The organism is Psychrobacter sp. NZS113, assembly GCF_015864825.1.
GTDB lineage: Bacteria > Pseudomonadota > Gammaproteobacteria > Pseudomonadales > Moraxellaceae > Psychrobacter.
On the sequence record NZ_JADYWL010000002.1, the window covers coordinates 457,689 to 515,359 of the forward strand.

43 protein-coding genes (1 of these 43 only partly in view) are annotated in these 57,671 nt (G+C 42.9%); 17 read left to right on the forward strand and 26 right to left on the reverse strand.

Annotated features, from left to right (window positions below; all coding sequences use genetic code 11):
• The 4 genes from I6E61_RS04675 to I6E61_RS04690 form a co-directional block, all read right to left on the reverse strand.
• Positions 1–892, reverse strand: the 5' portion of a protein-coding gene (locus I6E61_RS04675; protein ID WP_197130571.1) for a hypothetical protein. Its footprint begins 272 nt before the window's first position; only the first 892 of its 1,164 coding nucleotides appear in the window; it begins with the start codon at positions 890–892; its stop codon lies off the left edge, out of view.
• Positions 893–1,194: 302 nt separating this feature from the next.
• Positions 1,195–2,904, reverse strand: a complete 1,710-nt coding sequence (locus tag I6E61_RS04680) for an alpha/beta hydrolase-fold protein (protein ID WP_197130573.1) — start codon at positions 2,902–2,904, stop codon at positions 1,195–1,197.
• Between the two features lie 216 nt (positions 2,905–3,120).
• Positions 3,121–4,395 carry a saccharopine dehydrogenase family protein gene (locus tag I6E61_RS04685; protein ID WP_197130576.1) on the reverse strand — a complete coding sequence of 425 codons (1,275 nt, stop codon included), beginning with the start codon at positions 4,393–4,395 and terminating at the stop codon, positions 3,121–3,123.
• Positions 4,396–4,653: 258 nt separating this feature from the next.
• On the reverse strand, positions 4,654–5,910 hold the full coding sequence (locus I6E61_RS04690) for a carboxynorspermidine decarboxylase (RefSeq protein ID WP_197130579.1): 1,257 nt from the start codon (positions 5,908–5,910) through the stop codon (positions 4,654–4,656).
• A gap of 86 nt (positions 5,911–5,996) precedes the next feature.
• On the opposite strand from I6E61_RS04690, the gene I6E61_RS04695 reads away from it, so the two are divergent.
• On the forward strand, positions 5,997–6,662 hold the full coding sequence (locus tag I6E61_RS04695; RefSeq protein WP_197130582.1) for a DUF924 family protein: 666 nt from the start codon (positions 5,997–5,999) through the stop codon (positions 6,660–6,662).
• A gap of 171 nt (positions 6,663–6,833) precedes the next feature.
• On the opposite strand, the gene I6E61_RS04700 is transcribed toward I6E61_RS04695, so the two are convergent.
• Both I6E61_RS04700 and lpxB read right to left on the reverse strand, forming a co-directional pair.
• Positions 6,834–7,712: a ribonuclease HII gene (locus I6E61_RS04700; protein WP_197130585.1), complete on the reverse strand. Its 879-nt coding sequence runs from the start codon at positions 7,710–7,712 to the stop codon at positions 6,834–6,836.
• Positions 7,713–7,778: 66 nt separating this feature from the next.
• The gene (lpxB, locus tag I6E61_RS04705; RefSeq protein ID WP_227685673.1) at positions 7,779–9,068 is read right to left on the reverse strand and encodes a lipid-A-disaccharide synthase; all 1,290 of its coding nucleotides are present in this window, start codon (positions 9,066–9,068) and stop codon (positions 7,779–7,781) included.
• Between the two features lie 434 nt (positions 9,069–9,502).
• Here lpxB and I6E61_RS04710 point away from each other — a divergent pair, with 434 nt between their 5' ends.
• Positions 9,503–10,585 carry a 3-deoxy-7-phosphoheptulonate synthase gene (locus tag I6E61_RS04710; protein WP_197130588.1) on the forward strand — a complete coding sequence of 361 codons (1,083 nt, stop codon included), beginning with the start codon at positions 9,503–9,505 and terminating at the stop codon, positions 10,583–10,585.
• A gap of 114 nt (positions 10,586–10,699) precedes the next feature.
• Here the strand turns inward: I6E61_RS04710 and pepN are convergent, their stop codons facing one another.
• The gene (gene pepN, locus I6E61_RS04715; protein ID WP_197130591.1) at positions 10,700–13,342 is read right to left on the reverse strand and encodes an aminopeptidase N; all 2,643 of its coding nucleotides are present in this window, start codon (positions 13,340–13,342) and stop codon (positions 10,700–10,702) included.
• Between the two features lie 260 nt (positions 13,343–13,602).
• Between pepN and I6E61_RS04720 the strand changes: the two genes are divergently transcribed.
• The 3 genes from I6E61_RS04720 to I6E61_RS04730 all read left to right on the forward strand — a co-directional run bounded on the left by I6E61_RS04720 (position 13,603) and on the right by I6E61_RS04730 (position 15,821).
• Positions 13,603–14,226, forward strand: coding sequence for a DUF6231 family protein (locus I6E61_RS04720; RefSeq protein ID WP_197130594.1), 624 nt, complete (start codon positions 13,603–13,605; stop codon positions 14,224–14,226).
• A 150-nt stretch (positions 14,227–14,376) separates the two neighbouring features.
• Positions 14,377–14,895 (forward strand): peptidoglycan-associated lipoprotein Pal, encoded by a 519-nt coding sequence (pal, locus tag I6E61_RS04725; protein WP_197130597.1) that lies wholly within the window; start codon positions 14,377–14,379, stop codon positions 14,893–14,895.
• A gap of 128 nt (positions 14,896–15,023) precedes the next feature.
• Positions 15,024–15,821 carry a 4'-phosphopantetheinyl transferase superfamily protein gene (locus I6E61_RS04730; protein ID WP_197130600.1) on the forward strand — a complete coding sequence of 266 codons (798 nt, stop codon included), beginning with the start codon at positions 15,024–15,026 and terminating at the stop codon, positions 15,819–15,821.
• Positions 15,822–15,967: 146 nt separating this feature from the next.
• On the opposite strand, the gene I6E61_RS04735 is transcribed toward I6E61_RS04730, so the two are convergent.
• On the reverse strand, positions 15,968–16,837 hold the full coding sequence (locus I6E61_RS04735; RefSeq protein ID WP_197130603.1) for a hypothetical protein: 870 nt from the start codon (positions 16,835–16,837) through the stop codon (positions 15,968–15,970).
• A 620-nt stretch (positions 16,838–17,457) separates the two neighbouring features.
• On the opposite strand from I6E61_RS04735, the gene I6E61_RS04740 reads away from it, so the two are divergent.
• The gene (locus I6E61_RS04740; protein ID WP_197130606.1) at positions 17,458–18,216 is read left to right on the forward strand and encodes an IclR family transcriptional regulator; all 759 of its coding nucleotides are present in this window, start codon (positions 17,458–17,460) and stop codon (positions 18,214–18,216) included.
• 137 nt (positions 18,217–18,353) lie between these two features.
• On the opposite strand, the gene mmsB is transcribed toward I6E61_RS04740, so the two are convergent.
• From mmsB to I6E61_RS04780, 8 genes are all read right to left on the reverse strand, one after another.
• Positions 18,354–19,298, reverse strand: coding sequence for a 3-hydroxyisobutyrate dehydrogenase (mmsB, locus tag I6E61_RS04745; protein ID WP_197130609.1), 945 nt, complete (start codon positions 19,296–19,298; stop codon positions 18,354–18,356).
• A 126-nt stretch (positions 19,299–19,424) separates the two neighbouring features.
• Positions 19,425–20,687 (reverse strand): enoyl-CoA hydratase/isomerase family protein, encoded by a 1,263-nt coding sequence (locus tag I6E61_RS04750; protein WP_227685674.1) that lies wholly within the window; start codon positions 20,685–20,687, stop codon positions 19,425–19,427.
• Positions 20,688–20,747: 60 nt separating this feature from the next.
• Positions 20,748–21,530, reverse strand: a complete 783-nt coding sequence (locus I6E61_RS04755) for an enoyl-CoA hydratase (protein ID WP_197130612.1) — start codon at positions 21,528–21,530, stop codon at positions 20,748–20,750.
• A 93-nt stretch (positions 21,531–21,623) separates the two neighbouring features.
• Positions 21,624–22,784 carry an acyl-CoA dehydrogenase family protein gene (locus I6E61_RS04760; protein WP_197130614.1) on the reverse strand — a complete coding sequence of 387 codons (1,161 nt, stop codon included), beginning with the start codon at positions 22,782–22,784 and terminating at the stop codon, positions 21,624–21,626.
• 187 nt (positions 22,785–22,971) lie between these two features.
• Positions 22,972–24,456: a CoA-acylating methylmalonate-semialdehyde dehydrogenase gene (locus I6E61_RS04765; RefSeq protein ID WP_197130617.1), complete on the reverse strand. Its 1,485-nt coding sequence runs from the start codon at positions 24,454–24,456 to the stop codon at positions 22,972–22,974.
• A gap of 516 nt (positions 24,457–24,972) precedes the next feature.
• Positions 24,973–27,033: a propionate--CoA ligase gene (locus I6E61_RS04770; protein WP_227685675.1), complete on the reverse strand. Its 2,061-nt coding sequence runs from the start codon at positions 27,031–27,033 to the stop codon at positions 24,973–24,975.
• Between the two features lie 281 nt (positions 27,034–27,314).
• Complete coding sequence (locus I6E61_RS04775; protein ID WP_197130620.1) at positions 27,315–28,985, reverse strand: fatty acid--CoA ligase; 1,671 nt, start codon at positions 28,983–28,985, stop codon at positions 27,315–27,317.
• Positions 28,986–29,296: 311 nt separating this feature from the next.
• The gene (locus I6E61_RS04780) at positions 29,297–30,550 is read right to left on the reverse strand and encodes an MFS transporter (RefSeq protein ID WP_227685676.1); all 1,254 of its coding nucleotides are present in this window, start codon (positions 30,548–30,550) and stop codon (positions 29,297–29,299) included.
• Positions 30,551–31,107: 557 nt separating this feature from the next.
• Between I6E61_RS04780 and I6E61_RS04785 the strand changes: the two genes are divergently transcribed.
• Both I6E61_RS04785 and I6E61_RS04790 read left to right on the forward strand, forming a co-directional pair.
• On the forward strand, positions 31,108–31,854 hold the full coding sequence (locus tag I6E61_RS04785; protein ID WP_197130623.1) for a hypothetical protein: 747 nt from the start codon (positions 31,108–31,110) through the stop codon (positions 31,852–31,854).
• Positions 31,855–32,179: 325 nt separating this feature from the next.
• Positions 32,180–33,010, forward strand: a complete 831-nt coding sequence (locus I6E61_RS04790) for a carbonic anhydrase (RefSeq protein WP_197130625.1) — start codon at positions 32,180–32,182, stop codon at positions 33,008–33,010.
• Positions 33,011–33,136: 126 nt separating this feature from the next.
• On the opposite strand, the gene I6E61_RS04795 is transcribed toward I6E61_RS04790, so the two are convergent.
• From I6E61_RS04795 to I6E61_RS04805, 3 genes are all read right to left on the reverse strand, one after another.
• On the reverse strand, positions 33,137–33,643 hold the full coding sequence (locus I6E61_RS04795; RefSeq protein ID WP_197130628.1) for an Rrf2 family transcriptional regulator: 507 nt from the start codon (positions 33,641–33,643) through the stop codon (positions 33,137–33,139).
• 68 nt (positions 33,644–33,711) lie between these two features.
• Positions 33,712–34,965 carry an NnrS family protein gene (locus I6E61_RS04800; RefSeq protein WP_197130631.1) on the reverse strand — a complete coding sequence of 418 codons (1,254 nt, stop codon included), beginning with the start codon at positions 34,963–34,965 and terminating at the stop codon, positions 33,712–33,714.
• A gap of 321 nt (positions 34,966–35,286) precedes the next feature.
• A complete protein-coding gene (locus I6E61_RS04805) occupies positions 35,287–36,699 on the reverse strand; it encodes a DASH family cryptochrome (protein ID WP_197130633.1) in 1,413 nt (470 codons plus the stop codon).
• A gap of 258 nt (positions 36,700–36,957) precedes the next feature.
• Here I6E61_RS04805 and I6E61_RS04810 point away from each other — a divergent pair, with 258 nt between their 5' ends.
• The gene (locus tag I6E61_RS04810) at positions 36,958–37,197 is read left to right on the forward strand and encodes a hypothetical protein (protein ID WP_197130636.1); all 240 of its coding nucleotides are present in this window, start codon (positions 36,958–36,960) and stop codon (positions 37,195–37,197) included.
• Positions 37,198–37,294: 97 nt separating this feature from the next.
• Here the strand turns inward: I6E61_RS04810 and I6E61_RS04815 are convergent, their stop codons facing one another.
• Positions 37,295–38,779, reverse strand: a complete 1,485-nt coding sequence (locus I6E61_RS04815; RefSeq protein WP_197130639.1) for an aldehyde dehydrogenase family protein — start codon at positions 38,777–38,779, stop codon at positions 37,295–37,297.
• 411 nt (positions 38,780–39,190) lie between these two features.
• On the opposite strand from I6E61_RS04815, the gene I6E61_RS04820 reads away from it, so the two are divergent.
• From I6E61_RS04820 to I6E61_RS04850, 7 genes are all read left to right on the forward strand, one after another.
• Positions 39,191–39,808, forward strand: a complete 618-nt coding sequence (locus tag I6E61_RS04820; RefSeq protein WP_197130642.1) for a TetR/AcrR family transcriptional regulator — start codon at positions 39,191–39,193, stop codon at positions 39,806–39,808.
• A gap of 385 nt (positions 39,809–40,193) precedes the next feature.
• Positions 40,194–41,405: an iron-containing alcohol dehydrogenase gene (locus tag I6E61_RS04825; RefSeq protein WP_197130645.1), complete on the forward strand. Its 1,212-nt coding sequence runs from the start codon at positions 40,194–40,196 to the stop codon at positions 41,403–41,405.
• 227 nt (positions 41,406–41,632) lie between these two features.
• On the forward strand, positions 41,633–42,682 hold the full coding sequence (locus I6E61_RS04830) for an NADP-dependent oxidoreductase (RefSeq protein ID WP_197130648.1): 1,050 nt from the start codon (positions 41,633–41,635) through the stop codon (positions 42,680–42,682).
• A 204-nt stretch (positions 42,683–42,886) separates the two neighbouring features.
• Entirely contained in the window at positions 42,887–43,564 is a 678-nt protein-coding gene (locus I6E61_RS04835; RefSeq protein ID WP_110923736.1) for a type 1 glutamine amidotransferase domain-containing protein, read from the forward strand.
• A gap of 4 nt (positions 43,565–43,568) precedes the next feature.
• Positions 43,569–44,204, forward strand: coding sequence for a glutathione S-transferase family protein (locus I6E61_RS04840; RefSeq protein ID WP_197130651.1), 636 nt, complete (start codon positions 43,569–43,571; stop codon positions 44,202–44,204).
• 183 nt (positions 44,205–44,387) lie between these two features.
• Positions 44,388–46,079: an MFS transporter gene (locus I6E61_RS04845; RefSeq protein ID WP_197130654.1), complete on the forward strand. Its 1,692-nt coding sequence runs from the start codon at positions 44,388–44,390 to the stop codon at positions 46,077–46,079.
• A 93-nt stretch (positions 46,080–46,172) separates the two neighbouring features.
• Positions 46,173–47,405 (forward strand): HlyD family secretion protein, encoded by a 1,233-nt coding sequence (locus I6E61_RS04850; protein ID WP_197130657.1) that lies wholly within the window; start codon positions 46,173–46,175, stop codon positions 47,403–47,405.
• Between the two features lie 114 nt (positions 47,406–47,519).
• On the opposite strand, the gene pdxH is transcribed toward I6E61_RS04850, so the two are convergent.
• The 5 genes from pdxH to cysS form a co-directional block, all read right to left on the reverse strand.
• Positions 47,520–48,164 carry a pyridoxamine 5'-phosphate oxidase gene (pdxH, locus tag I6E61_RS04855; protein ID WP_197130838.1) on the reverse strand — a complete coding sequence of 215 codons (645 nt, stop codon included), beginning with the start codon at positions 48,162–48,164 and terminating at the stop codon, positions 47,520–47,522.
• 52 nt (positions 48,165–48,216) lie between these two features.
• Entirely contained in the window at positions 48,217–49,587 is a 1,371-nt protein-coding gene (glmM, locus tag I6E61_RS04860) for a phosphoglucosamine mutase (RefSeq protein ID WP_197130660.1), read from the reverse strand.
• Between the two features lie 200 nt (positions 49,588–49,787).
• On the reverse strand, positions 49,788–51,260 hold the full coding sequence (gene guaB / locus I6E61_RS04865) for an IMP dehydrogenase (protein WP_110923730.1): 1,473 nt from the start codon (positions 51,258–51,260) through the stop codon (positions 49,788–49,790).
• Between the two features lie 394 nt (positions 51,261–51,654).
• Entirely contained in the window at positions 51,655–53,667 is a 2,013-nt protein-coding gene (locus tag I6E61_RS04870) for a mechanosensitive ion channel family protein (RefSeq protein WP_227685677.1), read from the reverse strand.
• 152 nt (positions 53,668–53,819) lie between these two features.
• A complete protein-coding gene (cysS, locus tag I6E61_RS04875) occupies positions 53,820–55,280 on the reverse strand; it encodes a cysteine--tRNA ligase (protein ID WP_197130663.1) in 1,461 nt (486 codons plus the stop codon).
• Between the two features lie 482 nt (positions 55,281–55,762).
• Here cysS and I6E61_RS04880 point away from each other — a divergent pair, with 482 nt between their 5' ends.
• Positions 55,763–56,359: a cob(I)yrinic acid a,c-diamide adenosyltransferase gene (locus tag I6E61_RS04880; RefSeq protein ID WP_197130666.1), complete on the forward strand. Its 597-nt coding sequence runs from the start codon at positions 55,763–55,765 to the stop codon at positions 56,357–56,359.
• A 122-nt stretch (positions 56,360–56,481) separates the two neighbouring features.
• Here I6E61_RS04880 and I6E61_RS04885 read toward each other — a convergent pair whose 3' ends face one another.
• Positions 56,482–57,411 (reverse strand): hypothetical protein, encoded by a 930-nt coding sequence (locus tag I6E61_RS04885; protein ID WP_197130670.1) that lies wholly within the window; start codon positions 57,409–57,411, stop codon positions 56,482–56,484.
• Between the last annotated feature and the right edge of the window lie 260 nt (positions 57,412–57,671).

The window sequence follows — 57,671 nt, forward strand, 5'->3', positions numbered from 1 at the left end:
TTTTATCAAAGTATACATCGCCGATTGAAAGCTTGTTTACTTCAACATTACCATGAAGTAAATCGTTTCTCTCATTCATTAAAGTGTGAAAATTCTTACATTCATCTGAAGAGTAATCTACAGCAGATTCAAACCCTATACAGTTGATGTGTAAAGACTGAATTCTTATATCGATAGGTTGTCGAATAGCGCTTTGAAAAAGTCGCTCATTCATTTTTATATCAGGCCGACATAGAATAAATATAACTAGATTCACAAAGGACTCCGCTAATACAGGAAGCATCGAACGCAAGCCAAAAGTTAGACCCATAGCATAGCTGTACTTATCACTAATAGCAGAGAACTTGTCACCAAACGAATTCCATTCTGACAAAGTAGTAGCCTGAGGAACTTTGTCTACTTCGGGATTTATAGATAGACTTTCTAACTTTAAGAAGTGTTGATCTACAGCTGATTCAATTCTTTTATATGGATTAACAAATTGTGTCCATTTTTCTAATTTTTTTCTTAACTCTGATATCTTTTTTCCTTGGCTACCAATATCTGATTTTATTTGAGAAATAAAGTCATCTATAGTAAGACCTTTATCTTTGAAATTCCCTCGTAACAAAACCTCACTACGAAAATTTTGCCCTTGGATCATAGTTATTCCAAGTTCACCTACTAGTGCCCACTCCCAGTGTATTAAATTGTTGGAATCATCTGATCTAAAAAAATTTTGCAATCCATTTGGAGGACCATACTTTGCATATAAGTAACAATAGAGATCTATTGGCTTAATCTCATTAGTAAACTCCCATATTTCACTTTCATTAGGCAGTTTATCTCCTTGCAATATCTTTATTAAACATGAAGGATTAATAGCTTGCTGATTTAAAAAATAATTTTCCATTAGAGCTTCTCTTTTTCACATGATTAATATTTAAGAAATTACCAAATATGACTTTCAGCTCTTATATTAGAAGTATTGAAAAAGTATAATTTATTTTTAGGCTTGTAAGAGTCGTAATTCAGCTAGGGCGCTGATAAAATAGATATCAATATAAGTTGTTTCGCTTGTTTTTAAATATGCGAAATTAAAACCTATTCGAATACATTTAAACCACAATAGATAGTAGCAAGAACAAGATATCACCGCTAGCCCTGATAGTAGCGGCTATCCTGCCATAACCGCTAGTTTAAATAAAAGAGATATTACTTCTTTTCCTTAGACGGAAAAAGCGATATTAAACCATCCCCTATTATCCCTCGCCAAGAAAAGTAATCATGCCCTGCACCATATTCTTCATAGCGAGTGTCATACCCTTTTGCCAATAGCACATTACGCAGATGACGATTGGTTCCCAATATACCGTTGCTACTACTATTACCACGAGCCGTTTCAAACACGCCAGCACTCAAAAAGAAACGAACGGGTGCTTTATCCATTTTTATGACTTCAGATGCCACAAAGTGCTTATCATCTGCCGTCTGATCTTCTGGCTTCCACCAAAAAGAACCAGACATAGAAATAACATTGCCAAATATATCGGGATGACGTAGCGCAATAGTCGTGGCAGCCAATCCGCCATAACTCGACCCTGCAATAATTGTTCTATCTTTTGGTATCGCTATTGGCAGTCGTTTATTAATTTTTGGCACCAACTCATTAGCCAATACATCTGCAAATACAGGGTTGGCAGGTAACTCACGCGCACGAGCATCACCATCAGGATTACTGATAAACACCGCCGTCACAGGTGGAATCTCTCCTGCTGCAATTAAATTATCTAATATCGTTGGCAATCCAACCGTATCGATATATGACTCGGCATCAAAGATATACAACAACACCGCATCGCCTCTATTGTGCTGGCTATCATCAATAGCAGGAGAATAGATAGTAATATCGCGGGTATTGTCTAATCTGCTACTGGTAAATTTAAAAGTAGTAAGCTTACCTTTGAGAGTTTCTTTTTGCACATCTAGCCAAGTATTTTTTGGTGCATCTTTTAACGTAATGGTAGATTTGGTTGTGTACTTATCAATTGCTGAATCAGGCCATGGATGGTGATTATAAGGATCGGCCTGAGCTACAGCTTTTATGGCAATTCTACGGGCACGTCCAGACAATGGTGGTTGAGGCACATTGGGCGCTATTTGATAAGACAGATGGGTATTTTTTGGCACAATAAAGCTTTTGTACCATGTATCAGAGTCCGCCAATCGTTGCAATGCATCATGATTATTGGACGGGCCACCCATTAGCTTGATATTACGATAGTCACCTCGCGCCAAAAACGTCATCAAGGTGCCAGAAGGCGTCTCTTCGATCAGCGGCGTACCTAATGCTTCTACATCTGCCCAAAAACTATCAGTACTCTCACCCTTTTGCAGTGATTCACGTAATGCAGAAACTTTTGGGCTAAGTAACGTATCAGAAATTTCTAAATGACTTTTTAAAGAGCCTTCTAAATCCTGTTCCGCCAAACTAACACGTTGTTCGAGCACTATCTGATAAGTACCTGCACCCGACAGTCGCCATATCTCTGCGCAGTTTTCGGCCACTGAATAGAATTTTTGCTTGCCAGTTTTATGGTCAATCAAACGGCGCGATAATTTTCCTGTGGCATCGATGATATCCATCGTCATCGTATTATCACCGCTCTCAACATATCCGGTCAGATAGTCACCCTTGTCACAAGGTACGTTGATTTCTAATGACTTAAATTGTGACTGCGGCTGAGTGTGTGGCTGTGGCTTGATATTATTCTCGCTGTTGGAATGACTTAGCTCACCCTTCAGAGGACTTCCCACTTTTAACACCGCTGTCTCCAAACCAAATGCCGAAAATGATGTCGAATATAACAAACAAGTAAATCCTGCTATCGCCCATTTATTAGAGAGAAATCGTATGTATGTCATCCATTGCTCCTTATTCTATTCACTGGCAAATACCTAACCTCCGCCGTTACAAGATGTCTAGGGCATGTCCTAGCAAATGATACAAAGGTGAAATACTACCTTACTTTCCTTATTAATAATATTAAAAATCATTCTCATTTAAGTATTGCAGAAACAAAAAAGCCCCTCTGACTCAATAATGAGTCAGAGGGGCTTTCGGATACAGATTACAACTAACTAGATATCAAACTCAAGCGCTCTATCACCATTCTCGTCTTTGATACGCGTTGGTAGACCAATCTTATTTAATAGATTAATAAGTGGCTTAGCATCAAGCTCTTCGACGTTGACCATCTTGCCTGCGTCCCATTCACCGGTAGCAACAAGCATAGCGGCCGCGACAGGTGGCACACCCGCAGTATAAGAAATACCTTGGCTGCCCATGGCTTCAAAGGCTTCTTTGTGATCAGATACATTGTAGATAAATACTTCGCTATCCACGCCATCTATCTTGCCTTTAACCTTGTCACCGATACAAGTCTTGCCAGTATATTCTGCTGCTAAAGAACTTGGATCTGGTAGTACGGCTTTCACCACTTTTAGCGGGATGACTTCTTGCCCTTCAGCCGTCATAACAGGCTGCTCAGACAACAAACCTAAGCTTTGAAGCACAGTAAAGACATTGATATAGTGCTCACCAAAACCCATCCAAAAGCGAATATTTGGCACATCTAAGTTGGCTGATAACGAGTGAATCTCATCATGTCCGCTTAGGTAGCTGTTTTGCATACCAACCACAGGCAAATCATCCGTACGCTTCACTTCAAACATTTTGTTTGACTGCCACTTACGATCTTGCCAAGAATAAACCGTACCCGTAAATTCACGGAAATTAATCTCAGGATCAAAGTTAGTAGCGAAATATTTGCCATGGCTACCAGCATTGATATCGATAATATCGATGTCTGTGACCGAGCCTGCATCCATCATGTCATAGCCAAGACGCGCATAAGCGTTGACCATACCAGGATCGAATCCTGCACCTAAGATAGCGGTGATTTTATTGTCCGCACAGCGCTGCTTACGCTTCCACTCATAGTTGTTATACCATGGCGGCGTCTCACAGATCTTACGAGGATCTTCGTGAATAGCCGTATCAATATAAGCAACTTCCGTTTCGATACAAGCTTCTAGTACACTCATATTCAAAAAAGGTGAGCCAACGTTGATGACGATTTGGATGCCTGTGTCTTTTATAAGCTGTATCAGCGCAGGGATATCCATGGCATCGATTTGGTGCGTATGCAAAGTCGCTGGCTGCTTGAAGCTGCCTTTCTCTTGCACACTTTGGGCGATGGCATCACACTTATCTTTGGTACGTGAGGCAATATGAATATTACCGAGCACGTCATTATGCATGGCACATTTATGCGCAACTACTTGAGCGACACCGCCTGCTCCAATGATAAGTACGTCTTTTTTGTTGGTTGTAGCTTGTTGGTTTGTGTTCAATGAACAATCCTCCTTTGTGTCCCTGTCGATACCATTGATAGCGGCTATGCAAAACAGAAACGAGTGAATGATATGCGTGAATTAAAAAGGAAGACCGAGGAAAACCCACGCACCCGTCGGGCAAATGCCATTTTTTACCAATGGATATTTGCCCGAGGCGATTATAACAATTTTTTAATCTCTTTTTGGCAAAAATTCATGAATAAACATCAATCTTATTAACAATGTAAATATTATGCTAATACTAAATTCTGAATATTAAGACAAACTTGCCTTATAATCCTGATAATCAAACTCACGCTGCACATCAATCGATCCATCAAGACGACGAATCACAATCGCTGGCATGTTGACGCCATTGAACCAGTTTTTCTTCACCATGGTATAACCTGCAGCATTACCAAAGGTAATCTGATCGCCTATCTGCAAGTTACTCGGCAAGTCGTACTCACCAAAAATATCCCCTGCCAAACACGAACGACCATAAATGAGCGTACTGTCTATCTCACTTTCGAGAATAGGTTCTGACGTCTCAATCACTGAATGACCGATAGGAGCGATATCCATTGCTGTATTGTTGATAGCGGCAATAGGTGCTGACTCGCGGTAAATCAGTAGATCAAGCATGTGCGCCTCGATAGACGAATCAACCACGGCAAGATGCTTTTCATTGTGCATGGTGTCTAATACGGTCGTGACTAGCGAGCCAGCGCCATGGATACTCGCTTCACCCGGTTCAAGATAGACTTGCACGCCATACTGTTCGCTAAACCCTTTTAACCTTTCAGCGAACTTTTCTAGCGGATAATCAGGCGCAATAAAATGAATACCACCGCCTAAGCTTACCCATTCTAATTGCGCAAGGATATCGCCAAATCTATTTTCAATATCTGCCAGACTTTCACTAAATGCTTCAAAGCTATCATTTTCACAATTGTTATGAATCATAACGCCAGTAATGTCACCAAGTACCGCGGTGATTTTATCTTTATCGTGCTCGCCTAGACGACTAAAAGGACGGGCAGGATCAGCGATAATAAATGACGAGTTACTGGTTTTTGGGTTTAAACGCAGGCCGACAGGAATGTCTTGCGCACGTGCCTGCTCGCTAAAAGCATTGAGCTGCGAGATTGAGTTAAAGATGATTTTATCAGCATATTTTAATACCTCAGGCATTTCATCTGCACTATAGGCCACACTATAAGCATGGGTCTCTTTTTTGCCTGGGCTATTAGCATCGTCATTATTGCCGAAGGTCTCATACCCAAGTCTGACTTCATTCAGTGACGATGAGGTAGTGCCATGCAAATACGGCTGCATAATATCAAACACGCCCCATGTGGCAAAGCATTTCAGTGCTAATAATGCCTTTGCACCGGACAGCTCGCATAACCGTGCAATGATTTGCATATTGGCAACGATGGCAGCTTCATCGAGTAAATAGTACGGCGTTGGCACGTTGATAGACTGGCTGGTAGATTTGGTAAAAGATGGATTGGTAGACGATGTATTCATGATGGTGCACCCGATAGCATTTGATAACAGTAGCGAATAATATTTTTCGCTATAGTAGACTAAATTTATCATGATTAGAATAGCTTATGGCACTTTCAACCGACTACTCCACCTCGTCCAGTCAAGCCAACTCGGCCCAATTGGATCCAAAAAATATTGATTTGACCCATCTAGATCCTAATGCGAGGGCCGTATTGGACTTTTGGTTTGATACAAACAATGAGCAATATTGGTTTGCACAAAATGATAATTTTGATAGACAAATAAAAAATAAATTTGGCGATATCTGGCAAGCAGCCAAACAGGGTGAATGTGCGACTTGGCGACTTTCAGAATCATCATTAGACAGCAACAGCTCAATCACTGCTCTGGCGGGACGCTTGGCAGAAATTATCGTATTGGATCAGTTTTCACGTAACTTATGCCGCGGGCAAGTCGGTGCTTTTTCTCAGGATGGTATGGCAGTCGCTTTAGCACAAGAAGCCAGTCAGCAACCGTATTTTGATACACTGCCAATGGAGTGGCGCAAGTTCATTATAATGCCATTTATGCACTCTGAATCGGCAGTTATTCACGAGCGTTATCTGCCATTGTTTGAACAATTGGATGATGCTTATACTTTAGACTTTGAACATCGCCATAAAAATATCATTGAGCAGTTTGGCCGCTACCCTCATCGCAATAATATGTTGGATCGTGAGTCAACTTACGAGGAAGAAGTCTTCTTACAGCAGCCTAATTCATCGTTCTAAGTATTTTTGACCACTTAAACTTTATAGTGGTTAAGTTATAAAAGCAAAAGCCACCTGCCTATAAATAAGTAGGTGGCTTTTCATATTTCAATGACAGTGTATTTTATGCTTAGGCTATTTTATAAGGGCAGTTTGCCAGCCAAATCTACTGCCCTTTTAGATACGCCTCCATTAGCTTTCTAGCGCCTTCCTGACAGGTGCAAAGCTACGCCTATGCTCAGATAATACGCCATAGCTTTCAATCGCTTCCATATGTGCACGCGTTGGATAGCCTTTGTGCTTGGCAATTCCGTATGCTGGGTGCTGTGTATCAAGCGCATACATGGCTTCATCGCGGCTTACTTTTGCCAAGATACTGCCTGCGGCAATACTAGTATGACGAGCGTCACCCTTTACCCATGCTTGGCAATCGATATTAGCCTGTTCGACCCCGCACTTAGTAAGCTTACCAAAGTCCAACTCTGGACAACGATTGCCATCGAACAGCACCTCAACTTGTAACGGTTTAACAGCATCTGCCTCGACTTCATGAGTCATGCCAAAATGCTGAGCAACCATTTCTATCAACGTTTCGGTACATAGGCGCATCCCTAACATGGTCGCTTGCAATATATTGACCTGATCAATCACTGCTGCAGGTATGTCAGCGATGACATAGCCAATTGCATATTGTTTCACCAACGGATAAAGAATGTCGCGTTTTTTTTCACTCAACTGCTTGGAGTCTGTCAATATAGACAGCGGTGTATCTGTAAGTGGCTGCTCCTCAATCAGTCCTGACCAAGCGGCAGGTAATATCGCAGCGGCAACATTGACGCTCCCGAGCAACGGCCCACGCCCTGCTTCATCGATGCCAATTTGTAGCATTGGCTGTGTTAAATCTTGCTGTCTATCTACTGAATATTGAGTGAGAAACTCAGAGACATTGAGTCGTCCAGTCAAATGAATGGGGGCTGCCAATTGGATATATTGGCCTTTAACATCAATGCTCTCAATACTCACTTCGATTGGTGTCACTGAGCTGTCGTCGGTACTGTGCTGTTTACTCATAGCGATGCTGTGTCTTTTTATCAAAATAGTGAAAATGTAGTGTGCGTCAATCTGCGATATTGTGCATTAGGCTTTGTGGTCTTTTTGAATAAACCATTGCTCAATCACGCTATTGGCTGGGTCATGGTTGCTTTGCTGCTCTAATGACCGTTTGGTAGCGACGAGGTCTTTTAACTGCTCAGCATAGGCCCGCGGTTGCAGTAATCGCATGAGCGTACGGCAAATATTATCGCCACTTGCCTGCTCTTGTATAAGCTCAGGGACGATAGCAGTACCCGCCAAGATATTAGGCAGCGCCACATATGGCACTTTTACCAAGCGTTTGGCTATCTGATAGGTGAGCTTGTTTAATTGATAAACCACGACCATCGGCCGCTCTAGTAGCATTGCCTCTAGCGTTGCCGTACCAGACGCTAGCATAACGATGTCTGATGCGGCCATGGCCTGCTGACTAAACGTTGGCTGGCTGTCGTCATATACCACGACTATTGCGGCGCGCAGCTGCTCTGAGCGTTGATCAATCACATCTTGCACGATATATTGATGATTCTGATCTACTGTTGGAATGATAAAACACAGCTTTGGATCTAATAGTATGAGCCTTTGAATACCGTCTAGCATCAACGGTAAAATAGCCGTTATCTCTCCGCGTCTAGAGCCTGGCATCACACAAATAAGTTGGCTGACGTCATCAAATCGCTCAATAAAGAACTGCTGCAAACCATCGTTGTGCCAAACCAATTCGCTACGGCGCTGATTAATCGGTGTCTCTAGTAATGTCTGATCAATAGTGCGTAAGAGCGGATGACCGACACATATCGCTGGGTGATTATGGCGCTCATAAACAGGTAGCTCAAAAGGAAATAAGCACAGCACTAGATTAGTCGCGGCTTTAATATTATGAATCCGTGACTCACGCCATGCCCAAATAGACGGACTGACATACTGCACACAAAACACGCCTTTTGGCTTTAGCTTTTTAGAGACTCTGAGATTGAAATCAGGGGCGTCAATACCGATGAACCAATCGATATTAGCGGATTTGAATGCGCTCAACAGCTCACGGCGGGCTTTAAGCAAATCAGGCAGTTGGCCCATCACTTCCACCAATCCCATCACGGCCAAACGAGACAAAGGAAAAATACTTTGTAACCCCTGCGCCTCCATCATGCTACCTCCCACACCTACCCAAACAATATCATCACGCAAGTTGTTCATTTGTTGCATAAAATCTGCACCCAAACTGTCACCTGATACTTCACCTGCGACGATACCTATCACTAATGGCGTCGATTTTAACTCAGGTGTCTGCTCTGTGAGTTCAGTATATTTATCAGGTGTAGAAAAATCTGTCATGACAAGCTCTCGATATTAAAAAACACAATGTTATAAAGAATAAAAAATAATTATTATGAAATAATACTTGGGAAATCTACACTAAAATACGGTGATTAATGAGTATTCTCAGCACGCACTATTTTAGCGTCCTATCGTTTATGTTGTCATCATACGTGACGATGATCTAAATAGCTAAGTTAGCTGATAAAAGTGGCGTGATATACCTATGAAAAATGACTCAAAATTTCGGTAAATTTTTTATTATGGATAAGAATATTAAGCAGAAATCTTACGTCTATTACACTCAACACAAGACTGATAATAAACAAGTATAACTAAGTTTTGTTTTTATCATTCCAGTTATGAGTCAATAAACTCGCCGACTACCCTTGTCAACAGCCCGTTTTGTCCGCATAATGATTATTCCTATAAATTAGCTAGACGATATAATCATGACGACACCAGCTACCCATAATGCAGATATTGATGACGTGAACATTGAACAATTCATCCCCCTAATCACTCCAAACGAGCTCAAAACTGAGCTGCCTTTGTCAGAGAAAGCGTATGATACGGTTTTGAAAGGCCGTAATACTATCCAAGATATCTTGGATGGCAAAGACAAACGCTTGTTTGTGGTCATCGGCCCTTGCTCTATCCATGATATCAAAGCCGCTCACGAATATGCCGATCGCTTAGCCATATTGGCAAAAGAAATCGAAGACAGCGTTTTCGTTGTGATGCGTGTCTATTTTGAAAAGCCGCGTACCACTGTCGGCTGGAAAGGTATGATTAATGACCCTGATATGAACGACAGCTTCGATATTGAAAAGGGTCTACGTATGGCCCGTAAACTGCTGATTGATCTGAACGAAAAAGGCTTGCCTTGTGCGACTGAAGCATTGGATCCAAATACGCCGCAGTACATGCAGGATTTGATTAGCTGGTCAGCGATTGGCGCACGTACCACTGAGAGTCAAACTCACCGCGAGATGAGCTCTGGTCTATCATGCCCAGTTGGCTTCAAGAATGGTACTGATGGCGGCATGACAGTCGCAGTCAACGCTATGCAAGCGGTAAAAGCGGGTCATAGCTTCTTAGGTCTATCATCAGATGGCAAAGTCTCTATCATCAAATCTAAAGGCAACCCTTACGCGCACGTAGTATTGCGTGGCGGTAATGGCAAACCTAACTATGATCAAACAGCTGTCTCTGAAGTTGAAGATGCACTGGCTGCAGGCAAAACTAGTAGCAAGATTATGATTGACTCAAGTCATGCCAACTCAGGTAAAGACCCGTATCTACAACCTATGGTCATCAAAAACGTCGCTGAACAAATCCAGAACGGCAACAAATCTATCATCGGCATGATGATTGAGAGTCACCTAAAAGGCGGCAATCAAAAACTGACTGCTGATTTGAGCCAGCTTGAATATGGCAAATCTATCACTGATGGTTGTTTAGATTGGGACAGTACTGTCGTTGCGCTACACAACTTACGTGACATGGTAAAAGACGTACTACCTAACCGCTAATCATCATCGGCTTATAGTTAATGACGATTGAGCCAAGCATAAAAAATCCCGTCCAACATTATTATGTCGGACGGGATTTTTTATGCTTTCAATTCAGTCATAAGGTCATTTAACCTACTCGCTTGCTGCACCTAACACACTATTTAAACTCTCAAGCACATGCTTAGATGAAACTTGCTGCTGCAACTCAAGCAACTGATCATGTGCCATCTGGCGATGCGATTCAGTCAATGTATTCCAACGTGCCAACACTTGCAACAAACGCGAGGCCAAAACAGGGTTGGCATCATCCAGCTTTTTGATTACACCTGTATAGAGACTCAACCCTTCTGCTGTCCACAGCGCTGTTGGCTGTGACGTAAAGGCACTGATGACCGAGCGTACGCGATTGGGCGTATTCCAATCAAAATCAGTATGATCAATCAACGACTCGATAGTATCAGCCGTGACCGTATCAGCGGACGCTTGCACACTGAACCATAAATCGATAACCAAATCATTGCTGTTAAAGCGCTCATAAAAATCAGCTAAATAAGCATCAGCACTTGCCACTTGATGATTGACCATCACTTTTAGCGCACCGAAACGCTCTGTCATACAGCTGGCATTGTCATACTGCTGCTGTGCCCATACTGCTGCATCTTCAATTTTGGCCGTTAATGCCATGTCTAACACCACATTACGTAACGCACGAGTACCACGTGCCTCAGGGCTATCTTCATAAGACTGCATCGGTAGCTGTTTATAAAGCACTGCCCACTGATCTTTTAAGGTATCTGCTACCAATTGATACAAGCCTTCACGTTGCGCTTTCACCAATGCTGGATCGTAATCTTTGTGAATCGCAGACGCCAACTCTTGTGCTGATGGAATATCGAGCAAACGTGCTGCCAACATCGCATCTTCAGCTGCCAATTCAGGCAATGTCTGAGCCAGTGCGCTTAGATAGACGTCAGGACTGCTCTTCGAACCTTGACCTTGTAGCAGGATACGATTGACGAGCATTTGCGTCACTTGCCAGCGATTAAAACCATTGGTTTCATGCTTGAGCAAAAACGCCAAGTCTTCATCTTGATAATCATAATTAAGCTGTACTGGCGCACTGAAATCACGCAGTAGTGACACGACTGGCTCACTAGACACATTTTCAAAGGTAAATGACTGTGTTGCTTGATCGAGCAATAACATACGTTCGGCGATGATGTCACCAGAGTCTTGATCAAACAGCGCCGTCGCTACCGGAATAGGCAATGGTTTTGGTGCATCAAAGCCACTGACGTGACGGGTTTGCTGACTTAAAGTAATGGTTAATGTCTGCGCAGCACTATCATAGCTCTGATGGCCAGAGACTACTGGCGTGCCAGGCTGACGATACCAATCTATGAAGTTTTCAATCTTGCTATCAGTGATACTCAGCGCAGATAAGAAGTCTTCAACGGTCACAGCTTGCCCATCATAACGGCGGAAGTACTCATCAGTGCCCTTGCGGAAGTCATCAGGCCCTAACGTATTCGCAATCATACGGACAATTTCAGCGCCTTTTTCATAGACGGTTGTCGTATAAAAGTTATTGATCTCAACGAAACTCTCAGGACGTACAGGATGTGCTAGCGGCCCTGCATCTTCTGCAAACTGATGCGCGCGCAATGTCGCGACATCGTCGATACGCTGTACAGCACGCGACTGCTGATCAGCTGAGAATGATTGATCACGGTAGACAGTAAAGCCTTCTTTTAGACACAGCTGGAACCAGTCACGACAGGTAATGCGATTGCCTGTCCAGTTATGAAAATACTCATGGGCAATGATGGCTTTCACACTGAAGCTACGTGAGTCAGTCGTTGTCTCTGGGCTAGACAATACGCAGGCCGTATTAAAAATATTTAGACCTTTGTTTTCCATCGCGCCCATATTAAATTGGCTGACAGCAACGATCATATAACGGTCTAAATCGTATGGTCGGCCATAATTGACCTCATCCCACTTCATGGCATCTTTTAGCGCTTGCATACCGACATCGCATTTATCGATATCGGCAGATTTGGCATACACCTCAAGCTTGACGTCTCGACCTTCGCTCGTCGTATAAGAGTCTGTCAGTACGTCTAAATCGGCGACAACACAGGCAAACAGATAGCTTGGCTTATTAGTCGGATCATGCCAGATTGCATAATGGCGGTCTGGCGCATCGGCCAACTCACCAGACTCAACCAAATTACCATTGGCCAACAGCGTTGGGTAGCGTTTATCTGCCTCCAGACGCGTGGTAAATATCGCTAGCACATCAGGACGGTCTGGATAAAAGGTAATCTTGCGGAAGCCTTCAGGCTCACATTGGGTGACAAACATGGTATCGTCACCACTACCTGCCATATATAAGCCTTCAAGTGCAGTATTGGTCTGCGGGCAGATGCGAACTTGGATCTCTAAAACGACCTCATCAGGTGCATTCGATATTGTCAGTTTTTCAGCATCTTGCTGATAATGCTCAGCAGTCAGTGTCTCGCCATTCATACTAATGGTAAGCAGCTCTAACGCTTCACCAAATAATACGATATCTCCTGCGGCTTGACGTACCATTTTTAGCGTACTGTCTACCTGCGCAAACTCTTCAAACAACTTAACATTTAAATCAACCGTTTCGACATCAAAGCTTGGTTTTCTATAGTCCTTCAGGTTGATTTTACTCGGTGCTTGCGGTGGCACATCTGGCATATCAGCATTGATGATCTGAGCTTCAGTTTCAGCAGTAGACATATAAATTCCTATTATTTTTTATGATATAAATAGACAAATGGTATTGGTACAAGAGCTTGCTAGACTTATAAGTAAATTGACCTGAACGGCCAAATTTCAAGTGCAGGTCTAAAGATTATAGCATTCAGAAGAAGTACAGATGTATATGTGATACTTCAAGCTAGGTTAAGACAACTTGTGTTAATCAATCATTGGATAATGATGCTTAAAATGATTTAATAGATTCACTACTGATCACTATTCAATTAACGGCCTATTATATGACAAAGCATGCCTTCCGTCGTTCAGACATTACTTTACCATTACTTATAGATTACGTTGATGCCCTACTACCATCGTTAATGACGCAAGATGACACACCGGAAATGATTGAACAAGTCAACGACATCGCTGAGTTATTATGGGTAGTACAAGACAAAAATGCACGCATAGCATTAAAGACAGAGCTAAAAGAATATCTCAGCAATAAAGACAGCTATGATGAAACAGTACAAGCTGAAGCGCTACAGATAGTAACGTTATCAGAGCTTACGCAGCAGCAACTGCCTGAACGGTATGAGCTCGCCTGTTTTTGGTTACCTACATTATCATCCGAGCTACTACAGCAATATATTCCACTACTGATGCGCTATCGTGATCTGTATGCTGCGCATCTACTCATCGCACTTGAGAGCAGCATAAGCTTGCAAGCTTATGGCTTTACACCATTTGATATTTTGAATGAGCAGTCTTTAGAGATTAGCTTAACTGATCAAAAAAACTCGTGCGTATCAACAGCCGCTACTCTCTGGCAGTTTAATTTATATGACTATAAACAGCTACCGAATTGGCTCAATGCTGACTACTGGGCCAACCCTGAAAACTGGGGCAAGCATCGTTGGTAGTAAGCCTCATATCTATATGTAAATTCTAGAATTATTTACAGTAAAACTAATTACATAAAGTAACATTTAGTATATTATAGATAGCAATTGCCCAAGTATTATCCTAAGCAGTTTACAAAAACAATTTAATTAAAATTTTAGGAGCTCAGCATGTCAACTAACTTTTCTAAGATCGCCGTTCTAACCGTATTAGCAAGCGCAATCGCCATTACTACAGGTTGTGCTACCAAAAGTTCAAACTCTGAAGTCGTGGTTGCCCCACTAGGCATCCCAGGTGGTCAAGCTGGATATAATGGTTCTGTTTCTATGAACAACTCTAGCGTAGTTATGGCTGGTGCTGAAAACATACAAGCCGTTGTATATTTCGGCTATGATAGCAGCGAAATCACAGCACAATCAGCCAGTGTTTTGAATCAACATGCAAGCCTACTTAGCTCAAATCCATCAGCGGGTGTTGTTATCGCTGGTCACACTGATGAGCGCGGTAGCCGTGAATACAATATCGCATTGGGTGAGCGCCGTGCTCAAGCAGCGCGTAACTATCTTGCAGCCCAAGGTGTGTCTACAAATAATATCCGTGTCATCAGCTATGGCGAAGAACGCGCTGCTGCTGCTGGTAACACTGAAGCTGATTATGCACAAAACCGTCGTGCTGAGCTGTCTTACTAAGAGTCGCAAAGCCAATCAGAATCAAATAAGCTTAAATTGATTTATAAAAGCCCAGTGATATTGATATTGCTGGGCTTTTTACGTGTTATTAAGCCAATAAAGACAACTCATACCAATCGATATAACTAATGATGCCAACATTACATCTGACGCAGATTCAATTTACTCAGCTGCAGCCCATGATCTGGTGTGCCACTGCACAGGTGAGTGAATATCCACGCCTTACATATCGAGATTTGTGGGGACAATCACCGAGGCGACCAATTGATGACGCTTCGTACTCGTATACTGATGAATGCTACAAATGTAATTGGCAATACCACCTATCATCAGATGACTTATCAACGCGTGATATTGCTCGTGCCCAACGCCAGCGACAGCGTCAAGGCGTGCGTCTGTTGTTACAGCAATTACTAAATAAACTAGCGCTCAGCGATACATTAAATGAATCCGACTTCCCGTATCGCCTTATCAAAGGTGGGCACTACGTATGCTTCAGTCATACAGGCGGCAAAAGTAAAAGCAAGCTCAATAAAAATGATAATCAAGTAATCAATACATTATTAAGTAGTACCGTCGCCGTGGTGATTAGCCTCCATCGCCCTATAGGTATAGATGTCGAGCTCAATAATGTTGCGTGGCATGTAGCACAGCGATTTTATTCAGATAATGAGATTGCGATCTTGCACTCATTACCCACAACTCAACGTGACACAATCGCTAAATTACTATGGCAAATAAAAGAAAGCTTCATTAAGATTCATCAATACAAACTGGCTCAAGGTCTAGGAATAGATTACTCCTCTCTTATTGATGATTTAATAGATGCCAGTAGAGAGCCATCGGCTTTAACTATTATCACTGATCATAAATCACCTTATCAAATTGCCATTTTATCTATGCAACAGACGGTCGTTGTTTTTTAGATAAGAAAAATATATATTGCTTTGAACAGTGCTTATTGTTCTAAACAACGACTGTTACTTTATTTTAAACAAAAAAACGACCCTAAAAAGGGTCGTTTTTTTGCGCTTACTTTTCTTCTAATGACAGTCTTTAGACTGCGATTAGATTAGAAACGGTAAGTTGCACCAACTTTAACAATTGGCATCCACTCTAACCAATCTTTATCTTCAAGCTCGTCTTCAGCAGCTTCAGCAGCAGCTATAGCGGTAGCGCTAGTACCTGAAGCAGTTACAGTAGCGTCTGTTTTACCCATGTACGCAGCACCTAACTCTCCAAATACACCGAAGTTGTTAGTGATGTTAGGACGGAAGCCGATAGTAGCGTATGGTGCTAGCTTGTTGCGATGCTCGATAGTACCTTCTAAAGTACCAACGTCAGCTGAGCTATAAGTCACGTTATCAATTTTATATGAACCATCTTCAGCGTTTGCACGTACATCGATATCGTTATCAGGAACGATGATACCAGCACCAACTGTGAACCAATTACTAGCAGGACGTAACTGTACACCTAGGTACGGGTTGCTGAAATCTGAATCTACTTCGTAGTTTACGTCGTCAGCATCAAAATCACCGCCGAATAGGTCAGCTGCATCACCACCTGCCCAACCAGCTTGTAATTCAGTTTTCTCGTTTAGTGAGTAACCAACGCTAGCACCATAACCCAAAGTACCAGCTTCAGCACTTACAGATGCTGGATTAATGGCTGTTTGGAACAAGGTTTTAGTACCACCAAAAATAGCGCCAGTAGTATTACGGACAGCACCCGTAGTTTTACCAACGATACCAGTGTTAGTATTAGTAGGTTCTGCTTCATAGGCGACAGCAACTGGCTCAGCTTCATAAGCAACAGCAACTGGTTCAGCTTCATATACCATTGCATCAGCGTCGTCAACAACGATAACTGGTTCTGCAGCGAATGCAGCAGTTGATGCCATGACAGCAGCAGAGATAGCCGTTAGTTTAATAAATTTCATCAATATTCTCCTAAAGAATGGGATAACTCGCCCGTAAAAAAATGATAATTCAGATTTTGATATCAATCATTTTTGTTGAGGAGATTAAAACAATTTTGGCCTCAAAAGTCATCCCTATAGATGCGCTTTTTATTTGCCATTATGTAAAGATTGCATAGATATTGTAATAATTACTACACCAATCCGTAAAACTTCGAGTTTCTGTTACACAACACTCTTACAGCTACTGAATAGCGTAAACATTGATATTGTGCAGCTTAATATTTATGTAAGGATATTACAAAATATGTCATTATGCTGAACGATTTTTCTATTAAACTCAGTGGCTGTTATATATTTTATTACTACGGCTTGTTGTACTTTGTGAGTTGGTGTAGCCACTGTTGCTTTAAATAGGTTTTTAGACACATGCGTTAATCGTTCAAATGTTTCTATATAGTATGGGTAAACCGTATAGTATGAGTAGATAGCATACCTAAGACTTGTCTAAGCTCAATATTATGCTAAATTAGAAGCAGTTAAGAGTATGTCACTAGTCTGCTTATTCACGACCACCTATCTGATTGATTAAAACATCGTGATATTTCCTACTGTATTATTTTTATTATTGAGCCATCCATATGCCTAAAGTATCGTCGATTACCCGTGTGTTAGAGATTATCGAAGCAGTATCTTATGCTTCTAAGCCTCTATCCCCACTTGAGCTGTCACAGGAATTAGACATTCCTAAGCCAACCATGCATAGATTGATTCAGAATTTGGTTGATGAAGGTTTTGTGACCGTCGATATTGGTGGTGGCATCATTCCTGGCAAACGAGTACGTAACTTAAGTGTTGAGCTGTGGCAGCAGCGCCAGTTCTTTAATGAACGACAAATGGTTTTGCATAAATTAGTAGAAGAGGTAAAAGAAACGTGCGGGATTGCGATACCCTATTATATGGACATGCTCTATACCAACCGTGCACAGACCGCTCTACCGCTACAGATTTATCTACCTGTAGGTGCTAAGTCACCAATGTGGTGTACCGCTACCGGTAAGCTGTATTTGAGTCAGTTATCTGCCACCAGTCGCAACAAGATACTGCAAAGTCTGCCACTAGATAAATTCACCAAAAACACTATCACCGATATCGATGCGTTAAATAAAGAACTGGATCGTATTGCTGAGACTGGTGTTGGTATCGACAATGAAGAGTTTATCTCTGAAATGGTAGCCGTATCCGTACCGATACTTGATAAAAAGTCGCGCTATCTGGCCTCGCTATATATTCATGCGCCAACCGTACGCCTATCGTTAGACGAGCTACTAACACACGTGCCACGATTACAAGCAGCAGCACAAGATATCCAATCGCTAGTATATGAGCTACAAAGCTAAAGCAGCGACCGTTAAATGACTATCATTAAATGGCTATAATCGGATAACTATAAAAAGGCCTGCGCTAATATCTTAGTGCAGGCCTTTTTATAGGATTAAACACATCTTTCTAATGTCTCAATTACTTTCTCTTGGTGCTAATAGAGTACCGAACTGTCATGACGCGCCATGATACTAGAAAAATCTCTATCACCATTTTCGACTGTATGCGCTTCGTATAACTCTGCAGCCTTAGCACCCATCGGTGTATCAACGTTTGTGTTCTGAGCAGTTTGCAAAGCCAGATTAAGGTCTTTTTGCATCAGCTTAGTCATAAAGCCACCTTGGTAACCGTTGCTCGATGGTACGTTGTCCATGACTTGCGGGTAAGGATTGTACACTTCTAAGGTCCAGTTACGACCTGAGCTTTGTAGCATAATATCTGATAGCACCTTGGGGTCTAAGCCATTTTTAACTCCTAGATTAATCGCCTCTGCTGTCCCAGCCATAAGAATACCTAACAGCATATTATTACAGATTTTTGCGACCTGTCCGGCACCATGCTCGCCAGCATGAAAGATGTTTTTGCCCATGACCGCTAGTATTGGCTCCGCTTTTGCAAACGCATCAGTACTGCCACCCACGATGAAAGTCAAACTGCCTGCAATAGCGCCGCCCGTACCGCCAGAGACTGGCGCATCTAAGAAATCTATACCCAGCTTGCTTGCTGCCTCTGCCAAGGTCCTTGCATCAGCCGCCGCGATAGTACTGCTGTCAATCACCAATGTGCCCTGTGGTAACTCTGCCAGTAGACCGTTGGTGCCATTTTCACCCAAATAGACAGAGTGAACGTGCTTGCCAGCAGGCAGCATACTGATAACGACTTGTGCATTGCTTGCAGCAGCTTTAGGACTGTCTGCCACCCTAGCACCTGCTTGCTGTAAGCGCTGGGTCGCATCCTCAGACAAATCATAGACAGACAATGCATAACCTGCTTTTAACAAGTTCTCTGCCATTGGCGCGCCCATATTACCAAGTCCGATAAAAGCAATGTTTGGCTTCGCACTGCCACTATCAGCAGTATTTACATCCTGTGTATTCATCTCATCATTCCTTGATGGTTATATAGTCAGCATGGCGCACGCTTGTGTTTTGTGTACGTCATGCCATTATGTCATTCAGTGTGGTATGTCTAGTTCGAATAGCACTCAAATGGGTAGTTTAAATTGTTAGCGCACAAACTTATTGCCTGCTGCTTCATTACCCAACCAAGCATCCAAAGGGTGCTCACCTGTCGCATAAGGGTTCACAAAATGCTGTTGGATATATGCCTGCCCCTCTGCATTGAGACAATCAGCTAATGAACGCGACCACTGCGGATTTCTATCTTTATCAATCAATAGCGCGCGCACCCCTTCTTTAAAGTCAGGATTGGCCGCACAATGTACAGCGACGTTGGTTTCTAGATATAAAACTTGCTCTAGCGACAGGTCAGCAACTTTATGATAAAGCGCATAGGTCAAAGCGACGGTAACGGGACAACCATGTCGATAAGTGGCGACTGCTCGCTGCGCCCAACTGTCTGCTGCAAATTCTGCATGTAACGTTGCTAATGACTCATCACTCTGCAATATGGCATCGATATCGCCTAAGCCTCCACTATTCATCAACTGCTGAATAGGTTGCCAATATTTTGCTAGATTGCTGGCAGGCAACTCAGCAACTGATTGCGTGGCGAGTACGCGGCTAACGATACTATGCGCACTATTGTTATCGCATTTGTCCATACTATTAACGGCTGGTTGCCAATCACTCTGTTTTAAACTTTGTATGACGGCATCATAATCATTACTAGCGACGGCATACTCTGCTAGATTGGCCAATAGCGCATCATTACCATTGCACATTGCACCCGTTAACCCTAAGAACAAACCTGTTTTGGCAGGCATGTTTTGCAAAAACCAACTGCCAGAGGCATCAGGGAATAGTCCAATAGTCACTTCTGGCATCGCAAAGCGAGTACGTTCAGTGACCAGACGATGGCTACAACCTGCCATCAATCCCATACCTCCGCCCATGATGATACCGTCACCCCAAAGGATTAATGGCTTGGCATAAAAATGCATCTGCCGATAAAGGCTGTACTCGTGACTGAAAAATTCTGTTGCATAAGGATTCGGTAACGGCGCACTAGTCGACATACTGTCATACAGCTTACGAATATCACCACCCGCACAAAAAGCCTTATCACCTGCGCCTCTTAATACAAGCGCTACTATTTGGGCATCGTTTGCCCATACATCTAGCTGCTGTGCTAATAGTTTGCACATATCAACACTCAGCGCATTGAGAGATTTGGGTGTATTGAGTGTCATGACGCCAATCAGATGACCACAATCTGTCGGTTCAGTATTAAACAATACTGACGCTTCTTGCTCCATGTTTTCTGTGACTTTTTGATTATTATCCGTTGCTGTTATAGCTGCTGTCATAAAAGGTACCTGCAAAAATTAAAATGAGTAAAACGACTGTTAGGACATCTTACCTACAGCCTATTTATTTTGCCAATTCGGTTTGCGCTTCTCTAAAAATGCTTGCACGCCTTCACGCTGATCGTTGGTATCGAACAACTTAACAAATGCTTCGCGCTCATGGATAAGGTTTTGTGCAGGCGGGGTATTTCTGGCGGCTTGTATAAGCACTTTAGAATAACTGACGGCAACAGGAGACTGTTTAGCAACTTTTTGCGCTAATGCTTGTGCCACTCTTAACCCTTCTCCTTTGGCAGCAACTTCTTCAACGAGGCCAATACGTAACGCTGTCTCTGCATCAACGCGCTCACCGCATAAAATCATGCGCTTCGCCCAACCCTCTCCTACTAACATAGCTAGATTCTGTGTACCACCCGCACATGGCAACAATCCCACACCAGTCTCTGGCAATGCCATCTGTGCGTGCGCTTCTGCGATACGAATGTCACAAGCAAGCGCACACTCAAGTCCGCCGCCCATCGCATAGCCGTTGATGACGGCAATACTGACACCGCGATACGCTGATAGCGCCTCAAACGCTTCGCCGAAAGCAATTGCCATGCTGATGGCTCGACCTTTATCACCATCTGAAAAATTGTTTAAATCCGCACCAGCTGAAAAGAACTTCTCGCCATCCCCATGAATAATTAAGGCATAAACATCATCGTTGGCATTCAAGTCAGTCACTAGCTGTTTGAGTGCAGGCAGACTGTCCATCGTCCACGTATGGGCTGGTGGGTTATTCAATGTCACGGTAGCAGTATGACCATCAATCGATAACTTAAGATTGGTATAATCCGTCATAAATAATCCTTTATTTTATCTGAATTTGGTATGTTTGATCGGTTAGCCGTTAGGGCGTGTCTTCAATTAGATTGAGAAAATACCCTAATACAATTAACGTAATTGATCCAACGCATCGTCCTGTAATAGCTGACGCGAGACAATCACTCGCATAATCTCATTGGTACCTTCCAAAATCTGATGCACACGCAAATCTCGTACATGGCGCTCAAGTGGATACTCATTTAGATAGCCATAACCACCGTGTAGCTGTAGAGCCTCATTGGCGACATCGAAGCACAGGTCAGTGGATAAACGCTTGGCCATTGCGCAGTAGGTAGACGCTTGAACATCATTGTTATCGACTTTGCTCGCTGCTAGATAAAGCATTTGTCGCGCGCTAATGGTTTGGGTCAGCATATCAGCAAGTTTGAACTGTACCGATTGTAAATTAGCAATCTGGCTGCCGAATTGGCTACGCTCTTGCACATAATTGGTCGCTGTCTCTAATGCGGACTGCGCCGTACCAACCGCACAAATACCAATATTGATACGACCACCATCTAAACCTTTCATCGCAATACGAAAGCCTTGACCCTCATCACCTATCAAATTTCCTACTGGAACTTTCACATCTTTAAAGCTAATCGTGCGTGTTGGCTGCGCTTTCCAGCCCATTTTATGCTCGTTTTTGCCATATTCGATACCAGCACTATTCGCATCTACCACAAAAGCCGAAACGCCCTTTGCGCCTGCGCCGCCTGTACGTGCCATGACGACTAACACATCGGTAGACCCTGCGCCTGAAATGAATGTTTTTTCTCCCGTTAGTACATAATGCTCGCCTTGCTTATCCGCTTTGGTACGCAGAGAAGCTGCATCAGAGCCAGCATTGGGTTCCGTTAAGCAATAACTCCCCAACCACTCTCCACTCACCATATTGGGTAAATATTTCTGACACAAAGCATCGCTACCATATTCACCGATCATCCAAGCAGTCATGTTATGAATACTCATATAGGCCGCAACGGCAGTATCACCCCATGCAAGCTCTTCAAATACCATGGCAGAGTCCAAGCGTGGTAATCCCAAACCATCATATTCTGGATTGGTATACAATCCTAAAAATCCGAGCTCGCCTGATTTTTTGATGACATCGACTGGGAAATACGAGGTGCGATCCCATTCTGCTGCATGTGGTTTTAGCTCTTTTTGGGCAAACTGCCGAGCGGTTTGGCGGAAGGCAATTTGGTCGTCGGTCAATGAAAAATCCATGAGGTCATCCTTGTGCTTGCATAGCAAATATGGTGTAGAGAGTTTTATAAATCGTCAGTCTAATATTGTTCATAAAGCGTTGGCTATACAGTATAGCAACGGTATAACGACAATCATAAGATCAGGCTTGGCTGAAATATGCCCTAAGCAGAACCATCGCTATACCACAAACATATCGAACGAACGATTAAATTGAAATGGTAGTATTGACGCCGCGGCTCGCTTCATCATCAAACCAACGCGCAGTAACAGTTTTGGTTTGAGTATAAAACTGCACGGCTTGCTTACCATACGGACCAAGATCACCAAGCTTACTAGCACGTGAACCTGAGAATGAGAACATTGGTAGTGGCACAGGAATCGGTAAGTTAATGCCAATCTGACCGACTTGAATGTCTTGTTGGAATTTATGTGCAGCAGCACCTGACTGAGTAAATATCGCCGTGCCATTACCATGTGGATTGGCATTGAGCATCTCAATCGCTTCATCAAGGTCGGCTGCACGCATGATGCACAGTACTGGCCCAAATATTTCCTGCTGATAAATTTGCATGTCACTTGTGACGTTATCAAAGATAGTTGGGCCAACGAAGTTACCTTTTTCATATCCTTCAACGGTAATGCCACGACCATCCAAAATCAAACTGGCACCTTCTTCTACCCCAGTACCAATCAAATGCTCGACACGGGCTTTTGCAGTAGGAGAAATCAGTGGGCCTAGATCTTTATCATGCTTACCTGCTGATACAACTAGTTTTTCTGCTTTGGCTTTAATGTCATCAATCCACTCACCTGCAGTACCGACCAACACCACCACTGACAGTGCCATACAACGCTGACCGGCAGCACCAAATGCTGCGCCTGCTAGCTGATTAAGCGTTTGTTCTTTATTAGCATCCGGTAAGATAACACCGTGATTTTTTGCACCCATCATGCACTGGGCACGCTTACCAGATTGACTGGCACGCTCATAGACGTGTTTGCCAACAGCGGTAGAACCGACGAAAGAAACGGCTTTGATATCAGGATGGTCACAAATAGCATCGACGGTAGCTTTTCCGCCATGTACGACGTTTAGCACGCCTTCAGGTACGCCCGCTTCAATCGCTAGTTCAACCAAACGCATGGTGACCATCGGGTCTTGCTCAGACGGCTTAAGAATAAAGGTGTTACCCGTAGCAATCGCCATTGGGAACATCCATAGTGGAATCATCGCTGGGAAGTTGAACGGCGTGATACCTGCACAAACCCCTAATGGCTGCCAGATACTGTAAGTATCAACGCCTGATGCGACGTTTTCAACGAAGTCACCAATCTGTAAATTTGCAATACCTGCTGCATGCTCGACCACTTCTAGACCACGGAATACGTCACCGCGAGCATCTGCAATCGTTTTGCCTTGTTCAGCGGTCAAAATCCCTGCTAGCTCATCCATATGCTCGCGTATCAATGCTTGATATCTTAAAAAGATACGGGCACGTGTGGTGATAGGTGTTTTACGCCACGTTTGGAAAGCGGTCTGGGCAGCGGCAACTGCTTGGTTAATTTCATCGTCGGTCGTTTGTGGAACTTTTGCGATGACTTCTTGTGTGGCGGGATCGGTGATATCAATCCATTCGCTGGTATTAGAATCGACGAATTGACCATTGATGAGTTGCTGAACGTGGTGCATAAGATATCCTTATCTTTTTTGCGAAACTACCATGTGACGGTATAATCAACCCTCTATAAATTGGCTACGGTGTCAGCCTCGCTTAGTCTACTATTTGTAGTAACTTCACTCTGCTTCCTGTATCCAAACTATATTGAACAAACTATATTTTGTATTGATAAATAATTAAGAATTCATCAATAACCACCAAACTTGATAATTTTAAAATGATTTATTATGTATCGTTATTGACTATAACAATAAATCAATTTTAGGGTCAAGCGCTTTATTAAACTTTTATGTTAGGTTGTATTTATCAGTAAATATTATGAAAACTTAAACCTGATACCAATCCCCGAAAACTACAATTAGCAGTGTCAAATCGGTTTAATCTACAGTATGTAGTACTTGCACTTGTTTTCTTTGCTACTCTAATTTTTGTGATTCGTACAAAAAAGCCCATGATGATTCATGAGCTTTTTACAAAATCGAATGTCGTTATTGGTCAGCAATCAATAAAGTCACATTCCGCATTGATTAATAATCTTTCATAGACTGCTTAATTGCATCAATCGCAGCTGGATTATCGAGTGTCGACATATCCCCTGTTTCATTCCCTTCTGCCAACGCACGAATGGCACGGCGTAATATTTTTCCAGAGCGTGTTTTTGGCAACGCTTGCGGGAAATAAATGGCTGCAGGCCTTGCAATACCACCAAGGGATTTGACCACGGCACCGATGATTTGCTGCTCAATACGGAACCGATTTTCAGTCGTTGCCACCTGCTCATGGTCTCTCAGTACACAGAACGCAATGGGCAACTCCCCTTTTAACTCATCCTGAATACCCACCACTGCACACTCTGCCATCTCTGGATGCATACTGATCGCCTCTTCAATCTCTTGCGTACCAATGCGATGACCAGCGACGTTAATCACATCGTCTGTGCGTCCTAAGATATAGAAATACCCATCCTCATCAGTTACGGCATAGTCAGACGTTGAGTATTGTTGTCCATCAAACAAGCCAAAATAGCTACTGATAAAGCGCTCGTCGTTACGCCATACGGTAGTGAGACAACCCGGTGGTAATGGGGCACTAATCGCTAGCAATCCTTTTTCGCCAGCAGAACAGGGCTCACCTGTTTCTTCATTGATAACGTGCGCATCATAGCCATACATTGGATAACCAGGCGAGCCTTGCTTGTGCGGTTTATGATTAAACTTTGGCGTATTACTTAGAATAGGCCAACCAGACTCTGTCTGCCAATAGTGATCTAAAATAGGAACGCCTAGATGCTTAGTTAGCCAATTGGCGGTTGACTCATCGAGTGGCTCACCTGCCAAAAAGAACGATTTAACGCTTGAGACATCGTAGCGTGTCATCCAAGCTTCATCCTGTTTTTTGAGCATCCGCACACCAGTCGGTGCGGTGAACAAAATATTGACCTTATTGGCCTCGACAATCCGCCACCAGATACCTGGATTTGGTCGATGTGGTAAGCCTTCATACATGACACTGGTCATGCCAGCTAGCAATGGCGCATAGATCGTATAAGAGTGTCCAACGGCCCAGCCAATATCAGATATCGCCCAAAACGTCTCTCCAGCCTTGCCATCATAAATATAATCCATCGATGTCGTCAGTGCTACGGCATGTCCACCTGTATCGCGTTGCACACCTTTTGGCGTACCCGTCGTACCTGAAGTATAGAGAAGATACGATGGCGTATTGGACTCAAGCCAAACAGGCTCAACAATCGCGTTGGCTTCACAACTGACACGGCGCTCAGTCGCATAGTCCACATCGATATCTTGTGGTGCAAATGGCAATACACCTCGGTTGACGACTAGCACATACTCAGGCTTAACGTTGGCTTGCTCGACCCCTTGATTGACGAGGTTTTTATAGTTAATGACCTTACCACCGCGCAAACCTGCATCCACTGTGATGACCATTTTTGCTTCAGCATCATCCATACGGATAGCCAAGTTATGTGCAGCAAACCCACCAAACACGACTGAATGTACTGCACCGATACGAGCACAAGCCAACATCGCATAAGCTGCTTCCAGAATCATCGGCATATAAATAATGACGCGATCACCCTTGCCGATACCATGACGCTGTAGCACGTCAGCGAAGTAATTAACTTCTTTATATAAGTCGTTGTAAGTCAAACGGCGCTTGGTATAGTCTGTATAAAACTCAACGTTGTTGCCCAGATCTTTAAACGAATCAACGACGGCAGGAAAGGTTTCGATTAATTCTTGATTGATTTCTGATGATAACCAGATAAATGCGTCCTGCTCTGCGCGCTCTTCGAGGTGACGATCCACACAGTTATAACAAAGATTGGTATCACCGCCGACGAACCACTTAGCGAATGGCAGATTACTGTCATCAAGGATTTGCTCAGGCTCTTTATGCCAGTAGATACGCTTGGCTTGCTCAGCCCAAAACTGCTCACGATTATTAATGGAGTCATGATAGATATCAGCAAAGTTCTGAGTGGTATCGGATGGCGCTTGAGAGTTTTGAATGGAGACGTGATTGCTGCTTTGATTAGTACTTTTATTGGTGGCTTGCTCGCTCATAATGGCTGTCCTTAGCGTAAACGATGAGTAATAAGATACTACTTTATAATATAATACCATTCACAAAAATTAGAGTCGCAAGAAAAACGAGTGCAAGTACTACCTGTCGTAGACTAAACAAGTTTGACACCGCTAATCCTACTTTTTGGAAATTGCTATAAGCTCTTATTGCATATTCTCATAATACAATACTGGCTGTCCTTGCCAAAACTAAAAAACCGATACATTATGTATCGGTTTAAAATGTAGCAGAGCTAATGATAAAGGTCAACTACATAAAATTATACTTCGGTCTGATCAGCATACATCTTACGCATGACTTTTTTATCATGTTTACCAACGGAGGTTTTTGGCAGATCATCCACAAACTTAAACTGACTGGGCACGCCATACTTAGGAATCATACCTCGCTCCACGGCTTTTTCAGCAATGGCTTTGATATCATCCACATTCGTGTCTTGCGCATCAGGTTTTAGAACTATCAAGGCCAATGGACGCTCACCCCACTGTTTGTCACGAACACCAATAACTGACACATCTGCCACGGCTGGATGCAATGATAAAATGGTCTCAATCTCCAATGATGATATCCACTCACCACCTGATTTGATCACATCTTTTAGGCGATCGGTAATGCCAATACAACCATCAGGACGTATGTAAGCGATATCTTGGGTATGCATGTAGCCATTTTCCCATAGCTCCTTACCTGCATCCTCATTTTTCAAGTAGCTTTGGGTCAGCCAAGGTGCCCGCAATACCAACTCGCCTGTATTTTCTTTACCGGTGCCAACCGATTTGTTGTCTGTGCCCCACACTTGGGCATCGACCATCAGCACAGGCTTACCAGTCATACAACGGCGCGCAATATCTTCATCATCAGACATCTCAGGCTCATTAAGACTAAATTCGGTCAAGCTAATAAGTGGCGCAGTTTCTGACATGCCATAACCAGTATAAACTTCGATACCTTGGCTCATGGCTATTTTTGCCAAGCCTTCTGTCAATCGTGAGCCACCGATGATCATTTTTAGACCGTTAAAGCTCGCACCGCGATCCTGTGCTTCTTTGAGCACCATCTGTAAAATCGTTGGTACGCAGTGGGTGATACTGACTTTTTCATTAATAATCAAATCGAGCAAGCTGTCAGGGGCATAGCGTCCTGGATATACTTGCTTTAGACCCACCATCGTTGCGGTGAACGGAAAGCCCCACGCATGTACATGGAACATCGGCGTCATCGGCATATAGACATCACCATAGCTAACACCCTGCTTATCAGGCAGCATACCTAAAGTCGCGGCTTCCGCCAAACTGTGCAATACCAATTGACGATGGCTAAAGAATACGCCTTTTGGATCGCCCGTTGTACCTGACGTATAAAAAGTCGTGGCAATAGTATTTTCATCAAAGTCAGGAAACTCAAACTCGCTATTGGCAGCTGCTAGTAATGCTTCATACTCACCTTTCACACGATTTTGACTACCACCAAAAACACCTTCGGACGTCACGCCATTGTCATCGAGCCAAATGATGTGCTCAATGCTGGAATTTTCAAACTGATAGTCTTTGACCAACGGCGCAAACTCAGAGTTCAGCATCAGTACTTTAGGCTTGGCATGATTGATGGTGTAGAGGATTTTGTCTGGTGACAGGCGGATGTTAACAGTTTGCAGAATATACTCTGACATCGGTACCGCAAAGTACGACTCCAGATAACGATGACTGTCCCAATCCATCACTGCCACCACATCACCAGCATCAAGCTTTAAATCAGCTAAAACGTTGGCCAAACGATTGATACGACTAAACAGCTCTTTATAAGTGAAGCGTTTTTTATCTGCATAAACGATTTCTTGATCTAATGATACCGTCTTCGCACGGTTTAATAACTGCTTTACCAATAGTGGGTAATCGTAAGCGGACGGTGCACTATTATAAATATTTGACATAAAATTGACTTCCTTGTTGGTCAGAGATAAAGCGTTAACGACTCGCATTTTTAAAACATTTTAATAAATTATATTGTTATGAGCAGCCACTGCTGTTGTTCTATTATTACTAATAGTATTTTAAAAACGCCGTCATCGATAGTAAGAAAAAACCCATACCATGTAAAGTATACACACGTAAACACCATGACACTGAGCGTTCGTTTATTCTGGTTTCACGCCTTATCACGTTATGTTAGCGAGCCTTTAGATTATTAGCCCTTAGATTAGTAGACTTTAGGTTAACATCACTTAGATTGTTAGCCTTTATATTAAGCGGCACGTGTTTTTGTCTTTACCATACCAAAACTGGCAACGAGCAATGCTAAAACCTGTACAAACACTAGCAGCCATACCGTTAGCGACCACTGCCCACGCGCATAGACGATGCCGCACAGCCATGCCCCTAATGTCCCACCCGTATAATAGCCCAGATAATATAAACCCGATGCGAGTGAGCGGCCTTTCTTCACGTTGACCGCGATATAACTAATAGTCGCCGCTTGGGTAACGAATACACCGGAGGACATGATAGCAAGCCCTACCACCACGCCCCATAATGGCGTCACAAGTGTCAACAACACGCCTATCATAGAGATAAAAATAGCGACCCGAACGGTGCGTGCTGATCCGAATCGACGTAACAGGTTGGTCGATAAGGGTGTAATGACGACCCCTATCAGATAAACCGCAAAAATATTGGCCAGTGCACCTGTACTCAGCTCATAAGGCGTATTGGCCAGATGTAGATTAATAAAGGTAAAACAGCCCACTAGCGAGAACAACACACACGCCCCAAGCAGACAGGCCGTCACGACATAACGGTTGGTCAAATGTTCTCCAAGCGTCTGTATCGCTGCTCGAAAGTTGGGATTGGCCACGAATTGCTGTGATGACGGTAGCATTTTTCCAACCCACATCGCACCGACCAGCGTCATTCCTGCCATCACATAATACCCAGCACGCCAGCCAATGAGCTCGTGTAAATGCCCGAGCAAAAACCGACCAAGGAACCCGCCTAATACACAGCCTGACACATAGAATGACATCAGATCCGTTACTGCTCGCCCTTCAAACTCCTCACCGATATAAGCAATCGTCACGACCGTAATACCCGGCACTGACAATCCCTGCATAAATCGCCATAGCCCTAGCCAACCAATACTCGGACTCTGCGCGATTAACGCCGTGGGTATCGCTAAAAACAACAGCGCCCCAACGATAAATGGTTTGCGCCCCACTGCATCAGAGAGCATGCCTAAAAATGGCGACATAATAGCAATCGCCATTATCGTCGCGCCAACGATCATACCTGCTTGCACTTCGGTCGCCGAAAAGTCCACCATTAAGACAGGTAGCACGGCTTGAATAGAGTACACCTGCAAAAAAGCAAACATACCAATCAAGCCAATTGTGAGCTTTAGTACCCACGATGGTGAACTGGTTTGAGGAGATAGCAATGGGGCGTTATTTTGAGTCTGACTGACAGTATTGTTCACAAGGATGCTGACTATATTAGGCGTCATGTGGCTGACGTGAGTGATAGAATTAAAATAGAGTTAATTCACTATAAAAGGGTTACAGCGTCAACTTCGCTTGAGGGATGATATCTACCTCTGCGCTCGGTTGCCTTATACCACTGTTAAGTTGAATTAACCATATAAACGTCAGCAATGATAATTGCTTTAGGTTTGTAACGACAAGCACATTATGGTATCACAGCCAATCACATGTGCTGATATCAAAACCTAATACAAACAAAAAACGCCATTAATAACAACGTTAGGGCATGTCCTCAATTCAAATGACATTCACCTAACTGGGCTAAAAATGTCTAAATTTTGCCAAACATCGTCAAGTAGTTAGTCAATATCTCGATATTATCTACACTATTTTTCTCGTTTGACGGCAATTTACCTCATTTTTATCTCCATTTTTGAAATCAGGACACACCCTAATCAAAGTTTCACCTTTGTAACAGACTTTGAGTGATCGAATTGCCATAATCATGAAGCGCTATATAAAATAGCTATATAAAAACAATCTTATAAATTTAATAATTAATCATTTAAGGAAGCAATTGATGAGCGATAAAATTCATGATTTAGGATCGGGTTTTTGGAACATACGTGGATCATTTCGCATTGGTGGTGTAATAAATATCGGTACGCAATGCTCGCTAATAAAGCTCGCATCAGGACGCTTTATCTTTTTGGACAGTTATGCCTTAACAGGTGACGTTCGAGACGAAGTGATGGCATTGACCAATAATGGGGAAAATGTCGAGGCTGTACTGAACGTACACCCATTTCACACGGTACATTGTGCACAAATGGCAAAAGACTTCCCAAAGGCAACTTTTTACGGCAGTAGCCGACATCATAAAAAAATATCAGAAGTACAATGGGCAGATGACTTGGTCGAGAGTGATGCGGTCGCTGAACGCTATCCTGAACTTGAATTCTCTATGTCAGAAGGCGTCTACTATATTTCGCCTAATGAGATGATTCATGCCGGTTCATTATTGGCCTATCACCCCGCCAGCAAAAGCTTGCACGTGGATGATACTTTTATGAGTCCGCCAACTAAATTACTAGAGGCGATATTGCCTGAGCTGATACTACATCCTACGACCAAAAAAGCACTGAAAAACGAACCAAGTGCTGGCAAGGAATACTGTGACTGGGCTGCCAATCTCGCCCATGAATGGCGTGACACTCAGAACTTTTGCGCGGCGCATTCATATTTGGTCCAGTTTAAAGAAGGCCAGTTTGAAAAGGCACTATTGAAAGCGATTAATAAGGCTCGTCCTAAGTTAGAAAATGCTTAGCTGCTCACAGTTAAAAGTTAAAAAACAGGCTAGGTAGGTCATCATTCCAATCGAAAACCACCCAAATGGACTAGAACGAATTTATTCCTCAAAGAAGAAGCTGCCATTTTGGTGGCTTTTTTTAGGAGATTACTTCTGATTTAATGTCACTATTTGCTAAGTAAACATAAATCTGTTATAAAATCCTACTTTCAGATAACACATAATAATCTTAATACAAGAAAATCAACTATAAGCTTTATATAATTGTGGCATACAATTTTTACGCCGTATCTATTTGATTTTTAAGGAACTATAACACTATAGCTTTATTCAGGACTATAATATGAATCGTCATTATTTAGCATTTGCTACCATAGCAGTAAGCACCCTCAGTTTTTCTGCCTGCATCTCTCAACATCAAGCTTCAAAAGAACAGCTGACTGACACTAGTGTGGCCGTAATGGCATCGCAAGATAACCACAGTAGCCATCATCCTAAGTGGTCATACGAAGGTAGTACAGGTACTGAATATTGGGGTGACGTCGAAGGTGCTAGTACTTGTAAAACTGGAAAACAACAGTCGCCTATCAATATTACGAAAGTGACTTCCAGTAGCGCCGCCATGCCCGTTATGGATTATGCTAAATCTACTGACGTTCGAATTCATGACAATGGCCATACTGTTGTTTATACACCGACGACCGAAAATAACGCTATTATCTTAGACAATGAACGCTATGTACTGAAGCAATTTCATTACCATACGCCAAGCGAACATCAATTCGGTAGTCAAAACTATCCAGGCGAGATTCATTTCGTTCACGCTAATAGCGAAGGCAATCTTGCGGTAGTAGGTGTCATGCTGAAAATTGGTGAGGCCAATAGCATGCTGCACGTGTTGCTAGACGGGACTGAAATCACCACCCAAAATGATGACGAATTTACGGCTAATGATGTTGATTTATCCACCTTAACACCTGTCATGGCTACTTTCTATCATTATAGCGGCTCGCTAACAACACCGCCTTGTTCAGAAAAAGTCCAATGGTATGTCAATAAGCAACCTTTAACATTGACTAGCGATCAGTTTAAGATTATGTCTGATTTATACGAAGGTAATAACCGCCCTATTCAGCCACAAGGCTCGCGTAAGGTAGAGCAGCTTAGCAACTAAACTACCCATCATTAATATAATTAGCTCAATATAAAAAAATATACCGTTAGGGCGTGTCATCATTACCTATAAATAGGCTAATTGATGATACGCCCTAAATAATTATCCACACCATTACCAAAACTATTATCGAAACAGCAAGGTCGCCAGCTCATCTTCATTATTGATAATATCTGCCAATGTATAGCGCTCAAGGACAGTAATAAAAGCCCTTAATGCTTCAGAGAATACACTTTTGAGTTGGCATACTGGCGTAATCACGCAGCCTATCGGTTTATCTGTCTTTTCCTCGATGAAGGTAACTGGCAAATCTTTTGATTGAGAGCCTTTATCCTTACTCACTGGTACGGCAAAGCATTCTACCAAATCAAAATCAGGCTCTATTTGTTTAATCAACACACCCAGGTTAACCTCCTTAGGTACACGTGCCAGTCGTATGCCTCCATTTTTACCACGCACACTTTCTATATATCCTAGCTGACCCAGCTGGTGAATAACCTTGGTCAAGTGGCTTTTGGAAATATCATAGCTGTTGGCAATGTCACTGATATTAGCGAGCGTGTGCGGCTCCGGTTTGACCGCCAGATAAATCAATGAGCGCAGTGCATAATCACTATAATTGGTCAATCGCATTTACGAACACTCCCATTCTAATTCTCATTATTAATCATTTAACCACTAGCTGCTTAACCACTAGCTACTTAACCAAATAAGCCATCCGGTCTAGGGCGTGCCAGCATCGGTACGTAGCTGATGCAAAATAACACAAAGCAGGCAATCCATGCACCTTGAGCAATCATAATCCATACTAAGTAATGGCTCATATCTATCAAAGGCAAAAGCACGCGACTGGCAAACACCAAAACCATCAAACCATACATCAAAGTTGTCGTTTTGGGTGGATTATGAATGCTGCGTCCAGTATGCCCAAGCGATACCCGTGTCATCATCGCTACCGTCATCATGCCAATACCCGAAATCGCGAGCCCATGTACCGCCAAACTATGAGAATAACCCAACCATGGTTGTAGTGCGTATAAGATAAAACTCAAACACATGCCTAAAAACGCAATATATAACGACCAAAGCAATGGCTTTTGCCAAATACCGCGATGATACCAACCTACCAAACGAATGATATTAACGATTGCCACACCGAGCGCCGTTACAGTCAGTAAATATGGATGAGGATAAAACAAATCAACGATAAAAAAGGCTAAAAATAATAATAAGCTTGCAATATCTTGTACTTTACTATTATGTAAGGTAATGGTTTCTGCAATGCCTTTAGCGTTAGTCGTACTAAGACCTCGTTCAATAAAGAATGGTACCACGCGGCGACCAATGGTCAATACTAAACCAATGATTAGATAAAACCCCAGATACATGCCTGTCTTCATGATGCTCATGTCTGCATTGATAATGCCCCAATAGCAGAGTCCATTGCCTAACATTAATAATGCCAATTTTGCTAAGATGCCCATCTGCTTATATTGCTTTACTTGCCATACTGCTCGGAAAATAGCGAAGGCCATTGAGGCGATAAACAAAAAGTCAAACACTGCGGCGACGTACAACAAAGATGCGCTATTACCTGCCACCACTACACCCATCCCAAAAGCCAACCAGCTAAGCCGTGCTAGCAACCAACAGACAAAGATAACCAGCAATTTGTAGCCGTGTGGCATCATCACCCCTGTCCAAGTCTTGACCGCTGTCAGTAAAAACCCTGCGACCACTGCCAACGCATAACCATAAATCATCTCATGGCCGTGCCAATACAAAGGGTTTAATACCTGCGCGTCGATATCTGTATGCCCAGTGAATACAAAAGCCCATAACACCATCGTGACTACCGCGAATAATGCAGCCGCACTAAAGAACAGACGAAAACTCAAATTAAGAATTGGGTGTGGCGAGCTTGGCGGCTTACTGGGTAGGTTAATAGATTGCATAGTGATCTTCTTAGAAAGTATTAATAAAGCCGATCTTAAAGATTCATTTTATATGAATGTTATTTGTTAAGCAACGTACTTAGCCAGCTATAGTCGGTGAACTACTAAACCGCTACGGTGTTACCCTCCTTAGATGTACTACTTGTAAAATCTGCAGTCGGCTGCCCTGTACCCATTTTAGAGTTTTTTGACTATATTGTATTGAAAAATAGTTTTCAGAAATAAAAAAGCCACCCATATGGTCGCTTCTTATTTTTGAAATACTTAGGACATACTGAGCGAGAAAAGCTATGAAAAAATGCCTTAAGCTCATCAGTAAATTTAAGGTGAGCTCAGTACATAATTATCAGTATTATCAGCTTGCCATTTATGAATAAAGCTACCACTCGGATCATATTGCTGAGTTTGTTTGGCCAAATTAAACTGTCGGCAGCCTCTTGGATCAGCACCCACTCCCGCCAGATATTGCCAATTACCCCAATTGCTAGCAACGTCATAATCAATAAGATACTGCTCGAAATGAGTTGCCCCATAACGCCAGTCCAAACCCAACTCATGGATGAAACAACTGGCAACTATTTGTCTGCCACGATTAGACATATAGCCCGTTTGCTTTAACTGATTCATACAAGCATTGACGATAGGATACGGTGTATTCCCCTCTTTCCACTGCTCCAGACGCCCTTTATCGAACCCTGTCGTTGGTGACTGTTGGGCAATACCTTTAAACCAAAATAGCTTCTGCTGATGGGTCATGGCATACCAATAAAAATACTCACGCCACAGTAGCTCAAACCATATCCAGTAAGTAGACTCATTGGCCACCACTTCACGCTCGTAATGACGCAAGCGGTTCAGCAGCATGTTGACCGAGAGTGTGCCGTTCGCGAGCCACGCAGAAAATTTAGTAGAATGTGTCCAGTCATCCAGCGCATTGCGTGTGGTTTTATACGTACTAGGCGCATCAGAATTAAAATAGTTATTCAGATGGCCGGTGGCATTAGCTTCGCCACCTTTAAACTCAGAGGGCAGTTGTACATCCAGATGATCTTTGTTGAAGAATAACGAATGGCTATCTGCTATACCATTTATCAAATTGTCTGGCATGGGTGATAGAGATTCTGGCGCTGGACTAATAACTACGTCTGTTTCGGCATTTAGTAAATCATGCTCTGATTCGACTTGTTTACGAAACTGCGTGAAGCTTTTGGGTAACGCCTCCATTGGTAAAGACGCAAACAACGTATTAGTTACTTGCTCATGCCAGCGTACCTGTGGGTACTTACGTTTCAAGATACTGTAGGCTTGGTTTTGGTTATAATCTGCCGTTTTACTGACACATATATCAGTGACATGCTGCTGCTCGATAAGCTGACATAGCTGCGTAAAGGTATCCAATGTGGCCGATGATGTATGCGGCGTTAGATGCAATAATCTATTGCCAAGACGCTGTAGCGATTCATCCAAATCAGACAGACTCTCAGATAAGAACTGCTGACGAGCATCGCCTATTTGATCGAAGTCATAAGCTTGACTCTTATGTGTCTGACCAATGCTATCCGCCAACGCATCTGTATAAACAAGTAACAGCTGCCTATGGTTGTCTTGGGCCAGCATTGCTGCTTTTGCTAAGGTTGCATTATCGTCTATACGCAAATCATTATAAAATAGTACCAACACCGCTTCTTTATCTGTTGGCTTCTTTGTTAAACTATCTAATTGCGGATTTGACATGTTTTCGACTCCCTAATTGTACTAATACACTTATCAGCTCAGTCTGAACTATAATATTTTAAAATATGATATACGGTACAAGGTATGTTAAATATCTCACTTAAATGTCTGTTATAGCCAAATCCATATAAATCCGCTACATCGTCATCCCCACCAACTATATTAACGTATCAATATCACTATAGATTGACGATACTTATCTGCGTTATTCTAACCATAAGCCTGACTGCCTACATGATTTATTCCTAGGAGAATAATATGACTGAAGAAAACGCACCCGAAGAGAAACGTAAGATCATCAACAAGTTTCTGATGAGACTAACGAAAGAGCAACCACAGATGTATTACGCCACGACATCCGAAATCTCTCGCAGCATACATACCATGATAAAAGAGCATACCAATCGCCTATCAGTAGAAGAGCAAGCACTTGTCAGACGCATCACGATTGAAGAGATTGAAGCCTTACTTGGTTTTCATCATAAACAGAAAATTTAAATAAATGCGTGTTAAATACAACCAAAAAAAAGACCGCTTATATAGCGGTCTTTTTTCTATTCAAATATCATTCTGTAGCTCTCAAAACGTGACGTTCTTAGAATGGATATTCGCGTGGCTGATGCTGTACAGATATCCAATGCAGTCTGGTGAATTCTTCTAATACCCACTCGCCATTGAAGCGGCCAATACCTGAGTTTTTCTCGCCACCGAACGGCGCATTACTGTCATCATTCACTGAGATATCATTGATGTGCGTCATGCCAGCTTTGATACCGCGGGCGAAACGTAAGCCTTTGGCTAAATCTTGCGTAAATACGGCACTTGATAGGCCATACATAGAATCATTAGCAATTGACAACGCATCGTCTTCATCTTTGGCACGAATAATACCGACTAATGGGCCAAACACTTCGTTACGTGACAAATCCATCTCACGTGTGACATCAGTGAAAATATGTGGTGGCACTACTTGACCTTCTATCTCACCACTTAAAATCATTTTTGCGCCTTCTTCTTGCGCCTTAGCGATTTTGTCTTTTAATGACTTGACTTGTTTTTCGTTAATGATTGGACCGACTGCTGTTTCCATTTTGTCAGGGTCGCCAACTTGCAAGGTTTTAACATGCTCAAGGAAACGCGTCACGAAGTCATCATATAGTGCATCTTCGATAATAATGCGGTTGATCGCAATACAGATCTGACCTTGGTGCAGGAACTTACCAAAGGCAGCTGCTTTTACTGCTTGATCGATATCAGCATCTTTTAATACGACAAATGGGCTATTACCACCCAATTCAAGGGCAACTTTTTTGATATAATCGCCGCCATTGGCCAGCTCGCCGATGTGCTTACCAACCGAGGTTGACCCAGTGAATGATACTAGGCTTGGCGTTTTGTGTTCAACAATCGCATCACCTATCTCGCTACCTGAACCGACGACTACGTTAAGCAAACCTTTTGGTAGTCCCGCTTCTTCAAATACTTTTGCAAGTAGCAAACCACCTGTCACAGGCGTGTCGCTAGCAGGTTTGAGCACCACTGCATTACCAAGTGCTAATGCTGGCGCGATAGAGCGCTGGGTCAAATGCAATGGGAAGTTCCATGGGCTAATGACCGCAACAACACCAATTGGCTCACGGTAAATAAAGTTCTCTTTATCAGGGGTATTGGACGGACGAATCTCACCGTGCACACGATTAGGGAAAGTCGCAGCTTCCAAGGTAATTGCTCGTGCCGTGCTAAGTTCTACAGTCGCTTTAATACGCGTACTACCTGACTCTTTAATTAGCCAGTCGATAATCTCTTCTTGACGCTGGTCTAATATATTAACGACGTTATATAACACAGCAGCACGTGCCGCTGGTGTTTGCTTGGCCCACTCTTGCTGTGCCTGACTAGCAGCTTCATAGGCTTCATTGAGCTGTACTTCCGTCGCTTGTTGAATTTTTACAAGCGCATCGCCGTTATATGGATTTGTATTAGTATTGACGCTATCGTCTTTACCTTTTTGCCATTCACCTGCGATATATTGCAAATGAAAGTCACTGTAAGCACTGGTGTTGGTATTATTCGCTGACATAATGATCCTTATTTTTACTTAGTTATGTTTGAAATTTGGTTTTAAAGACAGTTTTAAAATTATTATCGAAATATTGAATGGGAAGCTTATTTATAAAAAATCGCTTATAAATAGCCTCTTGTAAACAGTATCTTGCAAGAAGTGCATCTAAACTCATTGTTAAGCGATATATCAATCTAATTATTTGACTGATAAACGTCCTAATGACTAGCGAGCCTAAAACGTATCTTGATAGACGACTGGTCTAATGCTACCATAGCTATTAATAAAACAAGACCACTTTACCCGTAAATATTGTTGATAAAACGTAACGCACATAAATAAATACTATTAGAATACGTCCTCAATATGACGCTTAAATAAATATTAATCACTCTATTACTATGAAGTTCCAAGGAGAACATCAACTCTATGTCTACTATTACAAACGCACCACCCGTACCTATTGCTACATCAGATACTAGAGCTCACTTGCTCGAAACTGGCTATCAACTCATCGCCAAAAAAGGCTTTACTGCCGTTGGTCTTAAGCAAATATTAGACACAGCGGGTGTACCTAAAGGCTCTTTTTACCATTACTTTGCCTCTAAAGAAGCGTTTGGTGAAGCCATCATCCATCATTACTTCAGCCTATATAAAACACGCCTAGACATCATCGGCGCGCAAAACGTTAGTGCACAGCAAAAGCTATATAACTATTTTCAAAATTGGTACGACACTCAGCAAAACGGTTGCGATCATGAGAAATGTTTGGTGGTTAAGCTCAGTGCTGAAGTAGCGGATATGTCAGAGCCTATGCGCATCGCATTAAATGCAGGCTACCAACAAACCGTCAACTGGCTTGGTGATCAAATCAAAGCTGGCTGGATAGATGGCTCTGTACCACAGCCTGATAACATTGCTGCTGAGAGCATAGCGAAGCGTTGGTACTTTGCATGGCTTGGTGCCAGCTTAATTGCCAAAACCAGTCAAACCAATACCCCACTTGCAGAAGTTTGGCAGATGACAACGTCACAATTGGGACGTTAGGAATCTAGGCGTATATTGGCCATTCTTAGATATCCATTCCTGTATCAATATTTATATGTTAAAGACATCATTGGTGTCTCAAAAGCACACCAATGATAATCACTAGCAATAAATTACTCTTAGTCTCTTGTCATACTAGTCTTTTGACTGATTTCTTGACTGTCTCAATCTATCAAAGGCTTAAGAACGATTCACGTTCTAATACACAATCCTCGTAACTCTTAAACTCCTACTTAATAATCAAGTTATGAGAGACTTTTGTAAAAAAAACTAGACGACTGGTCTAATTGATGTACAATGCACGCAAATGTAAGAAACGAACTCGCCAATAAATAAATTTGCATTTCGCACATCCAATCAATATTTAACAAAGTTTAGGAATATTATGAACAACTTCCAATATTACAACCCAGTACGTATCGTCTTCGGTGAAGGTCAAATCGAGCAATTATCAGATCTAGTCCCTACTGATGCACGCGTTCTCATTACTTATGGTGGTGGTTCAGCACAGCGTACGGGTACATTAGACGAAGTAAAAAACGCCTTATCAGCGAGCGGTAACCGTACTGTATTTGAATTCGGTGGCATTGAAGCCAATCCAGAATTTACCACATTGCTAAAAGCAGCCGATATGGTGAATGAGCACAACATCGACTTCTTACTAGCAGTTGGTGGTGGTTCAGTGATTGATGGCAGCAAATTTGTTGCATTGGTATCATCACTGACTGAAGAAGATGGCACTGTGTCACGTGAACAAGCATGGGATGCATTGACCAGCTATTGCAGAGACATCGATTCTGCGGTTGATTTGGGTGCGGTATTGACCATTCCAGCAACTGGTTCTGAGATGAACTCGGGCGGCGTAATCAACTATAGTGAACGTCAAGCAAAACTACCGTTTGGTAATGCACTTGCCTTCCCTAAATTCTCAATTCTAGACCCAATCAAAACGCTTACGTTGCCTGAACGTCAAGTAATGAATGGTGTGGCTGATGCATTCGTTCATGTGATGGAACAGTATCTAACCTATCCTGTGAACGCTAAAGTACAAGATGCCTTTGCTGAAAGCTTGCTTAAAATTCTTATCGATGAAGGTCTAGTTGTTAAGCAAGATCCAGACAATTTGGAAACCCGAAAAAACATCATGTGGACAGCGACCATGGCACTGAATGGCCTGATCGGTACTGGTGTACCACAGGATTGGACAACTCACATGGTTGGTCACGAACTAACGTCATTGCATGCTATTGACCACGCTCGTACGTTGACCATCGTCTTGCCATCAGTAATGCGTGAACTAAAAGAAAGCAAGAAAGCAAAACTGCTTCAGTACGCACGTAACGTATGGAATATCACTGATACCGATCAAGACGACGACGCTATCATTGAGACAGCAATTGTTTACACTGAAAACTTCTTCCGCGACTTGGGCTTGCCAGTCAGCTTAGAAGATGCCGATTTAACTGAGGCAGCAATCGATCCAATCATCAAGCAGCTTGAAGTGCATGGTATGGTCAAGCTTGGTGAGCATGGTACCAACGATTTAGACGTATCACGTCGCATCCTACAACGTGCTATTACTAGCAAAGCATCTTAATAAGTAACATCGCCGTAATAAGAAATACATATAGTTATGCTATTTATAGTAGCTACTCAGCAATGGGTAGTTACTACATTCAACATCAGATTCAATATCAGATTAGACATCACATCAAAGATAAAAAGCTTTAAACAAAGAGTTTTGTATAAGAAAAACCTTTCATCGAAAGGTGCAAAGAGTATAAAGATAAACATTTAAAATCAATAATTAAAAAGGATAATAATATGAGCTTTGATAATACTCAAAACCAACAACAAAATCGTCAAATCAAACTGGCAAGTCGTCCTCATGGCACACCAACCAGCGACAACTTTGAGCTTGCCACTAGCGATATCCCTACCCCTAACGACAAGCAAATGCTTCTACGTACCGTTTATCTATCACTCGACCCTTACATGCGTGGCCGCATGAGTGATGCAAAGAGCTACACCGATCCACTACAAATTGGTGACGTCATGACGGGCGGCACAGTGGCACAAGTGGTCGAGTCTAATGTCGATGGCTTTGCTGAAGGTGACTTGGTTGTATCAAGTTCTGGCTGGCAGGACTATAGCGTCAGCGATGGCGAAGGTGTCCTAAAACTAGATAAAGACATGCCACATCCTTCTTATGGTCTTGGTGTACTTGGTATGCCTGGTTTTACTGGCTACATGGGCCTAACTGATATCGGTAAGCCACAAAAAGGCGAAACATTAGTAGTAGCCGCAGCAACTGGCCCTGTCGGTGCAACAGTCGGACAAGTGGGTAAAAAACTTGGTGTACGTGCAGTCGGCGTGGCAGGTGGTGCTGAGAAATGTGCTTATGCCGTCAATGAATTGGGTTTTGATGCTTGTATCGATCATCATGCCGAAGACTTCGCCGAACAACTAAGCAACGCATGTCCAGATGGTATCGACATCTATTACGAAAACGTTGGCGGTAAAGTGTTCGATGCGGTATTACCTCTCTTAAACGCGCATGCCCGTATCCCAGTATGTGGTCTAGTATCACAATACAACGCCACTGACTTACCTGACGGCAAAGACCGTTTAGGGATGCTAATGGGTCAAATATTGGCCAACCGTCTGACGGTTAAAGGTTTCATTATCTTTGAAGAGTATGGCGACCACTACCCTGAATTCTTAAAAACCATGGGTCAATGGGTTGAGTCAGGCGATATCAAAACCAAAGAGCACCAAGCAGATGGCTTAGCACAAGCACCGCAAGCGTTCTTTGATATGCTAGAAGGCAAGAACTTTGGTAAAACAGTCGTTAAGGTCGCTGATGTTAAATAGTTTATGGTGACTCATAATCGCTATAACTACTTAACAACATAAATACTGACTTTAACAACTGACTATTAAGTCTCAAACATAGATACTGTTAGCAGTCATCATTTGCTATTACAACTTTAAGATGGCTGCTAATTATCTGATAACAAAATTTTTTATCTATCCACACTAATTTTTAACACTAATGAATAATAAATAAGGATAACTATGAATATTTTAATGGTACTAACGTCACATGACCGTCTAGGCGATACTGGTAAAAAAACAGGTTTTTGGCTAGAAGAATTCGCAGCACCTTACTATGCATTTATTGATGCAGGTGTGAATGTCACGCTAGCCTCTCCTGCTGGCGGTCAGCCACCACTCGATCCTAGTAGTGACAATGAAGACACGCAAACCAAAGACACATTACGTTTCAAAGACGACACTGATGCTCAAGAACATCTTGCTACTACTAAAAAGCTCGCTGACATGAAAGCAGAAGACTTTGATTCAGTATTCTATCCTGGTGGTCATGGCCCATTGTGGGATTTGGCAGTGGATGAAAACTCTATCAATCTGATTGAGACTTTCGTTAAGCAAGACAAGCCTGTTGCGTTTGTTTGTCACTCTCCAGCAGCGCTCAAAAATGTGAAAATTGATGGCGAATACTTGGTTAAAGGCAAAAAAGTGACTGGCTTTACCAACTCAGAAGAAGATGCTGTTGGCCTTACCGATGTCGTGCCATTCTTAGTAGAAGATGCAATGATCGCTAATGGTGGTCATTATGAGAAAGCAGCTGATTGGGAATCATTTGTGGTAGAAGATGGCTTATTAATCACCGGTCAAAACCCAGCCTCTTCAGAAGAAGCTGCCAAACGCTTACTCGCTAAGCTTAAAGGTTAATACTATGATTCGTTTGCATCATCTTAACCAATCACGTTCATTGCGTATTTTATGGCTTTTAGAAGAACTAAGCGAGCCTTATGAGATAATAGGTCATCAACGTGATGCTAAGACGCATTTGGCGCCTGATAGCTTAAAAGCGGTACACCCTCTTGGTAAGTCACCGGTCATCGAAATGGATGGTCAAACATACTCAGAGTCCGGTGCCATTACTGAGCTATTGATCGAACGCTTTGCGCCAGATCGCTTACGTCCTGCCTCTGACAGTACTGACTATGGTCATTACTTGCAGTGGATAGACTTTGCTGAAAGCTCGCTCATGTTGCCACTTATGCTTGAATTATTTACCAAAAAAGCAGGCATTGAGGATAACGAGTTTTTGAACGGTTATATCGAGATAGAAAAGACTAGATTGTTTAAGTATCTAGATACGTCGGTTAAAGGTAAGTCGTTTATCGTGGGTAACCAACTCAGCGGTGCAGACTTTATGCTATCGTTCGACTTAATCATTCTTGCTCAACGTCAGAAACTAGACGATTATCCGCATATTAAGCAATATGCAGAGCAGTTGGCGAGCCTTGATAGCTATCAGCGTGCGATGCGCCTTGAAGCTGAACATGACGAATCAAAACAAGCCTAAACGCACGCCATAGTAAGTGCTCAATAAAAAATATGATAAAATAGCTCAAGTCTATCTTGGGCTATTTTTGTTGTTTGTTACTATCTATCAAGCATATTCTATTGTACGACTATACCGTTGGCAGGCTTTATTAATCAAAGCTTATAGAATCAACCGTCCACCTTCAAAGACAGTCATTCATCCATGAGTACTGAGTATCAATTTAAGCCCCACGAACAACCAATGATGGTCGGCTCACCAGCCAATCCTGACCATCCCGCACGCCGCAAGTTTTTTTACCTGATCATTGGTATTATTATTGGTGTAACAGCCGGTTTTCAAAACGGCTTGCTAGTAGTCAACTTGACCCAAATCCAAGGCGATCTCAGCTTAACGCCTATGGAAGGCGGCTGGATATCGGTTGCCTACAATATGACTAATGCTTGCATCACCGTATTGTTATATAAGATTCGTCAGCAATTTGGCATGTCATTGTTCAGTAAAATCACCCTGTTTTTTTTGCTACTAGCAACCAGTATGCAATGGTTTGTAAGCAGTGGTCTGGTGACGGCTGCTGATGGCTTATGGCTTGACCCTTATTACTTAGAGATTATAGCGCGTGGCTTAAGTGGTATGGTGGCCAGTGGCATGACCATATTAGGGTTATTCTATTGCTTGCAAGGTATGCCAACCGTCAAACGTACTAGCGGTCTAATATTGGGGTTTGGCTTGGTGCAGTTTGGTATTCCATTATCACGAATCATCTCGCCCTACCTCACCATCGATGGTCAGCTTGAAAGCTTATTTCTATTTCAATTTGGTTTGGCACTGATTTGTTTTGGACTGATTAACTTGCTAGAGCTACCACCAGGTAATACAGAAAAAGTATTTGAAAAACTGGATTTTTTAAGCTTTGGTTTTTTTGCCAGTGGTCTGGCTGCATTGTCTGTCGTTTTAGTACAAGGTAGGGTTTTATGGTGGACAACACCCTGGCTCATCTATCCACTAGCTATTGCCATCGTTGGGATTAGCATCGCATTATGGATTGAAACCCATCGTAAAAACCCGATGCTACAAGTCCGCTGGATGCGTAGCCGCAATATTATTGCCTTTATGATTACAGGCGCTGTCATGCGAATTTTGCTATCTGAGCAAAGTGTCGGCGCTGCAGGATTACTTGCCAACTTAGGCTATGGTAACGATCAGCTAGTTACTTTTTATGCTGTCATATTATCAGCCAGTATATTGGCTTTGGTAATTAGTATTTTTAGCACCAATCCGATAGATTTACGCCGACCCGTTATTTTTGCCGTGGCATTGATTGCCGTAGGTTCTTGGATGGACACGAGTGTGTCTATTAATTCAGCACCCTATATGTTTTATATCAGCCAATTTTTGATTGCATTTGCCGCCGTGTATTTTATGGGGCCGCTGGTTTTTGAAGGGTTTTTGCGTGCTATTACTAGTGGTCCTGCCTATATTATTAGTTTTTCCGTTATTTTTGGTATTTCACAAACGGTTGGCGGATTGGCAGGGGCAGCTGCTATTCAAGCATTTACCACGGTTCGTACGCAGGTACATTATGCAAATATGGTCAGTTCACTCAACTTTGGTGATCCTGAACTGGTAGCACAAATAGCCACTGCAAGCAGTACTATATCTTCACAAATGACCGATGTTACTCAAACCAATACTGCAGCTACACTGCAAGTATTACAAGGTATTCAACGTCAAGCCACTGTTTCTGCTTATGGTGATTTGTTTTTTATCATGGCCATTCTATCAACTGGTGCTACCTTTATTTTACTGCTCAATTATTTTTACTATCGTTATCATAAACGTAACCCATTGGCTAAAGAGCTCGCCGTTATCGCCAAAATGCGTGAGCAAAAATAAGATATTTTTTAATACCGCTAAAATATAAACAACACGTTTTTGTACCCATATCAAATTATCTATTATATTGATCTAACCCTTTAGGAGCGCGTCATGAGCCAAGAAAAACCCAATGACCTTGAACCAAAAACTCAGACGCCAGCCGATAGCTTATCCTCGAACACAGATGATACAGCCCATCCTCAAGACAACGAAACCCAAGTTGCAGAAAAGGTAATAGAGAGTGACGCTGATAATGAAACACCCATGCCGCCAACCGAGCCTATTCCTTCCGCTTCAGGGTGGAATCCTAAGAAAAAAACTTACTTTAACATAGGACTTTTTATTGTCCTTATTCTCATCGGTGTATTGCTGATTCTTTATGCTTGGAAACTGCCGCCGTTCACTCCGACGGTACAGCAAACCAATAATGCTTTTGTAAAAGGTCAAACAACCATTATCAGCTCACAAGTATCTGGCTACGTGACCGATGTGGCTGTACAAGACTTTGAAAATGTCAAAGAAGGTGATTTACTGGTTAAAATAGATGACCGTACCTTTCAGCAACAACTCGAACAAGCACAAGCCAATATCGAGGTGGCTGTCACCAACCGCTCAAGCAATGCGCAAGATACTCAATCTAGCCAAGCACAAATAGACGCCCGTGAAGCAGATTTGTACAGCGCCAAAGTAAGTGTCAATAGCGCTCAAGAAGATATCAAGCGCTATCAAGGACTTGATGCGATTGGTGCAGTATCGAAAGCGGAAGTGGCGCATACCAAAGCAGAGCTGGCTAAAGCACAGGCTGCGGTACAGCAAGCAGAAGCCAATCTACAAGCTGCAAAGCAGGCCAGTGAAAAAACCAGTGGTAGCCGCTCGTCACTGGATGCCAATATTCAAAGTGCAGAAGCTGCCAAAAAACAGGCACAAATTAATTTGAACAATACCATTATCACCTCCCCTGAATCAGGACAGTTGAGCCAAGTCAGTGTGAAATCAGGACAATACGTTAGTGCTGGTACACAGCTCATGTATATCGTACCAAAAGGCGTGTGGATTATCGCCAATTTTAAAGAAACCCAAATTGCAAATATGACGATAGGTGAAGCTGCAACTATTCGAGTTGACGCCCTTGGTGGTACTGAATTCACGGGGCGTATCAATAATATCTCGCCTGCAACGGGCAGTGAATTTAGTGCCGCAGCGGCAAATCCAACCACTGGCAACTATATCAAAATCGCTCAGCGTATTCCGGTACGTATCGATTTAGATGAAAACCAACCGGAACTGGCCAAACTGCGCCCTGGTATGTCCGTTTCTGTCGACGTGGATACTGAAGTAAAATAAATTCCCGCATTTACTATTTGGCACCTACTATTCGACACTTGCGATAATAAAAAGCCCCGCTAGCAAATTGTTTATAACAACTGCTAACGGGGCTTTTTATTATCGCAACATCAGTTATGGTAATAAGCGTTTGGTATTCCAATTATCACCATTTTCTTGAGTATATACAATGCGGTCATGCATACGATTGGCACGGCCTTGCCAAAACTCAATCTCGTTGACCATAATCTCATAACCACCCCAAAATACTGGCGTTGGCACTTGAGTGTCTTCTGGATAATCCGCTTGTAGCTGCTCAAAACTTTGTTCCATTACTTTACGATCAGCAACTTCACCACTCTGTGGCTGGCTCACCCATGCGCCAACCTGACTATCATGGGGACGCTTTTGAAAGTATGTCGCAGATTTTTGAGCGTCTATCTTAGCAATGCTGCCGCTAATACGGATTTGTCGTTCAAGCTCATGCCAAAAAAACAGCACCTCGGCATTTGGATTTTCAGCAATATCTTGCCCTTTAGCGCTTTCATAGTTGGTATAAAAGACAACACCAGTATCTGTAATCTCACGCATGAGAACAATACGTACGCTAGGCTTGTTGTCAGCACCGCAAGTAGCAAGGCTCATCGCATAAGGCTCTTGCACTTTCTGCTCTATCGCTTCATTCATCCAAGCGTTGAGTAACTCAAATGGTGATATAGGTACTGATTGTTGATCAAGTGCGCCCTTTTCATATGACAGACGTTGATCGGTAAAATCCATGCTCATGGTCATTCCTCAGTTTAATGTTCTTGCTTCATTATATGAACAACTATCAACCTAATACGGCCTTAATATGATCAGCTAAGTCGTTCGCTAGCACGTCACATTCTATTTCATCATCTGATTCAACCATCACTCGAATCATAGGCTCAGTTCCTGACTGACGAATCAACAGACGGCCTCTACCTTCTAAAGTAGCCTGAGCTTTATCAAAAGCGGCAACCAATTCTTCGTGCTCAAAAGGGTTTTGCATTTGCGACAGACGCACATTAACCAGTTTTTGTGGCAGCACTTCAAACCCTTCAACGAGATCACTGAGCGCGCGCCCACGTGCTTGCATCACAGCCAGTACTTGTAAGCCTGCAATGATAGCGTCGCCAGTACGGCTCTTATCCAAGCACAAAATGTGGCCAGATGGCTCACCACCTAATATCCAACCATTCGCTTCAAGCTCATGCATTACGTAGCGATCGCCCACTTTTGCACGCGTAAATGCAATGCCGTCTGCTTGCAGTGCTAACTCTAGACCCATATTGCTCATAAGTGTACCAACCACACCTTTGGCCTTAGTCTGACCTTGGGTAGCAAGCACATATAAAATGCCATCGCCGTCGACCAGATTACCAGCCTCATCGACCATTACAATACGATCACCATCGCCGTCTAATGCGATACCAACATCTGCCTCATGCTCAACTACTGCTTTTTGTAAGCCTTCAGGATGGGTAGAACCACAATCAGCATTGATATTGAGGCCATCTGGCGTATTGTTGATGGCAATTACGTTAGCGCCCAATTCACGCATGACTCTTGGTGCCACACTGTAGCCTGCACCATTGGCACAATCTACAACGACTGTCAGGTGACTCAGATCATACTGATAAGGAAAGCTGCCTTTACAGAATTCGATATAGCGGCCTTTGGCATCGTTGATTCGATTGTTTTTACCCATTTGAGCCGGATCAAGAATAGGCATAACTAGGTCATTATCACTGCCACCGATACTCATAATGACTTTTAACTTATCGTTAATAGCATTTTGCATCTCATCGGTCAGCTTTTTGCCATCCCCTGAAAACAGTTTGATACCGTTGTCATAATAAGGATTGTGTGATGCCGAAATCACCACGCCCGCATCAGCATTGAAACTACGGGTTAAATGAGCAATAGCTGGCGTTGGCAATGGGCCAAGCATATGAACATCGACACCAGCGGCGTTGAATCCTGCTTGCAACGCCCCTTCGATAACGTAGCCTGATAGACGAGTATCCTTACCGATGACCACACTAGGTCTGCGCATAGGATTGTTATTGTTCTCTATCAATACCTGTCCAGTGACATAACCCAATTTTAAAATAAAATCAGGCGTAATCGGTAATTCACCAAACTTTCCACGGATACCATCGGTGCCAAAATAGCTCATTATGCATGCTCTCCATATCTAAAAATTAAAGGCCCAACGTATACGCAGGCGATACTACTATTATAATAATAATCTGTTTATGCATTTTACAAAAAAAACGGCCAACAATAACAAGGTATTGTTGGCCGTTTTTATCTCAAAGTCAAGGCAGCTCTGCAAACCAGCTTTCGCTAACGTAACACAGAGCTGCCAAAAACTATCTAACTTACTCGATAGTTTGGTGCTTCTTTGGTGATTTGAACATCATGAACATGCGACTCTTTCATACCTGCCGACGTCACTTTAATGAACTGTGGATTAGTACGCATATCTTCGATGGTTGCAGAGCCCGTGTAACCCATTGATGAGCGTAGACCGCCAACCAACTGATTGACGATACCCGCGACTGGGCCTTTATAAGGAACACGGCCTTCGATACCTTCTGGTACCAGTTTTTCCACACCATCTTTGGCATCTTGGAAATAACGGTCTGATGAACCATTTGATCCTGACATCGCACCAAGACTACCCATACCGCGGTAAGCTTTGTAGTAACGACCTTGGAACAGTTCAACTTCACCTGGCGCCTCTTCTGTACCAGCCATCAATGATCCTACCATGATGCATGAGGCACCGGCGGCAATGGCTTTTGCCATATCACCTGAATAGCGGATACCGCCATCAGCAATCAGTGGAATGCTGTCTTTCAATGCACTAGCGACGTTATCAATCGCTGAGATTTGTGGCACACCGATACCTGCGATGATACGCGTGGTACAGATAGAACCAGGACCAATACCTACTTTTACGGCATCGGCGCCTGCATCACGTAGAGCAAGTGCAGCATCGCCTGTGGCAATATTGCCACCGATGACTTGTACATTTGGATAATGCTTTTTGATCCAAGCTACTTTATCAATCACGCCTTTTGAGTGACCATGTGCGGTATCAACCACGATAATATCAACGTCTGCTGCCACTAATGCTTCAACACGCGCTTGGGTATCTGCACCAGTACCAACAGCTGCGCCAACACGAAGACGACCTTGCTCATCTTTACAAGCATTTGGATTGTTTTCAGCTTTTGCAAAATCATTAACGGTGATAAGACCTTTTAGACGGAAATCATCATCAATAACGATCACTTTTTCGATACGATGTTCGTGTAGCAAGCGTTTGATATTTTCGTTGCTCTCACCTTCATGTACCGTGACTAGCTGACCTTTTGGTGTCATGATTTGGCTAACGGGTAATGACAGATTGGTTTCAAAACGCCAGTCACGATGCGTGACAATACCAACAACTTTATCAGTGCCTTTCTCTACGACAGGTACACCTGAGATATTGTTGTCTTGAGTTAAGCGCAGTAATTCACCGATAGTCATTTCTGGATGCACAGTGATAGGATCGACTACTGTACCCGCTTCAAACTTTTTGACGCGACGTACTTGTGTTGCTTGCTTGGCGATATCCATGCTCTTATGCAAGATACCCATGCCACCAAGCTGTGCCATTGTAATCGCCATTTCAGACTCAGTGACCGTATCCATAGCCGCAGAAATTAGCGGTAGATTCAGCGTAATGTTTTTGGTCAAACGGGTAGAAAGATCGGCAGTTTTTGGCAAGACTTCAGAATAGGCTGGCAACAATAAAACGTCATCAAAGGTTAAGGCTTCATCGACAATTCGCAACATACAGACCCCTAGTGGTGGTTATTTTGATGGGTGGGATTTTAGCAATAAACCAGCTAAACGAAACGCTCGAAAACTGCAAGTGATTGATGAATCATAAGTTTGCACAAATATAGGGCAGCCTTATGGTTAATCACTTATTTATCCCTTAAAAATAACGCCACATTATAACAAATAATCAGACAAATCGCATGCTATATTTGTCAGATTGTTTTACATAAGTAAGTCTGTGTCGATGACGATCGCACTTTACCTAGTCAGTGGTTCTATTTTAATGTTAATAGCTTTCTTTTACGGCTCATGACTCTCTCTTGTAACTATAGTTGTGCAGTCTAAAAGAGAGTCAAGGCAACCGAGTGATGATGTATATGTGATATTTCAAGTGAGGTTAACACTGTCACTCTTTTGTAGAGGATTGACTATATTGGCTTTCTGTTAAAGTAAAACGCTCTGTCGGTAGATACTTGTTTTGCTGCTCATATAAGTAACCAAGCATCTGCTCACGTATCTCACAGGCCAGCGTCCACGCTTCTATGGGACCTACCCCTGAAACAGCACCGCGCAATTGAATAGTGTTTTCTGTCACGTCTACGACAAATACTTCAGGCTCCGTTTTATTATCCCAAAGCTTGTTGTCTTTAACCATCGAGATAAACTGCTGACGAATAGCGTCAATATCTGCACCATAATCAATATATAAGAACACAGGACAGGTCTGGTGTACTTCTGTATGTGACCAGTTCTCCACCCTATCAGTGATCAATTCACGCATCGGCACGATTAATCGACGCTCATCCCATGTTTTTAGTACCGCGTAAGTGTAACGCAAGTCTTCCACGGTGCTAAAGTTGCCATCCATTATCACACTATCACCAATCCGTACTGGCTGAGTCACTGCCACTTGCACCCCTGCGATGATGTTACCCAATATTGGCTGGGCTGCGATACCAATGACCACACCTGCGATACCAGCTGAGGTCAATAAGGTCTTACCAAGGCCTTCCATATTGGCAAACTCACTAAGTCCTATCCAAAAGCTCCCCAAAATCATAACAAAGATAAAGACACGGCGAAATATCGACACATAAGTACGGCGGCGACGTTCCTTATCGAAATGCTCTTCAGCCAGATTCTCAATTTGCATGTCTTGATAACGGTTGGCAAAGAAGTTAATAATGCGAATACCTAGCCACATGGTACTGAATACCATTCCAATCCAAATGAGAGGACGGGTCGACGAAGCCACTGCATCTAGATAAGGAAATCCGCCAGAGACTAAAGTAAAAACGAGCGAAAAACTGATCGTAAAAGTTAAAGGCACCGTCAGCTTACTAACCAAATCCGCGACACCATTGGTGCTGCCAACATTTATGCTATATTTTTCATCATCAACATAATGATTGATGATTTTTTCAGTGCCTTTACTGAGTAGCCAGCCCACACCCATGGTTAATAAGAAAAATAGTATGAGCGCTGAAAACTCCCATAGCGCAATCCCAAATATTTTTATTTTTAACCAAGTAGGCAAATAACGTTCGAACTCAGCGGGATGATATTGCTCATAGAGATTGTCAATATTGCCAACCGTCTGCGCAGAAAATACCCAAACAGGGGCTTCCTCACCTACTCGCACTCGCTGCAAATAAATAGGGACACGGCGCTCTCGATAATCAATGTATCCCAGCTGAAGAGAGCGTCTAGCAATGCCCATGACACTGCTAGTGTTACCAAGTGGCGGCTCAATCAGACCGTCAGGGCGATCTGGCATATCATCGAATACATAAAGCTCTTTTTCAGATAATAAAAAATCCAGTCGCTTTGTCAGATCAAGCGCACTGCCACGTTGGCTTTTCTCATCAATCAAATTCATGTTTAGCGCATAGGCGGCCAAGTCATACTGCTGCTTCATTACTGCTGACTGAAAAAACTCTAAAGCTGCAAGCGGCGTCTCTAAATTGGGTGGCTCAGATAATGGTGGCAGTCCGGCATTTAGCTTATCGAGTATGTAGTAGCTTTCATTATACTCTCCTGTCAGTGCTGAATCCCCTTGTAGTCTGCCTGCCTGCTCGACAGCGCTACGCTCAGTCGGGTCAAATATCTCTTCTACCACACCAGAGAGACCAACACTATCATCTCTCATATCACTGACTTTTTGAGCGGCATATTCAGCAAAATTATCAGGGGTGCTCGATGACTGGGTACTATCTTGCTCACTTGCTGCATTAACAGGTACGCAAACAGCACTAATCACAATAATAATGAAAGAAAGCAACAATGACCGCAGGTTATAAAACGTCAGGTCAGACGTGGTATTAGGATGTTCATTACCATCCATACCGGCATCGACATTAGCAAACATATCAGTAGCTATGCTATGACTGCTAGCAGCTTGAGTTTTGAGAGTATTCATAGATTAACGGCCAGTAGTTTATGTGAGAGTCGCATACAAAGGCTGCCCTTTATGAAGATGATTCTTATATTTTGTTAAGTCTACAAAAAAAGCCAGCGTAAAGCTGACTTAGTTTATGACTATCTGTATGGGTGTTCTGTAACACAATTACTTTAAGCGCGGCGCCATGTTGTACCAGCTCGGCTGTCTTCGAGCTCGATACCAGCCTCTTTTAGTTGCTCACGTATCTCATCGGCACGGGCAAAGTTTTTGTTGGTTTTAGCGTCTGCACGTTCAATAATTAAACCATCGATAGCCATATCGGTTAAACCGTCATCTGCTTGTTCACCAATCACGGCTTGCAAAAACTGCTGTACTGGCTGCTGTAGAATATTGAGCACTTGCGCCAATGCCTTTAATTGCTGAGCTGACTGCCATGCGGTGTCTATCTCTTCAGATTTAATGGCTTTGGTGATGTCACGTGCCAGCCCAAACAAGACACTGATTGCGGTTGAGCTATTAAAATCATCATTCATCGCTTTGATAAAATCTTGCCCAGCTTCACTACTGTAGGCTTTAGTAGTCAACGCTTCATCAATTATGAGCGTCTCACCCTTTAACTGTTCTGCCAATTTTAGAACGTTATAGAGCCTGCTTAGGCTATTATGTGCTTCTTCCAACGCACTATCAGAGAAATTGACTTGGCTGCGATAATGGCTCGACAATAAGAAAAATCGCAACGTTTCAGGATGAAAATGGGCGATGACATCACGAATGGTTGAAAAATTATCCAACGACTTAGACATTTTTTCGCCATCGACATTAATAAAACCAACGTGCATCCAGTTACGCGCATACTCACAACCAGTTGCTGCTTCAGATTGAGCAATCTCGTTTTCGTGGTGTGGAAACTGTAAATCATGACCACCGCCATGAATATCAAAGGTATTACCCAAGCACTTAGTCGACATCGCTGAACATTCAATATGCCAACCTGGACGTCCTTGTCCCCATGGAGATGCCCACTGAGGCTCTTCAGGTTTGGCAGCTTTCCATAATACAAAGTCAAACGGATTGCGCTTATCATTTTCAACATCAACTCGCGAACCTGCCTGCATATCATCCAGATTACGCTTGGATAACTTACCGTAGTCAGCAAAGCTGTCAACGGCATAATAAACATCACCGTTGTTTCCTGCGTACGCATAATCACCTTCGACCAACGTCTCGATCATTTGCTGCATCTCATCGATATGATCTGTTGCCCGCGGCTCGGCGTTAGGTGATAAGCAGCCAAGTTCAGAGAAGTCTTCATGCATCGCTTTAATAAAACGCTGTGTGAGTGCGCCAATCTCTTCGCCATTCTCAGCTGCACGCGCGATAATTTTGTCATCAATATCTGTAATATTACGCACATAATTAACGTCATAGCCCAACTGTGTTAGCCAGCGTACCGCCATATCAAAGCCAATCATCATCCGTGCATGGCCAATGTGACAATAATCGTAAACGGTCATACCGCACACATACATGCCTACTTTCCCTGCTTTGAGTGGTACGAACTGGCGTTTACCACCAGTCAGTGAGTCATAAATCGCAAGCTGAGACATCGCATCGGCAAGAGGTGTGGTCATGATTAAAAAGCCTTTTAATATAAATAAAATTGATTAGGGCGTATTGAATATTCACAAATAGGCACTGCTGATTAATAAAACGGTTCCAGACAAGCCGTAAAACGACGGTAATGCTCGTGCCTTAACAAGACTTACAACACAGTATGGAGCCGCTTTAGTATCAGCTCGAAGAGACATGACTCTTTTTTGCCATTTCATGGTTAAAAATAGACGCTTAGAATAACTAAACTTACTATTTTTAACGTCGAACTGTCTAAAAAATAGTCTCTGTCAGTGCCATGGTTGAATGTTCAACATGCCCTAAATAAAAAGTAAAAACATTGCCTGTATTTGGTTAGCAAGCAATACGAACGACAGTCGCCATAAATATAACGACCGTGATATAAAACTTAACCCATTATCTTAGCGAAAACAGCCATAAAATACTACAATGAGCGCGCAACTAACACTATTCCATCACAAAAATGATTAAGGATTTAGATATGGGCAATCGCTTGAGCAAAATATACACACGTACTGGGGATGACGGCAGCACAGGTATGGCAGATGGTAGCCGTCTCAGTAAAGCTGACGACATATTCAACGTCATGGGTGATATTGACGAGCTTAACTCACACATTGGTCTAGTGCGTGCCCAGTTACAACGCAATAAAGGCCAATCTATCGCAAAGGAATTTTCTGAAGGCTTAATCATTATTCAGCACTTGTTATTCAATATCGGCGGTGAACTGGCTATGCCAGAATATGAAGGTGTCAATGCCACTCATATTGAATGGTTAGAGCAACAGATCGATGCCATGAATACCACCTTGCCACCGCTAAAGGATTTCATCCTACCGACAGGCTCTGTACTGGTTAGCCAGTTACATGTCGCGCGTAGTGTGTGTCGCCGCGCTGAGCGTCAAGCTGTGCTATTACGACAGCAGAGTCCAGAAGCCATTCGCCTTACAGCAGTGAGCTTTATCAATCGTTTATCTGACTGGTTGTTTGTAGCTGCTCGTTTTTGTACCGACCCCAAACAAGTCTCTGAGGTGCTATGGGACAGTCAAGTATTAAAAGATTTCGCTGATAAAAAATAGCGGTATGTGATTATTAAAATATAAAGAAAAGAAAAGAAAAGCCCGCAACCTTATCACTGCGGGCTTTTCTCTGTCTCATCATCTAAGCATTTTTTAAGCTAGCTGATTGATTAGTAAACAGCTTAGTAAGTAGCACTGCTGTCTTCGATGATTATCATATCAATAGATTCATCTTTAGGTACTTCTTTTGGTTTTGCTGGCGTCTTAGGCTCAGACGACGCCGTTTGATTGTTAGCTGCTGGGCTAGGCTGACTCTCTGCTGGCTTATTGATGGTTGGTGGCGTCGCAGGCTCAGTAGGACGAGTCGGCTCAACGGGCGTTACTACTCTAGGCTCACGAATCTGTGCTGGCTGGCTGTTATTTTGCGGTGTAGGTGTAGCAGCCCGCTGAGCGCGTTGATTTTCCACTGCTGATTGGAACACAGAGCCTGCCATCACGTCAGCAACAATGGTCATTAATGCTGGTTGTCCAGCGATACGTGTACGTACCTGGCCACCTTGAGTGCCTACGACATAAGTGAAAGCGTCATCAACGAGCATGTTGTTGTTAATACGAATGTTGTTTTGTGCTAAACGTGACTGCAAGCTTGGCTGATTATTGGCCGCTTGTACTTGACTAGCCTGATACAAATCTGCACTTGGTAGCGTCATGCTAACGCTTGCCTGACAAGTCGTCATACCATTTGCATTGGCTTGTTGCAATACCGCTGCATTCTGTACATCAATCACAATACCGCTCATTTTATCCGTGATAGCACCGCTAGCAAGATTGATCTGAGCATCGTTTGCGTAGTTGGCAGCCAGCGTTTGCGCTTGCTGATTGAGCGTATTCTTTAGAGCCGATTTGAGACGATCTTGTACCATTGGATCATCACAGCTAACGGCAGTGGCTGACGTGTTTTCAGTAGCGGTCGAATCCTGTTCTGTGAGCTCTGCTGCCTCAGTACTGTCTTCTTTCTCTGAGCGATCACAGCCTGCAAGCGCCAAACTACATACGATACCGATTCCAGCGACTTTCTGCCACTTGCTTAAACTCTTATTTGCTACGCTCATATTGATTCTGCTCCCAATTTACTAATTCGTACCGCCACTGAAGGACAGTGATTGATGTTCAAACCGCAACTCTAGCTGCCATAGGTCTGAAAACCAGATTATTATACGGTGTTTGGATGAAATGGTCATTAGTGTAGCCCATGGATATACAAATAACGCCCCACATAATGGGTAAAACCTACACTTGGTTGCAAAAACATAACAAATACATGCCTATGAACTCAATGTAAGTGCTTTTTTAAATTATTACCGCTGGTAAA

Excerpts from the sequence above, each read along its gene's own strand:
- pdxH (WP_197130838.1), bottom strand. The coding sequence starts at position 48,164 with ATGGATTTTACCGATCAACGTCTGTCATATGAAAAGGGCGCACTTGAT.
- pal (WP_197130597.1), top strand. The coding sequence starts at position 14,377 with ATGTCAACTAACTTTTCTAAGATCGCCGTTCTAACCGTATTAGCAAGC.
- I6E61_RS04885 (WP_197130670.1), bottom strand. The coding sequence starts at position 57,411 with ATGAGCGTAGCAAATAAGAGTTTAAGCAAGTGGCAGAAAGTCGCTGGA.
- I6E61_RS04740 (WP_197130606.1), top strand. The coding sequence starts at position 17,458 with ATGCCTAAAGTATCGTCGATTACCCGTGTGTTAGAGATTATCGAAGCA.
- I6E61_RS04810 (WP_197130636.1), top strand. The coding sequence starts at position 36,958 with ATGACTGAAGAAAACGCACCCGAAGAGAAACGTAAGATCATCAACAAG.
- I6E61_RS04795 (WP_197130628.1), bottom strand. The coding sequence starts at position 33,643 with ATGCGATTGACCAATTATAGTGATTATGCACTGCGCTCATTGATTTAT.
- I6E61_RS04805 (WP_197130633.1), bottom strand. The coding sequence starts at position 36,699 with ATGTCAAATCCGCAATTAGATAGTTTAACAAAGAAGCCAACAGATAAA.
- I6E61_RS04690 (WP_197130579.1), bottom strand. The coding sequence starts at position 5,910 with ATGAATACATCGTCTACCAATCCATCTTTTACCAAATCTACCAGCCAG.
- I6E61_RS04700 (WP_197130585.1), bottom strand. The coding sequence starts at position 7,712 with ATGAGTAAACAGCACAGTACCGACGACAGCTCAGTGACACCAATCGAA.
- I6E61_RS04730 (WP_197130600.1), top strand. The coding sequence starts at position 15,024 with ATGATGCCAACATTACATCTGACGCAGATTCAATTTACTCAGCTGCAG.
- I6E61_RS04850 (WP_197130657.1), top strand. The coding sequence starts at position 46,173 with ATGAGCCAAGAAAAACCCAATGACCTTGAACCAAAAACTCAGACGCCA.
- I6E61_RS04880 (WP_197130666.1), top strand. The coding sequence starts at position 55,763 with ATGGGCAATCGCTTGAGCAAAATATACACACGTACTGGGGATGACGGC.
- pepN (WP_197130591.1), bottom strand. The coding sequence starts at position 13,342 with ATGTCTACTGCTGAAACTGAAGCTCAGATCATCAATGCTGATATGCCA.
- I6E61_RS04750 (WP_227685674.1), bottom strand. The coding sequence starts at position 20,687 with ATGACAGCAGCTATAACAGCAACGGATAATAATCAAAAAGTCACAGAA.
- guaB (WP_110923730.1), bottom strand. The coding sequence starts at position 51,260 with ATGTTGCGAATTGTCGATGAAGCCTTAACCTTTGATGACGTTTTATTG.
- I6E61_RS04755 (WP_197130612.1), bottom strand. The coding sequence starts at position 21,530 with ATGACGGATTATACCAATCTTAAGTTATCGATTGATGGTCATACTGCT.
- I6E61_RS04680 (WP_197130573.1), bottom strand. The coding sequence starts at position 2,904 with ATGACATACATACGATTTCTCTCTAATAAATGGGCGATAGCAGGATTT.
- mmsB (WP_197130609.1), bottom strand. The coding sequence starts at position 19,298 with ATGAATACACAGGATGTAAATACTGCTGATAGTGGCAGTGCGAAGCCA.
- I6E61_RS04780 (WP_227685676.1), bottom strand. The coding sequence starts at position 30,550 with ATGACGCCTAATATAGTCAGCATCCTTGTGAACAATACTGTCAGTCAG.
- I6E61_RS04845 (WP_197130654.1), top strand. The coding sequence starts at position 44,388 with ATGAGTACTGAGTATCAATTTAAGCCCCACGAACAACCAATGATGGTC.
- I6E61_RS04735 (WP_197130603.1), bottom strand. The coding sequence starts at position 16,837 with ATGAAATTTATTAAACTAACGGCTATCTCTGCTGCTGTCATGGCATCA.
- I6E61_RS04770 (WP_227685675.1), bottom strand. The coding sequence starts at position 27,033 with ATGAGCGAGCAAGCCACCAATAAAAGTACTAATCAAAGCAGCAATCAC.
- I6E61_RS04820 (WP_197130642.1), top strand. The coding sequence starts at position 39,191 with ATGTCTACTATTACAAACGCACCACCCGTACCTATTGCTACATCAGAT.
- I6E61_RS04790 (WP_197130625.1), top strand. The coding sequence starts at position 32,180 with ATGAATCGTCATTATTTAGCATTTGCTACCATAGCAGTAAGCACCCTC.
- I6E61_RS04765 (WP_197130617.1), bottom strand. The coding sequence starts at position 24,456 with ATGCACCACGTTCAGCAACTCATCAATGGTCAATTCGTCGATTCTAAT.
- I6E61_RS04760 (WP_197130614.1), bottom strand. The coding sequence starts at position 22,784 with ATGGATTTTTCATTGACCGACGACCAAATTGCCTTCCGCCAAACCGCT.
- I6E61_RS04800 (WP_197130631.1), bottom strand. The coding sequence starts at position 34,965 with ATGCAATCTATTAACCTACCCAGTAAGCCGCCAAGCTCGCCACACCCA.
- I6E61_RS04695 (WP_197130582.1), top strand. The coding sequence starts at position 5,997 with ATGGCACTTTCAACCGACTACTCCACCTCGTCCAGTCAAGCCAACTCG.
- I6E61_RS04775 (WP_197130620.1), bottom strand. The coding sequence starts at position 28,985 with ATGTCAAATATTTATAATAGTGCACCGTCCGCTTACGATTACCCACTA.
- glmM (WP_197130660.1), bottom strand. The coding sequence starts at position 49,587 with ATGAGCTATTTTGGCACCGATGGTATCCGTGGAAAGTTTGGTGAATTA.
- I6E61_RS04710 (WP_197130588.1), top strand. The coding sequence starts at position 9,503 with ATGACGACACCAGCTACCCATAATGCAGATATTGATGACGTGAACATT.
- I6E61_RS04840 (WP_197130651.1), top strand. The coding sequence starts at position 43,569 with ATGATTCGTTTGCATCATCTTAACCAATCACGTTCATTGCGTATTTTA.
- I6E61_RS04830 (WP_197130648.1), top strand. The coding sequence starts at position 41,633 with ATGAGCTTTGATAATACTCAAAACCAACAACAAAATCGTCAAATCAAA.
- cysS (WP_197130663.1), bottom strand. The coding sequence starts at position 55,280 with ATGACCACACCTCTTGCCGATGCGATGTCTCAGCTTGCGATTTATGAC.
- I6E61_RS04815 (WP_197130639.1), bottom strand. The coding sequence starts at position 38,779 with ATGTCAGCGAATAATACCAACACCAGTGCTTACAGTGACTTTCATTTG.
- I6E61_RS04835 (WP_110923736.1), top strand. The coding sequence starts at position 42,887 with ATGAATATTTTAATGGTACTAACGTCACATGACCGTCTAGGCGATACT.
- lpxB (WP_227685673.1), bottom strand. The coding sequence starts at position 9,068 with ATGACAGATTTTTCTACACCTGATAAATATACTGAACTCACAGAGCAG.
- I6E61_RS04720 (WP_197130594.1), top strand. The coding sequence starts at position 13,603 with ATGACAAAGCATGCCTTCCGTCGTTCAGACATTACTTTACCATTACTT.
- I6E61_RS04825 (WP_197130645.1), top strand. The coding sequence starts at position 40,194 with ATGAACAACTTCCAATATTACAACCCAGTACGTATCGTCTTCGGTGAA.
- I6E61_RS04870 (WP_227685677.1), bottom strand. The coding sequence starts at position 53,667 with ATGAATACTCTCAAAACTCAAGCTGCTAGCAGTCATAGCATAGCTACT.
- I6E61_RS04785 (WP_197130623.1), top strand. The coding sequence starts at position 31,108 with ATGAGCGATAAAATTCATGATTTAGGATCGGGTTTTTGGAACATACGT.